This is a genomic window from Kitasatospora sp. NPDC048715, from assembly GCF_043198905.1.
In the GTDB taxonomy this organism is placed as follows: Bacteria; Actinomycetota; Actinomycetes; order Streptomycetales; family Streptomycetaceae; genus Kitasatospora; species Kitasatospora lactacystinica.
Map to the genome: position 1 here is coordinate 224756 of NZ_JBICVH010000009.1, position 55807 is coordinate 280562.

Consider the following 55807-nt stretch of genomic DNA (forward strand, 5'->3'; position numbering starts at 1 on the left):
TGAGCGCACTCAGGATCTGCGCTCCGTTGCCGTACCGCCGAACGGTGGCGGCGAGGTCGGCGGCCGGGTCGGTGGTGCAGCCGGTGGCCCGGCAGACGGCCCGCAGGATCCGGGCGCTCGCGGGCAGCGCGGCCAGGTCGAGGGGGTCGAAACCCTGTGGCGGCGCCACCGAGTCGAGCACCAGCCGGGCCACGTGCGCCGGGTGGGCGAGCGCGTACCGCTTCGCGACGATGGTGCCGTAGGAGACGCCGTCCAGGGTCAGGCGCCGGTCGCCGAGGGCGCGGCGCAGCAGGTCGATGTCGGCGACGGTGTCGGCGGTGCTGTAGTGGCGGGCGTCGGTGCCGAGGGCGGTGGCGCAGTCGGTGACGGACTGCCTGCGCGGCAGGGCGAGGTCGGAGGAGCCCATGTCCTCCTGGAGGCCGGGGCATTGGAGCGCGTTCCGGCCGGTTCCGCGCTGGTCGTACATGACCAGGCGGTAGTCCTTGAGGACGGGCTCCAGCTTGCCCGCGATCTGCTTGATCGTCGGGACGCCGGGCTGGCCGGGGCCGCCGGTGAGGAACAGCAGGTCGCCCTTGGGCGCCTTGGTGTTGCCGGTGAAGGCGACCGCGAGGTCCAGGCTGCCGGGGGTGGCGCCGCTGTGGTCGAGCGGGACGGTGAGGGTCCCGCAGGTGAACTCGGGCGCGTCCGGGCAGGGTGCCTGCCCGGTGATCCCGCCGCCGGCCGGGGCTTCGCCGCCGGCCGAGGCACCGGCCTCAACTCCGGCTCCGGCCAACGCTCCGGCTCCGGTGGAGGCGAGGGCGGGGGTCGCCAGGGTGGTGCCGGCGACCACCGCGAAGGCGCCCGCCAGGGCGGCGATGCGGCCGCGTGTGCTCGTCATGTGTCGTCCTTCCGCTCGCACCGCGTCCGTACGGACACGGTCACGGAAGCAGCCTGCGCCCGGGGCGCGTCGATGGCGAGCGTTCGGGCGGGATCCGAGTGGGAACGAACCGTCAGGCCCCGGACGGCCCCGGAAGGCGGAGCGGCGCCCGCGTACGGGTGTTGCACCGTCTCGGGCAGGGCGATGCCGACGAGGTCCAGCGCCCCGCCGAGCATCGGCCCATTGTCGTCACTCAGTGTGATCAGCGTTTGGCGGACGTCGTGAGGCGGGGGGCGGCGGCCTGCGCCTAGCGTGGCGTTCCGGGGGCGATCCGAGTACTTCCGCGGGTCGGGCCGTCCGGGAACCGGAGGTCCGGTCCGCCCTCCAGAAGGCATGTGCACATGAAGCTTCGGGCATGTTCGAACGCGCTGGTGACCACCGCGCTGACCCTCGGTCTGGCCGCTGCCGCGTCCCCGGCCGGCGCGGCGGACCCGCCGCCGTTCCTGGACCGGCTGCACACCGTGTCCGCCGTCGCGTCCACTGTCCCCGAGAACGGCGACGTCAACCCGTACGGCACGTTCACCATCCAGGAGAGCGTCGGTGACCTGCACCGGGGCAACGTCCTGATCAGCAACTTCAACAACTCGGCCAACCTCCAGGGCACCGGCACCACCCTGGTCCAGGTGACCCCGGGCGGCAGCAGGACGACGTTCGCCACGATCGACCCGAACAACCTGCCCGGCCCCTGCCCCGGCGGGGTCGGCCTCACCACGGCGCTGACCGTCCTGCCCGGCGGCTGGGTCGTGGTCGGCAGCCTGCCCACCGCGGACGGCACGTCCGACACCGCCCAGGCCGGCTGCCTGCTGGTGCTCGACCGGCACGGAACCGTCCGGGAGACCATCGCGGGCGACGGCATCAACGGTCCGTGGGACATGACCGCCGTCAGCACCGGCAAGCGCAGCGAGCTGTTCGTCACCAACGTGCTCAACGGGACGGTCGCCGGCGGCGGTGCGGAGGTCGACCGGGGCACCGTCCTGCGGATCACCCTGTGCACCGAGGACGACCGGCCGCCGCAGCGGGTGGCCACCACCGAGATCGGCTCCGGGTTCCCCGAGCGGACGGACCCGGCGGCCCTGGTGGTCGGCCCGACCGGGGTCGGCCTCGGCCATGACGGCACGCTGTTCGTCGCCGACGCGGTGCTGAGCCGGATCACCGCGATCCCGCACGCGGTCGCCCGCACGGACAGCGCGGGCATCGGCCGGGTCGTCACCGAGGGCGGCGGCCTCAACGCCCCGCTGGGGCTGGCGATCGCACCCCGGGGTGACATCCTCACGGTCAACGGCGGGGACGGCAACATCGTCGAGACGACTCCCGAGGGGCGGCAGGTGGCGAGCAAGCAGATCAACAACGAGGGCACTCCGCCGGGCGCCGGCGCGCTCTTCGGTCTCGCGCTGGACCTCGACCGGGACGCCGTCTACTTCGTCAACGACGCGGACAACGCCCTCGACGTCCTGCACTGAGCGCGGGAACGGTGCGGGAACCAGGAGGAGCGGTGCACCGGCGGTGGTCGCGGCCGGTGCACCGCGGCCCGCCGGTGGCGGGTGGATCGGGCGCCTCCCCGGATCGCGCGCCTCCTGGGAACCGGCGTCTCCGTCGGTATTGTGCGGTTCCGGAAAACCGCGGACGAATACCGGAGGGGACTGCTGTGTGTGATGAAGTAGAACGTCGTATCTTCTCAATGTTTGATTCGGATAACGATCAGATCGTTTCCCGGTCGGAATATCTCTCGCGGGTGGACCGGGTGGTTACGGCCCTGGCTCCCGTGCGCGGCGCCGAAGTCGTGGCCCAGGAAAATCGTTGATCGAACCCGAATTCAACAGGAGAAAATCCAGCTCATGAAACCCGTACTCGTCGGCGCCGCACTCACTGCCGTGGCACTCCTCGAAGCGGCCATTCCGGCCGGCGCCGCCTCCGCCGATCCCGAGGTCGACGCCACCTGCGTGCGCACCCTCCACGGCACCTTCGACACCCCCGTCGACCCCGGCGGCGGCAACGCACCCCAGGCCGACACCCTGCACATGACCGGCACCGTGAAGTGCGTCGACCCGGCAGGCCGGCCCGTTGCCGCCGGGACCGTCGACCACACCGTCACCCTGCCGCGCACCGAATGCACCGGCGACGAGCACGGCGACACCTCGGCCACCCGCGTCACCTGGGCGGACGGCGCCGTCTCCACGCTCGGGTTCGACCGCGTCGACGTCGTCAAGGCCTACGGGACCGCCTCGCTGGTCGCCGCCGGCAGGGTCACCTCCGACAGCGCGCGATTCGCCGGTGACACGCTGAGCGGTACGGGCACCAGCATCAGCACCGGGTGCGGCACCATGGCCGGCGCCCGCACCGTCGACTCCACGACGGTGATCCGCCTGTCCCACCGGCCGGGGCCGGCAACCGGCTGACGCACCGGACACCGGGCCGGGGTCGTCGGCGCGAGGGCCGCGAACAAGAGCTCTCCCGTCGGCGCGCGGCCGCCTTCTCCGGCGAACGCACCACGAACCGACGGCGGACGCGGAGTTGGCGTGGTGGCACCGCAGGGGCTGACGGCACCCGTGCCGCCGTGTTCCGGGACACCGGTCGCCGTGGGCACCCCGGTCGGGTGTGCGCGTCAACGACGCGTCAGCAGCGCGTCGGTGGGCGTCAGGGGTTCGTCAGGGGTTCGTCAGGGAGGGTGAACGCGCTTGCCCCGGGCCCGCGGGCGGGCTTTGATGGAGCACATGCACCGCTCGACACGCCACCACGACCGCCCGCCGCATAGTCGGCCGCGGATCGTCGCTGTCGCGGTCGCCACCGCCGTCCGGTAGGACCGAGCCGCTTCCCGCTCTCCGCCGGCCGCGGGGCACGGGTTTCGGTGTCCTCCACCGGTTCCGTGCCGATCGCCGCCGCCCGTTCCTCGGCCCCGACCGGCTCCGAGGGGCGGGGGACGGGCGGCGTCCTCTCATCGCACCACACCTTTCCCGCACCGGCGGCCCCGGGAGCGAGCGGCCTCGTGCCGCGCAACTCCCGCGCCCCGCCGGTGCCTTCCACCCTTGGATGGGTCATGTCCGACACTGTGCTGTCCGCCCGCACCGCCCTCGTCACCGGTGCCTCCTCCGGAATCGGTTGGGAGACCGCCCGGCTGCTCGCCGGGCACGGTGCGACCGTGCTCGTGCACGCCCGGACCGCCGCCGAGGCGGCGGACGCCGTCGAGCGGCTGGTCGCCGCGGGCGCCCGGCGGAACCAACTCGTCGAACTGGCGGCCGACTTCACCCACCTCGCCGAGGTCGCGGCGCTGGCCGGCACGGTCGTCGAGCACTACCCGGCGCTGGACCTGCTGGTGAACAACGCCGCCGCGATGGCGCCCGAGCGCTGCACCCTGACCGGCGACGGCAACGAGGTCTCGCTCCAGGTCAACTTCCTGGCCGCGCACCTGCTGGCGAGGCTGCTGCGCGCCCCGCTCTCGGCGGCCGGCGACGCCCGGATCGTCAACGTCTCCTCCTCGCTGCACCGCACCGCCTCGATGAACTGGTCGGACCCGCACCGGACGAAGAGGTACTCGCGGGTCGCCGCGTACGCGCAGTCGCAGCTGGCGCTCACCATGGCGACCGCCGGGATGGCCCCGGCCGGCTCCGGCATCACCGCCGTCAGCCTCGACCCGGGCCAGTGCGCCACCGCGCTGCTTCCGCTGTACGGGCGCACCGGCGCGCCGGCGGCGGAGGGGGCGGCGGCCGTGGTGCGGCTCTGCCTGCCGGGGACGGTCGTGGCCAACGGCGCCTACTTCGACGGCGATGCGGTCGCGCCCGTGGCGCCGGCCGTCCAGGAGGAGCGCTCGCTGAAGCGCCTGGCCAAGCTCGCCGACCAGCTGGCCGGCCGGGCCGCCTGAACCGCCGGCACCCCACGGACCGGGAGGAGGGGCACGATGTCCAAGCGCGCCCGCGAGAAGAGGGCCCGGCGGAGGAAGAGGGCCAACCACGGCCGGAAGAGCGGGCGTTGACCCGATGGACCCACCCGGTGCCGCGTGCGACCGGCACCGGGTGCACCCATTGAGGCCCCCGGGGCTCGGGCGCTCCCGGAAGGTGATCGGCGTGCGGACCTGTGACGGGTCCGGCGAACAGCAGCGGACGATCACCGGCCGAGGCGCCGCCAATGCTTTGTCAAGACCGAGCCGCTGACAGGGCTGCGGCCGTCCCCGGCCGCAGCTGCGGAGAACCCTCAGGCTCCGTGCCCCCGGGCGGACGCGATGGCCGCCCGTACCGTTTCCAGCAGGGCTTCCAGGCCCTGCGCCCGCTGCCATTCCTCGGCCGACAGGTGCCAGGTGTGCTGCGTCGCCGGGGCCTCGGGCGAACCGGCGACGACCTCGACGGTCCGCCTCCCCTTCCGGTCGGGGCCCGTGACCCGCAGGTCCGTGTTCCGGATGTGGAACCGCTTCGGACAGCTCCCGAAGACCTCCAGGATCCGGCCGTCGAACGTGTAGAACTCTCTGCCTGCCCTGGCCGTGATCTCGTCGGTCATGGGGCGACGCTACAGGCGGGACCCGCGGCTGTCAGGCCTCCGTCCGGCGGCAGTTCCGTCACCGCTCCGGCCGCGGGGCGTGTCACGTGATCCAGGTACCGCCGCTCCGGCACCGGATCTTCGTGACTGTCCGTGACCATCGCGGCTCGGCAAGATCTACCTCACCGAACGGAACGCCGGCAGGAAGGCGGACCGGACAGGTGGCGGCGGCGACGCCCCCCTGGCCGCCCGCACCCGTACCGCGTTGTGCCGGTCCGCCTGACGCTTCCTCCGAACTCGTCCGAAAGCAGCCCATCATGAGCGCCGCTAGCGCCCGCCTGAAGAAGTCCGCCACCGCCACCGCCCTGGCCGTCAGCCTCCTCGCCGGGGCCGGTACGGCTCTGGTCGCGGCCCCGACCCCGGCCGCCGCGGCCGACTGCGCCGGCAAGGACGGCGTCGGGGGCGGCAACTGCACCAGCGCCCTGATCGGCGCCGTCGCCGACACCGTCAAGTTCGTCCTCGGTGCGGCCAACCAGGCGAAGATGGAGAACGCCCAGTTCACCCAGGCCCTGGTCTCCAAGCTGAGCAGTGCCGCGCCCGGCTACAACGTCCTCGTCTTCAAGTACGACGGGACGGACGCCTTCGACACCAAGTGGTTCAAGAACGACTACTCGGCGAACATGCGGGGGGTGATGTTCGAGGACGACGTCAAGCTGGAGCACCACGACAAGGAGGGCGGGCCGCAGGGCTACGACGACTTCAAGGTCTGGGTCTTCGCGGGCGAGTCGACCTTCGTCAACTACGGTGACGGCGGCTTCATGAACTGGGCCTTCATCGGCCATGACTCGGACACCAGCGGCCGTGGGGGCCGGATCATCCACTTCCCGGCCCGGGTGGTGCCGGGGTCCTCCAGCGGCTCCACCCCTCCGCCCGGAACCCCCTCGACGCCCCAGGTGCCGATCGGAGGCCAGATCATCACCGTCCCCGCGATCCCCATCAGCAGCCCGGAGACCCCCGGCATCCCCGCGCACGAGACCGGCGACACCGGGAGCAGCATCCCCGGCGGCCACATCCGGATGGGCTTCGGTGTCGCCGACTCGGGCGCCGCCCAGTTGGGCGGCACGCTGCACGCGAGCGTCAGGAACGGCAGGGCGCCCGCCGCCAACGGTTCCGCGAGCGGTACCCCGGTCACCGCCGCCACCAGCACCGCCGCCAAGTCCACCGGCTGGGTCTTCACCCAGGACGCCGGCGGGCTCTACAAGATCACCAACGCCGTCACCGGCCTGGCCCTCACCGAGAACACCAAGAGCTACCTGGCCGAGGCGCGCCCCTGGACGGGCTCCGCCGCCCAGAAGTGGGAGGTCTTCGCGTTCGGCGACGGCGAGTACCAGATCCGCGTCAGCACCGACGACTGCCTCACCTACGACGAGGACAACAAGGCCCTCGGGGTCTGGACCTGCACCAACGACTGGAACCAGCGCTGGACGATCAAGCCCTGACCGTCCCTCGCCCGACCCCGCCCCCTCGCCCGAGCCCGCCCCTGCCTCCGCCCCTGCCTCCGCCCCTGCCTCCGCCCCTGACTCCGCCCCCGCCGGGACCCGCCGGCGGGGGCGGGCCCGTGTCCGGCCCGACGTCGCGCACGCGCCCCGGGGCCGCGTCACGAGACGGGGAGGCCGTGGCCGTGGGTGAAGGCGAACAGCGCCAACTGCATGCGAGTGGTGGCGCCGGTCTTGCTGCGGATCCGTCGGAGGTAGGTGTCGACGGTGTGCGGGCTGAGCTGGAGGCGGCGCGCGATGGTGTCGTAGGTGGCTCCTCGGGCCAGCAGCTCCAGCACCTCCACCTCCCGGCGGCTCAGGGCGGGGGCGGCGGTGGCGGGTCGGGACATCGGGGCACTCTCCTGGCTGAGGGGGCGTCGGACGGGGGCGGCAGTCACGGCGACCGCTCAGTAGATGGGCTGGCAGCCGGGGGTCGTGCACGCGCCGCCCCACGAGGTGTCGTCCGCGTGAACGTTGCGGGCCGCCGTCGCGTGGTCCTGCGGAACGGCGAGCGCGGCGGGGGCGCTGATCCCGAGAAGTGCCGCGAGCAGTACGGCGGCGGTGATGAAACGCTTCATGGAGTCCTCCTGGAGGGAACCTCGATGGTCCGCCGAGCGGGTCCCGGCCTGTGATCTAGCATGTCGCCGAGATGATCACGCGCCTACGGGCCGACCACCTCACCAAGCTGGGTGGCAGCAAAGTGACTGGGGGATGTACATGGACATTTCCGGTGAACCGGACGATCGGGCGGGTGGAACGGAACCCGATCAGGTCGACGTGGCGGTCTACTCCTGGGTACTGGAACACCACCGGCTCGAACCCGAGGCCATCGCCGCAGACTTGGGACTGGACCCGGACCGGGCAGCCGCCTCGGTACGCCGGCTGAGCGCCCTGCGCCTGGTGTACCCGGATCCGCAGGACCCGGCGGCGGGCTACGCCGTCGCACCGGAGGCCGCGATGGCCCGGCTCGCCGCCCCCGCCGAGGCCCGGATCCGCCGCGAGCAGGAGGAGCTGGCCAGGGGACAGGCCCGACTCGTCGGCTTCTTCCCCCACTACCAGCGCGGCGGACGGGCGGCCGGCGCCGGTGAGGGGGTCGAGGTCATCAGCAGCCTGCAGGAGGTACGGGCGGCACTCGACCGGGCCTCGGACAGCTGCCGGAGCGAGGTGCTGGCCAGCCAGCCCGGCGGCGGAAGTCGCGTGCCGGCGGCCATGGAGGAAGCCCTCGGCCGTGACCGCGCGCTGCTCGCCCGCGGGGTGCGGATGCGCACGCTCTACCACCACACCGCACGCTTCAACGGCCCCAGCCAGGCGTACGTGGAAGCGGCCTCGCCGCTCGGCGGCGAGTACCGCACCGTCCACGAGCTGTTCGGCCGCATCATCGTCTTCGACCGCGAACTCGCCTTCATCCCCGCGAGCGACGGCTCCTGGGGCGCGGTGGCGGTCCGTCAGGAGTCACTGGTCGCCTACCTGTGCGAGATCTTCGAACAGTCCTGGTCGTGTGCCAGGCCGTTCTCCGCCGCCACCGCGGACGGCCTGGAGCAGGTCTCCCAGGAGATCGACCGGACCATCCTGCGGCTGCTCGCCGCCGGGCTCAAGGACGAGACGATCGCCCGCCGCCTCGGGATGTCCCTGCGCACCGCGCGGCGTCACATCGCCGACATCATGGGTCAGTTGGACGCCGAGAGTCGGTTCCAGGCGGGTGTGGCCGCCGCCCGTACCGGGCTGCTGGGCGAGTAGCGGCACCCCGGGAGACAGGGGTACGGGGGCGGCCGGGTCACGCGGGCGGCAGGGTCACGCGAGCCCGGGACCGGAGGCCCGGGACCGGGTTCGCGTGACTGTCCCGGCGCCACCACCGGAATCCATGATGGAGCCCGGCGAAGGGAAGCCTCCCGTCGCGAGGCTCCGGAACGGGGGACGACGGTGCAGTGGGGGCAGGACGATCAGGAGAACGAACCGGTCGACGAGAGCGGCTACCTCCGGGAACTCGCCGCGTTCCTCTCGGCCCGGTCCGGTGGAGGACCGGCCGTCCTGTGGACGGACTACGAGCCCCCCGTCACCGGCGACCCGTCCACGGCGGAGGCCGCGGCAGCCCTCGCCACCGGGCTGAGCACACTGCTGGGCGTCACCGTCCGGATCCTCCCTCAGGACCCCGCGGACCCGCACGCGGCGCAGATGCGACAGGCCGGTTCGGAGGAGCTCCTGGTACTCCAGCTGTCCTCCGTCACCGACATCCTGGTCGGTGCGCCGACGGCCTCGACGGACACGATCCCCGGTCCGATCGGCTCCACCGGCTCCACCGCCTCGACCGACGCGCACCGGGTGCCGCTGGCGGTCCGACTGCGGGGCGGCCAGGCGCTCTTCGTCCCGCGCCGTTCGACCTGCACGCTGCTGCCCGAGCCGGGCTCCCGGCATGCGGTGCTTCAGATCCCGACACCGCGGACCGGGCCGCGGGCCCGTCCCGGGAGAGGCCCCGGGCCCGGCGTCGGCCGGTAGCCACCGGGGTGGTCCCGGTGCGGCTCCGGTCCGGAGCCGCACCGGCCCGGCGACGGACTACCGGTTGCCCAGGGAGCCCGGGTAGAGGTACTCCTCGGCCGGGAGCGTGGTCCCGTGGGCCCAGGCGTCGAAGAAGCCCTTGAGGTCCTTGCCCGACACCCGCGCGGCCAGCGCCTCGAACTGCGGGAACGAGGCGTTGCCGTAGGCGTGGTCGGCGGTCCAGCGGCGCAGGGTGGCGAAGAACGCGTCGTCGCCGACGGTGCGCCGCAGGGCGTGCAGCATCAGGGAGCCCTTGAAGTACAGGGCGGGGGCGAGCTCCTTGCCCTTCCCGGGGTCGTACAGCTTCGTGGACCAGAACGAGGGGTTGTCCTTGTTCTCGGCGACCACGTGGGGGTAGAAGCCCTTGTCGAGGTCGGCGCCGTTGTGCTCCTCCCACAGCTGGTTGGCGTACTGGGCGAAGCACTCGGCGATGCAGCCGTCGCGCCAGTCGGTGAACGAGACGCTGTTGCCGAACCACTGGTGGGCGCTCTCGTGGACCACCCCTTCGTCGTAGAGGGCCCCGATGTACGTCGGCCGGCTCTGGGTCTCCAGAGCCGCCGCACCGCGTCCGGGATTCCTGGACTCGCCGACCACGATCGCGCCCGCCGAGGAGAACGGGTACGGGCCGAACTTCGAGGCCAGGAAGGCCAGGACGTCCGGTTGCGCGGCCTCCGTGGCCGCGTCGATCGGGACGTCCGGGCTGTACGCCGTGATGACGGGCTTGCCGTCGGGCAGCTGCGCCCGGTGGACGGTGAACCGGTCGACGGCGACCGTGGCGAGGTACGTCGCCATCGGCCGGTCCTCGTGCCAGCGGAACGTCGTCGTGCCGTCGGCGGTGGTGGTCGGCCCCGGCAGGCCGTTGCCGATGGCGGTCCAGCCGTCGGGGACGGTCGCCGTGAGGGCGAAGGTCGCCTTGTCGGACGGGTGGTCGTTCGACGGGTACCACGAGGTCGCGGAGTGCGGTTCGCCCGACACGTTCGCGCCGCTGTTCCTCAGGGTGTGCCAGCCCTCGGCGTCGGGCGTGCCGGCGTACGTCACCCGGACGGCGAACGTGGCGCCCCGGGCGACCCGCTGGGCCGGGACGACGACCAGCTTGTGCTCGCCGGAGCGCGAGAAGGACCGCGCCGGCGTGCCGTTCACGGTGACCGAGGCGACCGTGAAGCCCTTCAGGTCCAGGCTGAAGCGGTCCAGCGCCCGGACGGCCCGGGCGGTGACGGTCGTGTCGCCGTCCAGGTGGTCCGTGCGTGCCGGGTCGTAGGCGATCCGGACGTCGTAGTGCCCCACGTCGTAGCCGGAGTCGCCGTCGTCGGGGAAGTACGGGTCCCCGAGGCCCGCCGCGGAGGCGGGCAGGGCCGTCAGGGCGACGCCGAGGGCGGTCGCGGTCGCCAGCGCGGCGGCGGTCCGGCGGCGGGTGGTCGGTGTTGCGGGCATCCGTGTCTCCTGCGGGGTGTCGGGTGGTCAGGGCCGGGCGGTGGCAGGGGTGGTGGCGGCGAGCTGCCACACCACGCCGATCAGGGCGTTGGTGCTGGTGGTCTGCGTCGCCGGGTCGACGTTGGCGAGGTTGTCGCAGGCATCGTGGATGCAGTCGGAGATGCCGGTGCTGAAGCCGGAGGACGGGATGCCGGCCTTGCCGAACGACTCGTTGTCCGACCCGCCCACGCCGATGTCGAAGGTGGCGAGCCCCCGGGCGGCGAACCACGACTCGAAGACCTGCCCGGCCGCGCTGTCGGCCTGCTGACCGTCCTTCACCACGAGCCACTGCTGGGTGTTCCGGCTGCCGGTCTGGTCGAAGTTGAGGTACAGGTCGACCGCCTTGCGGTCGGCGTCGGACAGGCCACGGACGTAGTCGGCGGAACCGACCAGCCCGGCCTCCTCGGCCCCCCACCAGGCGAACCGCAGGTGCCGGGCGGGCTTCAACCGGGCCTTGGCCACCTGGAGGGCGGTGGTCAGCACCGTGGCCGACCCGGACCCGTTGTCGTTGATCCCCGGGCCCTGCTTGACGCTGTCCAGGTGGGCGCCGGAGAGCAGCACGTGGTTCGGGTCGCCGCCGGGCCAGTCGGCGATCAGGTTGTAGCCGGTCGCGCCGTCGTGCGAGAAGCGGCGCACTTCGGTGCGGAAACCGGCCCGGTCCAGCGCGTGGCGCACGTACGCCAGTGACTCCGCGTACCCGCGGGTGCCGTGCGCGCGGTTGCCGCCGTTGCGATCGGCGATCTGCTGCAGGGCCCGCAGGTGCGGCATCACGTCCTCCTCCGCGACGGTCGGCGCGGTGGCGGGCGCGGTGGCGGGACCGGAGGGGACCTCGGTGGCCGCCGTGGCGGCGGAGGGGACCGCGGACAGGACCAGGGCCACGCCGAGGACACCGGCGGCGAGGGAGAACGGACGGGAGGACGGCTTCGGGGACGGCTTCACGAGGGGCCTCTCGGGAGGGGACCGGGGCACTCGGCCCCGGCGGACCCCGCCACACTCTCCGCCCGGTGTCAGGAAGTTGTCAGGAAGCAGTCGGAAAGCGGTGGTGACGTGGGCGGACACGGTCGGGAAACGGTGACCGGACGGCGCTTTACGATCATCCGTATGTGCGCACATGTGGTGGTTGCCGAGGACGATCCCAAACAGGCCGACCTCATCCGCTTGTACCTGGAACGCGAAGGCCACCGCGTCGACGTCGTCCACGACGGCCGGGCCGCCCTGGAGCGGGCCCGCCTCGGATCGGTGCAACTCCTCGTCCTCGACGTGATGATGCCGGTCCTGGACGGCCTGGACGTGTGCCGAACCCTGCGCGCCGAGTCCCCCCTGCCGGTGCTGATGCTGACCGCCCGCACCGCCGAGGAGGACCTCCTGCTCGGACTCGACCTCGGCGCCGACGACTACCTCACCAAGCCCTACAGCCCCCGGGAACTGGTCGCCCGGGTCCGCGCCCTGCTGCGCCGCGGCTCCCGGCCGGCCCCGGCCCGGGACACCCACGGCGGCCGGGACGCCCAGGACGCCTCCGGGCCGCAGGCCGTCCTGCGGGTCGGACCGCTCACCGTCGACCCGCTGCGCCACGAGGTCACCGCCCACGGCCGTCGGATCGGCTGCACACCCGCCGAGTTCCGGCTGCTGGAGGTGCTGGCCGGCCAGCCGGGCCGGGTCTTCACCCGCGCCCAGCTGCTGGAACACCTGCACGGCATCGACCGCTACATCACCACCCGCACCGTCGACACCCACGTGATGAACCTGCGCCGCAAGATCGAACCGGATGCGCGCCGCCCCGTCGCCCTCCTGACGGTGTACGGCATCGGCTACAAGCTCGCGGAGGAGCCGCCCGGTGCGTCCTGACACCCCGCTGCGCCGCAGCCTGACGGTCCGGCTGCTCGCGCTCTCCGCCCTGGTCTCCCTCTGCTCCATCGCCGCGACCGCCTGGCTGGCCGCCCGCACGACCACCGGCGCGATCGAGCGGGAGCAGACCCGGGTCCTCGTGGACCACACCCGGATCTACGACGAACTGCTCGGCTACGCCGCGACCCACGCCGACTGGAGCGGGGCGCAGGAGACCGTTCGGCGGCTCGCGGACGCCACCGGGCGCCGCATCGTCCTGGCGACGCCGCGCTTCGAACCGGTCGTGGACTCGGCGGCCGGGGCGGGTGCGGCTCCTGCGCCCGAGAGCGGTCCCGCGTCGACGGCCGGTGAGCGGACGGCCCTGCCCCGTACGCCCACCGCCACCGTGGACCCGCTCGCCGTCGACATCGCCATGCTGCCCGGCGCACCGAGCGACCGGATCGACGCCCGCGCGGCGGGACCGTTCCGGCCGACCGCCGCCGAGCACGCGACCCTGCGGGCCGCCCTGCTGCGGCAGGCGGACTGCCTGCGGTCGGCGCTCGGCATCGAGGCGACCGTCACCGACGACCTCGCCGGGCGGCCGCGGCTGCGGACCACCGACGACCGCGCCGACGGTGTGCGCTGCGCGTCCCCCGTGGTGATGGCGGCCCCGACCGACACCGAGCGCGCCGCCCTCACCGACCTCACCGCGCTGGTCAACGCCTGCCTGGCCCGCCGGCAGGCCGGTCCCGTCACCCTGTCCCTGGGGCCGGACGGGATCCCGGCAGGGCCGGCGCCGCAGGACCGGGCGATGTCCGCCTGCCTGACCAACGCCCGCCGGCAGCAGCTCGTCCAGTACGTGGCGCCGCCCGTGCTGCTGTTCGTCGACACCCCGGTGACCGCCCCGAAGGGCACCGGCGCCGGGGGCGAGGCCCCCACGGCGGTCTCCGCGTCGATCCCCGCCCACCCCGGACGGGTCGCCGAGGTCGCGGCCCTGGTGCTGTCGGTGACCGTGGCGGTCACGGTGACGGTCGGCCTGCGGCTCTCCCGGCCGCTGCACGCCCTCACCCACGCCGCCCGGCGGATGGCCGACGGGGACCTCTCGGCCCGGGTCGACGTGACCGGCCGCGACGAGATCGCCGGACTCGCCGCCGCCTTCAACGCGATGGCGGAACGGCGCGGGCAACTGGAGGACCTGCGCAAGGCGATGGTGGGCGACATCGCGCACGAGCTGCGCACCCCGCTGAGCAACATCCGCGGCTGGCTGGAGGCCGTCGAGGACGGCGTCGCCACCGCGGACCGGGCGCTGACGGGCTCGCTGCTCGAAGAGGCCCTGCTGCTCCAGCACCTCATCGACGACCTGAAGGACCTGGCCGCCGCCGACGCGGGCGAACTGGCCCTGTACCGCGAACCCGTGGACGTCGAGGACCTGTTGGCGCAGGTCGCCACCGCGCACGGAGCCCGGGCCCGGGCGTCCGGAGTGGCCCTGGCGCTGGCCGTCGAGCCTTCCCGGGACGCGTCGTCCGGGACCGCGCCGGACGGGACCGCGCCGGACGGGACCGCGTCGTCCCGGAACATGTCGTCCGGGAGCGCGCCGGACGGCTCGGCGGCCGGCGCCGAGCTGTTCGCCGACCCGGTGCGCCTGCGCCAGGCCCTCGGCAACCTGGTCGCCAACGCGGTCCGGCACACCCCGGCGGGCGGCACGGTCACCCTGCGGGCCCGCACCGACGCCGACGCCGTCCTCATCGAGGTCGCCGACACCGGCAGCGGCATCGCCGAGGCGGACCTGCCGCTGGTGTTCGAGCGCTTCTGGCGGGCGGAGAAGTCCCGCAGCCGTCGGACCGGCGGCAGCGGTCTCGGCCTCGCCATCGTCCGCAAGCTCGCCGAGGTCCACGACGGCAGCGTCCGGGTGGCCAGTACCCCCGGCAGGGGCTCGGTGTTCACCGTGCGCCTGCCGCTGGCCCCGACAGCGGCGTCGGGGCCGACGGGCCGGGGCCGGAAGGAGCCGGGGGTGACGGCCTCGCCGCGCCCGGGGGTGTCGAGCCGCTCGTAGCCGCCCCGGTCGCCCCGGTCGCCCCGGTCGCCGCCCGCCGCCCGCGCGGTCAGACGACGGTGAGCAGCGTGCCCTCGTACGCGAGCCACTGGGCGAAGGCGTGCAGTCCCTTGGCATGCCCGGTCGCCGGTGTCCAGCCGGGTGGGCGGGGGCCGTCCGGGAACGCCGGCCGGGGGGTGGGGGCTCCGGGCGCCGGTGGGTCGGTCCGGACCGGCACCGGGCGGACGGCGGTGTGCACGGCGTGCGCCAACTCGCCGAGCGTGGCGGGCTTCTCGCCCGCGACGCTCAGGGCGCGGGCGGTGGGCCGGGTGCGCAGCACGGCCAGCACGGCGTCGGCCAGGTCGTCCGTGTAGACGGGGTGCACCTCGGTGTCGGGGCCCTCCTGGACGACCACCGGCCGGCTGCGCAGGGCGTCCCACACCATGCGGCCGATGAGGGTGTCCCGGGAGCAGCCGGGGCCGTACACCTCGTCCACGGTCAGGGTGTACGGCCGGGGGTCGTCGGGCAGGTGGATCCTCAGTTCCCGGGCCGGGGCTCCCGCGCGCAGGCCGGTCAGGTCGAGGACGGCGTCGGGCGCCGCGTCGCCGGTGAGGTCGGCCAGTCTGCGTGCGAGGTGCTCGCCGAGCGGTGTGGCGCCGCCGCGCAGAGTGAGGCCGGCGGGCCGCCGGGGCCGGCGGCGGGCCGGGCGGTCGGCGGCCTCGTGTCCGGCGGCCAGTGCGCGTCGTGCCACGGCGGCCAGGGCCTCGCGGCGTTCGGCGAGGTGTTCCTCGGTGCTGGTGTTGCTGATGCCGCCGGGTCCGATCGTCGCGATCGCCTCGGCGTACACCTCGGCCCGTACCGCGGGTGCGGAGCCGTCGACGTCCAGGCCGAGGCGGGCGGCCTCGTGGCCCATGGCGAGGGCCGTGAGCCAGGTCCCGCGGACGTCCGGCGCGTCCGGCTCCGGCCCGGGCGGCGCGAACATCGTGCGGGGCAGGCCGAGGCCGTGCAGGTACTGCTCGCAGTCCAGGTGCAGCCAGCGTTCGGGGCCCGGCCCGGTGACCCGCACCGCGCAGCGGGCGACGCCGTACTTGAGGAACGGCAGGACCGTCAGGCCGGTCAGCCGGTTCCCCTCGTCGCCGGGCCGGTCGCCGGGCAGGAAGCAGACCGAACGGCGCGGCCCCCGGAAGGCGTTGCCCGAGATCGAGCCGCGGTCCTGGTGCTCGGCGAGGTTGGGGACGGAGACGTAGCGGGGGACGCCGGCGTCCCGGAGGTAGCGGTGCATCAGGATGTCGTCGGGCCAGCCGCCGAGGCGCTCGCGGCCGTAGCGGACGAAGCCCTCGGCGACGGCCCGGGGGAGCACGATCGCGACGCACGGGAAGTACTCGTTGACCGCGCCGATCCAGCGGGCGCCGGCCATGGCGCCGAAGCGGGCCGCGGCCCCGTTGCGGGAGTCCCACAGGGCGAACAGGGCCAGTGCCGCGTCCGGCATCGCGTCGATGGCGAGGCGGACCCGTTCGAAGAACGTTTCGGACAACAGCATGTCGTCCTGGACGACCAGTTGGTGGGTTGCGCCGTCCTCGACGGCCTCCCAGGCGGCGAGTGCCGTGCGCAGCACCGAGGGGGTGCCGGTGGGGTCCGGGTCCATGACGACGCGCAGCGCGCCCGGGGGCGCCGCCAGGGCCATCCGCTCGGCGGCCCGCCGGCGCTTCGGGTGGGTCATGACCACCCCGCTGAGCTGATGGAGCGTCATCTCATTTCCCTGTCTCTGTTGGGGCGTAAGGGACTTGGTGGATCCACTGGAGCGATCGGATACTGCGGGTGCCACCGGTTCCGGACAGTACGGATCGCGCCGAGGGCTGGCAAGAGTGCCGAATTCGCACTGGCGGAGCGGTTGGAGATCCACGGATGCTGGGCTGGCACGCCACCTTCCGTGTGAAGCCTGTGGCTGTGTGTGAGTGCGCATCGAGTTCGCCGTCTCCACGGAAAGGGACACACATGTCCGCTGGATCGCACGCGCCATCGAACGAAGCCGGAGCCGACGGGGGCGAGAGCGTCGAGGCCCGGCTGGAGAAACTGCGCGACGCCCGCGTCGTCGTGACGGGGGGTGGGGGCCTGGTGGGCAGCCGGCTCAGCGCCCTGCTGTGCCGGGCCGGTGCCGAGGTGGCCGTCCTGGACCGGATGGACGCCTACCCCGAGTCCGGGCACGCGGTCTTCGGGGTGGAGGGGAGCGGGGCCCGGCTGGTCGTCGGCGACGTGTGCGACCGCGACACGGTCGCCGGGCTGGTCCGGGAGGCCGACTTCGTGGTCCACGCCGCCGCCTACGCGGACGTGGCCGCCTGCACCCGGAATCCCGGCATCGCCTTCCGGGCCAATGTGCAGGGCACCCAGGTCGTCCTGGAGGAGGCGGCCCGGGCACGGGTCCGCCGCCTGGTGCTGGTCTCGTCCGCGTCCGTGTACGGCGACGGCCCCGCCGACTCGCCCGGCCCGCACGTGTTCCACGAGGACCAGCCGCTGTTCCCGCTGTCGGTGTACGCGAACGGCAAGCTGTGGGCGGAGCACCAGACCCGGCTGCTGCTCGGGGCGTCGTCGGGGTGCGAGCACGCGATCGTCCGGTACTTCTCGGTGTACGGGGAGCCGCAGATCCCCAAGCCGGGCAGCCACTCCTGGATGGTCCCGTGGCTGTCCCTGCAGGCCCGGCTCGGCCGTCCCATGCGCCTGAACGGGGGCGGCGTCCAGGTGCGCGACCTGGTCCACGTCGAGGACGTGGCCGAGGCGACGGCGCTGGCGCTCGTGGAGGAGGGGATGGCGGGCCGGACGGTGAACGTGGGGACGGGCCGCCCGACGTCCGTCCGGGAGGTCGCGGACCTGCTCACCCCCTACTTCCCGGGGGCGCGCCGGATCGTCACCCCGCGTCCCGAGGGCGATCCGCTCGGGGGCTACGCCTCCACGGAGCGGTGCCGGGAGCTGCTGCGCTGGCGGGCCCGGATCGACGTGGCGCAGGGCGTGGACCGGTACGTGCGGTGGCTGGAGTCGACACCCGAGGCGGTGCCGCGCTGGCTGGTGGAGGAGAACGCGTGACAGTCTGTGGCCCCGTGGACGTCCGCCGTGGGGCGGGCCGCGAAGGAGGCGGTGCGGGCATGGGTTACGTCGGGTCGTACACCTGGTCACTGCGTCAGAAGGTGGGCGGCAGAAAGCTGTTGATGCCGGGGGCCCAGGTCCTGCTGCTCGACGCGGCCGGCCGGGGGCTGTTCCAGCAGCGGGTCGACAACGGCGTGTGGGAGCTGCCGGCGGGCGCCTGCGAGGAGGACGGGGGCTTCGCCGACGCGGCCGTCCGGGAGGTGGCGGAGGAGACCGGGCTGCGGGTGGAGAAGGAGGACCTGGTCGCGTTCGGGTCGCTGTCCGATCCGGCCGTGCACACCCTGACCTATCCGAACGGGGACGTCACCCACTGCTTCGCGCTGTGCTTCGTGGCCCGGCGCTGGTCGGGGGAGCTCGCCCCGGGGGCGGACGAGGTGCGCCGGGCGGAGTTCCGGCGCCTCGACGATCCGCCGGGGCCGCTGCACCCGCCCACGGCGGTGGTGCTGTCGATGTACCGGGCGTTCGTCGCCGAGGGGAGGTTCCAGGCCGGATGAGCGAGGAGCACCGGATCAGCGAAGAGCGCCGGACGAGCGAAGAGCATCCGATCCGCGCCGCGGTGCCGTGCCGGGCGTGCCTGTCGGGGGAGGACCTGGACTGGCTGGGGGCGGGCCGATCGGTCAGCCTCGCCCTCGACCTGCCGACCACGGTCGAGGTGCTGCCGGGGGCGACGGCCGGCGCGGAGACCGCCGGAGACTGGCCGGCCGAGGTGTGGACCTTCCTGCGCGCCCGGCTCCCCGGGCTGGCCCCCGCCCCGCCGCCGGTGCGCGTCCGCAGCGAGGCGCCCCCCGCGAGCGGGCTGTCCTCGTCCACCGCGCTGATCGTGGCGCTGTTCCGGGCCTTCGCCGAGGCCGGGGCGCCGGCCGGCGAGCGGGTGCCGGAGCGCTCGATCGTCCAGTGGGCGTACGAGTTCGAGTTCGCCCGGTTCAACGGCGGCGGCATGGACCACCTCGCCGTGGCCGAGGGCGGCGCGCTGCTGATCGACGGCCGGGAGCACGGGCTGCCGGTCGTCAGGGAGCGGCTGGAGTTCCCGGACGACTGGCGGGTGGTCGTGGTGGATTCGGGCACCCGGAAGAACACCGGCGACCACATCCGTACGGTGCGGGCGCAGCTCGCGGCCGGCGATCCCGCGCTCGCGGCGTACCGGTCCGAGGCCGACCGGGCCTCGGCCGCCGCGTGGGCGGCGCTGCGCGGGCGCGACCACGAGGCGCTGGGGGAGGCGATGGCCCGGGCGCACGCGGCGATGCGCGACTTCCAGGGCATGTCGACCCCGCTCCTGGAGGAACTGCGCACGGTGGCGCTGCGCGCCGTCGGCCTGCCGCTGAAGCTCAGCGGGGCCGGCGGCGGCGGCTCGCTGGTCGGGGTGTGCCGCGCGGGCGACGCGCCCGCGGTGGTGGCGGGCCTGGCCGGCGCGCTGCGCGGCCGGTACCCCGGGGCGCGGGTGATCCCCGCCCGGGCGGCGGCGGGGAGCCGCGGTGCCCGGGCGGGGGATCGGGTCGGCGTCAGCGCGGTGTGACGGTCACGGCGACGGTCACAGGAACGGGTCGTAGTCCTCCTGGAGGGGGACTGCGCCCGTTCCCTCCGCGATCTGCTCCAGTTCCAGGTTGGAGCGGTGCCGCGCGCAGTGGAAGCGGCAGTCCCGGCTCGGGTCGATGATGCCGCGGTCGGAGCCCTGCCAGATGTCGGCCAGGCTGTCGGTGACGGCGTCGCCGATCCTGGCCATCGGGTTGCCGCGGTGGTAGGCGCAGACGTACACGCCGGACGGGGTGATCAGGGTGCGCAGTTCGGCGACCCGGCAGCGGTGGTACTCCTTGGGCTGGACGGGGCCGGTGTGGCGGCGCAGGGAGGTGAGCGTGGAGGAGTTGACGAGCTGGAAGGTGTCGCTCTCCAGCCGGGCCGCCTCGGCGAGCTGGCGGTCGACCGCGTCGAGGATGTCCTGGGACACCTGGATGACGTGGTGCTCCTCGTCGAACATCGCCTTGGTCTCGAAGTAGTCGCAGCCGATGTCGTGGGCGAGTTCGGCGGCGCGCAGCACCTCGGTGTGGTTGCTGACGGTCCGGCCGTCCGGCTCCCGGCGGGTCATGACGAGGAAGGAGTAGCCGAGGGCGCCGCTCTTCGCCTCGGCGAGCAGCCGCATGTTCGCGACGACCTTGTCGAAGACGCTGCGGCCCTTGCGGTCGGGGCGGAAGAGCCCGTACGTCCCGGCGGTGCCGGCGTCCATGGAGACGCGGACCCAGGTGGCGTAGCGGGCGAGTTCGGTGAGGTTCTTGTCGATCATGGTGCCGTTGGTGACGACCCCGACGGCCAGGCCCGCCTCACCGAGGATGCGCAGGACCTTGCGGGTGCCCCGGTGGGCGAGCGGCTCGCCGCCCCCGATCAGCACCACGCCCCGGACGGACAGGGCGACCAGCTCCTCGGCGAGCGCCGCCAGCCGTTCGGGGGTGAAGCGGCCCTGGTTGAGGAGCTTTCCGCTGATGCACTCGGGGCAGGCCAGGTCGCAGAAGGTCGTCGGATCGAGGTCCACGACGAGTGGCGCGCCGGAGGCGGCTCCCGAGGCGGCCTCCAGGACACGGGGCCAGCCGGACGGCTGGTACAGCTTGGACACGAGATCGAGGCGGTCGTGCGTCACGGAATCCTCCTGTGGACGTGAACGGGGTGCCGCCGGGAGAGCGGGGCCTGCTGCGCTCGCGGTCAGCCCTTGACCGCGCCGGCCGCGAGGCCGGAGGCGATCCTGCGCTGGACGACGAGGAAGAAGACCACGACGGGCAGGGCGGTGAGCGTGGCGCCCGCCATGAGACCGCCGTAGTCGGTCCCGAAGCTGGTCTGGAAGGAGACCAGCCAGATGCTGACGGTCTGCTTCTTCGGACTCGACAGCAGGACGTAGACGAGGACGTACTCGTTCCACGCCTGGACGAGGGCGAAGACGGAGGTGGCGACGATGCCGGGGGCGAGCAGTGGCAGCACCACCCGGCGGAAGGCGCCGAGGCGGCCGCAGCCGTCGACCATGGCCGCCTCCTCCAGTTCCACCGGGACGCCGGCGATGAAGCCGCGCAGCATCCACACCGTGAAGGGCAGCGTGAACACCAGGTAGGTGAGGATCACGCCGGCGAGGCTGTCGGTCATCCCGACGTCGTTCAGCAGCAGGTACACCGGGATGATCAGGGCCGTCAGCGGGACCATCTGGACGATCAGGATCACCACGACGAAGGCCCTGCGGCCGGCGAAGCGGAACCGGGCGAGGGCGAAGGCGGCGAGGGCGCCGACGACCAGCGACACCAGGACGGTGCCGAGGCCGATGACCAAGCTGGAGCGGACGTTGGCCCAGAAGGTCTCGGTGCCCAGCGCCCGGGCGAAGTTGTCGAGCGTGAACCGGCCCGGCCAGAACTCCGGCGGCAGGCGCAGGATCTCGGTGGCCGGCCGGAACGCCGTGAGCACCATCCAGTAGACGGGGAAGCCGATCACCGCGGCGACGAGCAGCCCGAGGAGGTCGCGGCCCAGGGACCGCCGCCGCCTCATTCGACCTCTCCCGTCCGGAACATCTGACGCAGGTACACGACCGAACCGGCGAGCAGCAGCACGACGGTCACCAGCGCGATCGCGGCCCCGGTGCTGTACCGGTTGACGGCGAAGGACTCGATGAAGGAGTAGACGCCCAACAGGTAGTACTCCCGTTCGGGCTGGCCGCCGCGCATCAGCCAGATCTGGTTGAAGACGCCGAAGTCCCAGATGGCCGACAGCGTGGTGACCATGACGAGGACCGGTCTGATCACCGGCAGGGTCACGTGCCGGAAGACCTGGAACGGCCGGGCCCCGTCGAGCACCGCGGACTCCTCCAACTCGGGCGGGACCTGGGCCAGCGCGGCCCGCAGGGTGATCGCGGCGAACGGCAGCGAGCCCCACACCACGACGGCGACGATGACGGAGAACCCCTGCCAGGGGTCGGTGAACCAGTTGTGGCGGGCCAGGTCGACCCCGGGCAGGTTCGAGAGCAGCCAGTTCACCACGCCGTAGTCGGCGTCGAAGAGCCAGCGGAAGATCGACGCGGCGACCATGACGGGCATCGCCCACACGGTCACCAGCACCCCGGCGATGACGGCGCGCACCCACGGGGAGACCCGGTGCATCAGCTGGGCCGTGAACAGCCCGCAGAGCACGGTGAGGACGACGCACACCGCGGTGAAGAGCACCGTACGGGCCACCACCGTCCAGAAGAACCCGTCACCGAGGATCCGGCGGAACTGGTCCAGCCCGGCCCACGGCGGCGACGTGCCGCTGAACAGCTGCTCGCGGGTCATGTCCTGGAAGGAGAGGACGACCATGTCCACGAGCGGGTAGCCGAGCACCAGGACGAGCGCGAGGACGGTCGGGCCGATCAGGAGGTACGGCAGCAGCGGACGCCGCCGCCGGCCCCGGTCAGCGCTCATTGACCACTTCGTCGATCCGCTGGTCCGCCTCCCGCGCGGCGTCCTGCACCGACGCCTTGCCGTTGGCGATCCGTTCGAGCATCTCGGGCAGGATGTTGGACTTCTCCACCGACGTCCAGCCCGGCGCGAACGGGGTCATCCAGCCCCCGGTGGCCGCGGCCTGGGCGGCCGGGCCGTTGATGCCGCCGCCGGCGACCTCGGCCAGCTGGACGGTGTTGTTGGGCAGGGTGTTCGCGGCGATCAGCGTCTTCTGCGACTCCCGGTCGGTGAACAGCTTGATCCAGTCGGCGGCCAGGTCCTTGCGCGTCGACTTGGCCGGCACGGCCAGGGTGGAGCCGCCGAGGAACGGCGGCAGGAGCTTCCCGGACGGGCCGGGGAAGGGGAAGGTGGCGAACTTGTCCTTCAGCTTCGGATCCCCGCCGGAGCGTTCGTCGGCGGCGGCGTCCGCCTCCCAGGTGTTGCCGTAGAAGACGCCCACGTGGCCCTGGCCGACGACGGCCGGCTGGTCGCCGTTGTCCTTGGCGCGGTCGCCCACGTAGTAGGCGTCGATCAGCCGCTTCCACTCGGTGAGCCCGGCGACGGACTTCGGCGAGGACAGCGAGGCCTTCCAGCGGTCGCCGTCCTTCACGGCGATCTCGCCGCCCGCGTCCTTCACGAAGGCCATCGCCGCGTACCAGTAGCGGCCGGGCATGTAGAAGGCGGAGAAGTTCGGGTCCTGGGCGCCGACGGTGCTCTTCAGCTTGTCGAACGCGGACAGGAGTTCGGGGTACGTCCCCGGGGCGCCCGGCACGCCGGCCCGGGCGAAGTAGTCGGTGCGGTACACACCGACCCGGGCCCCGACGTAGTAGGGCACGCAGTACGTCTTCCCGTTGTTGCGGCAGGCGTCGGCGAGCGCCGGCAGCCAGGCGTCCGACTGGTCGAAGCGGGCCGGTTCGACGGGGGCGAAGGCACCGTTGACGATGTAGTTGGTGGTCTCGCTGTTGCCCATCTCCACCACGTCGGGCACGTTCTTCCCGGCGAGGACGGCGTCCAGTTTCTGGTTCTTCGTCGTCCACTGCTGGTACTGGACGTCGACCTGGATCCCGGGGTGGTCCTTGGCGAAACGGTCGTTGGTGGACTGGACCAATTGTGGCCAACTCTCCTGGGCGTCCACGGCCAGCCAGACCGTCAGCTTGCCGCCGGCTCCGGAGCCGCCGCCCGATCCGGAACCGCACCCGGCCACGGCCAGGGCCAGGAGCAATGTGAGAACCAAGGGGCGAGAGGGCACGCGAATGGCCATGGGGTCTCCAAGTTCGCTATGGGGGTGGTCTTCTGACTACCCGTCCGATCACCCCGCGGCGCGGAGGCGCGGACATTCGGCCGGAAGATGACGTTCGGTGTCCCACAGAGGGCGCAGCGCCTTGACTCCTCCCGGGTGGTCCCCGCAGGTTGGGCCTCTGCGTCACCCACGCGACCCCCATCGAAGGGCTTGTACGTGACCGAGCAGACGACGACCGCGCCCGATGCGACCCCCGACACCACCGAACGGCCGGTGCGGGTCAACGCCTGGAACGGCTGGGACCCCCTGCGTCATGTGATCGTCGGGCGCGCCGAGGGCACCGTGGTCCAGGCCCCCGAGCACGCGGTCCGCCGGGACTACCCCGACGACGGCTTCCCCCTGGGAACCCACGGCCCGATGCCCGCCGACATGGTCGCCGAGGCCGAGCAGCAGCTCGACGACTTCGCCGCACTGCTGCGCCGCCGCGGCATCCGCGTCGACCGCCCCACCCCCGTCGACTTCACCCAGCAGGTCGGCACCCCCGACTGGACCCAGGACTCCATGTTCGGCTGCATGCCGCCCCGGGACCTGCTGCTGACCGTCGGCAACGAGGTCCTGGAAGCGACCATGTCCTACCGCAGCCGCTGGCACGAGTACCTGTGCTACCGGCCCGTGCTGCAGGGCCTGTTCGAGGCCGACGAGCGCATGCGCTGGGAGGCCGCCCCGAAGCCGCGGCTCACCGACGCCTCGTACCACACCGGGTTCTGGGACACCTACAACGACCTGTCCACCGAGGAACAGCTGGCCCGGGTCCGCGACTACGACCTGGTGCTGACCGAGGCCGAGCCGCTGTTCGACGCCGCCGACGTCGCCCGCTTCGGCAAGGACCTGTTCGTCCAGCTGTCCTTCGTCACCAACCGCAGCGGCTACCAGTGGCTCAAGCGCCACTTCCCCGACCACCGGGTGCACGCCGTGACCTCCACCAACACCCACCCGCTGCACATCGACGCCACCTGGGTGCCGCTGCGCCCCGGCCTGGTGCTGCACTGCGGCGAGCGGCTCGCGGACGCCGAGTTGATGGAGTTCTTCCGGCTCAACGACTGGGAGATCGTCGAGGCGGTGCAGCCCGCGAGCTGGGACCACCCGCCGAAGCTGTCGTTCTGCAGCCCGTGGCTCGCCGGGAACATGCTGAACCTCGACGAGAACACCCTGTGCATCGAGGAGAACGAGGTCCGGCTGGCGGAGCAACTCTCCTCGTACGGCTTCGAGATCGTCCCGGTGCCGTTCCGGGCGGTCGGGCCGTTCGGCGGCGGGCTGCACTGCGCGACCGTCGACATCGAGCGGGACGGCGAACTCCAGGACTACTTCCCGCGCCGGTACGGCCGGTACTGAGGCAGGGCGGGTGCCGAACGTGCTGCCGCCGCAGGTCCGTGCCGTCGTCTTCGACTTCTACGGGACGCTGGTGCGGATGGTCGAGCCGCTGCCGCCCGACCACCGCGGAATCTTCGAACGCCGGGGCCTCGCCGCCCAGGGCGCCCGCTGGGGCGACCAGTGGGCGGTGGGCCCCGGCGAGGGCGAGCAGCACGTGGCCCACTCGGTCGGTGAAACCGCCTACCACCGCTGGGAGTTGGACCGGCTGCTGCGCAGGGCCCGGGCCTGCGGGGTGCCGGAGCGCGAACTCGACGACCTGGTCGAGGAGATCGACCGGGCCATGAAGGCCGTCACGCTGGAGCTCTTCGAGGACGCCCGCCCCGTCCTCGGGGAGCTCCGCGACCGGGGCCTGCTGGTGGGCATCTGCTCCAACTGGTTCTGGAACCTGGAGGACTGCGTCGAGGAGGTCGGCCTCGGCGCGGTGGTCGACGTGGTCGTCGGCTCCGCCCGGGCGGGGGCGCGCAAGCCGCACCCGCTGATCTACCGGGCGCTGCTGGAGCGGTGCGGGCTGCGGGCCGGGGAGGTGCTGTTCGTCGGGGACATGTGGGCGCCCGACGTCCTCGGACCGCTCGCCGCCGGGATGCGGCCCGTCCACCTGTGCCGGCCGGACCCGGCGGTGCGCGGAGCCGAACCGCCCCTGCCGGCCGGGGCGGCCCGGATCCGCGGACTGCGGGACCTGCTCAGGGGCGCGCCGCGCGGTGCCGCAGCCGGTCCAGGAGGTTGCGGGTGACCCGCACGACGCCGGCGTCCTGCTCCCTCCCGCAGACCACCGGCCAGTCGGTGGTGCCCGCGGTGAACACGGTGCCGCCGGCGGTGTGCACGCCCATGGTCGCGGCCCGGGGGCCGGAGAGGCCCGGCTCCCGGACCGGGCCGTTCCAGTGGCCCCACTTGAAGTGGTGGAAGTCCTCGTGGACCGGATCGAGGACGTGGATCCCGAGGATGAGGAAGGAGGCGGGAGTGCCGTCCTCGCCGGTCGCCCGGGCCACACCCCGGGCGTCCCGGGCGTAGGCGGCGCCGTCGCACTCGTACCCGATCAGCGCGGTGCCCGCGCCGAGCCGGTCGGGCTCGCCGCCGTCGGACCCGTCGCGCAGCCCGGTGCCGGCGAACAGCCAGTGGTCGGCGTGCTGGACGGTGTACCCCTCGCGCGGACGGTCCCCGGGCCATTCGGTGCTCGGCCACATGCCGCCGTTGCGGAAACTCACCCCGGTGAGGGAGTTCTCGGGGCGGCCCGCGCCGTCGGGCGGCGCCGGCCACCACTGGTCGGTCGCCGGCAGGTGCGGATACTCGTCCCCCACGTGGTGGTCGGTGTCGGAGACGAACGCGGTGTTCCCGTCGGTCGGATGAATGCGCCACCAGCACGTGTTGGCGCTGAGGAAGGCGATGTTCCCGCCGTCGTGGACGAATCGCTCGGCGTGGGCGCGCATCGCCTCGCTCCAGTATTCGTCATGGCCGACGCTCAGCAGCAGATCGTACGAGGAGAGAAGTTCCGGGTCCTCGTGGAGGTCGAGATCCGTGCAGAATTCGACCGGGTAGTCGTTGCGCTCCAGCCAGCCGATGAACGGGGCGTCCCAGTAGGCGAGGTCGATGACTCCGCCGGGCCGGTGCAGGCTCACCTTGTGCCCGCGGGGAGCGGCGTCCGCCAGGTACACGGGGTGGTCGTAGAGGCTGACGGCGCGTTCCTCGCCCGGCCGGTCGGAGCGGTTGTAGGCGTGCCGGGTGAAGGTCGACTTCTTGTAGAGGATGCGGGACCGGCTGCCGGCCCGCCGGGGCCGCACCACGAAGAACTCGCGGGCGGGGCCCTCGATGCTGCCCGCGTCCAGCGGCGGCAGGCCCTCGCCGCCCTCCTCGACGAACTCGACCAGGTACATCCCCGGAGTCCAGTGCGTGGGCACCGGCAGGTCGAGCGGCGGCCAGCCCCAGCCGTGGGCGGGCGAGGCCCGGCCGGGCACGCCGTCGGGGTGCGGGGGCGGCAGGTGGAGCGAACCGGGGTACCAGCCGGTCTCCGCCACCAGGTCCAGGTCCGCGCCCAGCCGGTAGAACCTCAGCCGGAACCGGGCGGCGTCGGTGGAGACGTGAACCGTCAGCCCTCCCCCCGAGTCTCCCCCCGAGGTGACGCTTTCCCGCCCGACATATCCCTCTATCATTCCGCCTCCCCAGCAGAACGACCGGCCCTCGAATGGGTATTCCGGCCGATTCGGCAAGCCATCGTAGGGGGTGCGGGAATTCCGGGCAACGGGTCCGTGAACCGGTCAATTCGGAGCCGCCTTTCGGACAGCGGGCCGGGCCGGCCGCGTTCTTCCGGCCGAACGGGGTAGGGCGAAATCCAGCCGCACCCGACCGGCTACCGCGAAATCCGTCACCTCCGGTCATCGACAAGGGGCTCTCATGAGCAGTGAATTCCGGGTACGGGAACTCGTCCTGGGAATCGAGGGGCTGGCGCTCCTGCGCCACGCCGTGGACGGGGACGAGACGTTCCTGCGGGAACGCGTCGAGGACATCCGGCGCTTCGCGTCGGGTGACGGGCGGCTGCCGGACGGCGGCGCCGACGTCAGCGAACTCGACGCCGCCGAGGGCTACGCCTCCTGGTCGGCGGTGTACGACTCGCTGCCCAGCTCGTACATCGAGGTCGAGGAGCCCGTGCTGCACGGGATCCTCGACACCCTCCCCACGGGCACCGCCCTCGACGCCGCCTGCGGCACCGGTCGCCAGACCGGCGCCCTCGTCTCCCGCGGGCACCGCACCATCGGCGTGGACCAGTCGCCCGAGATGCTGGCCAGAGCCCGCGAGCGCGCCCCCGAGGCCGACTACCGGCTCGGGCACCTGGAGAAGCTGCCGCTCGACGACGACTCGGTCGATCTCGCGGTCTGCTCGCTGGCCATGACCCACCTGCCGGACCTCGCGGCGGGAGTGTCCGAGCTGGCCCGGGTGGTCCGGCCGGGCGGGCGGATCCTCGTCTCGGACATGCACCCCTTCGTCATCGCCCTGCAGGGACAGTGCCTCTTCGTGCACGGCTCCGACCGGCTCGCCTTCATCCGCAATCACGTCCACCTCCCCGGGCGGTACCTGGAGGCGTTCACCGGAGCGGGGCTGCGGGTGCGGGCCTGCCACGAACCGCTCTTCAACGGGCGCCTCGCGCCCGGCGGTTACGAGGAGTTCATCGCGGACGCGGCACGGGCGGCCTGGGACGGGCTGCCGATCGTCATCGTCTGGGACGTCGAAGTCCCCGCGTAGGTCCGGCGGGTCCGTAGGTTCACGAGGAGAGGAGAACGGTCCGATGGCCCTGGTCGTGGTGACCCACGCGGAGCGCCCCGAACTGTGGGACCGCATGCCGGAACGGTTCGCCGGCATCGTGCCCGAGTACAACCTGCACGGAGACGTCAACGACGCCTACTGGAACCGGCTGTTCGAGGAGTTCCCCGACTACCAGTTCGTCCTGTACGACGACGTGCGCGAGGTGGTGGCGGGCGCCGGACGCTCGCTGCCGCGCACCTGGGACGGCACGGCCGCCGACCTCGGCCCCGGCCTGGACGACTCCATCGCCCGGGCGTTCGCGGACCGCGCGGCGGGCCGGACCGCCGGCGCCCTGTGCGCGCTGGGCATCGAGGTCGCGGAGGACTACCAGCGCAAGGGGTTCTCCACCGTGCTCCTCGACGCGATGCGCCAAGTCGCGCGGCGGGCCGCCCTGGAGACGGTGCTGGTACCGGTGCGGCCCACCTGGAAGGACCGGTACCCGCTGGTGCCGATCGAACGGTACGCGGGCTGGCGGCGCGCGGACGGGGCCCCGCTCGACCCGTGGATCCGCACCCAGGTGGGTGCCGGCGGCACGATCGCCGGAGCCTCGGAACAGTCGTCGCGGATCACCGGCACGGTGGCCGAATGGGAGCGCTGGACCGGCCTCGCCTTCCCGGAGGACGGCGACTACGTCTTCCCGGGAGGCCTCTCCACGCTGCGGATCGAGCGTGCACGGGACCTCGGCTCGTACTGGGAGCCCGGGGTGTGGATCACCCACCCGGCCGCGGCGGAGGACCTGTCGGGCGTCACGCCGGTGGTCACGCCGTAGGCAGCCGCTCCCCGGCCCTGACGGCGGTCCACGCGAAGGCGGACATGAGCCGCACCTCGTCCGGACCGGCCTCGGGGCGGCGCTCGGGCGGCAGACCGGCGGGGCCGGCGGTGGCCACCGCCGCCTCCCGCAGCCGGGCGAGGGCGGCCGGCGGGACGTCGCCGGCGTGGCCGGGGTCGCCGGGGTCGCCGGACAGCCGGCGGGCGGCCTCGGCCGCCTGCCGGCCGAGCAGGAGGCAGTGGATCCACAGCTCCTCGGCGAAGCTCCGGCCGAACCGCCGCGCCACCTCCGACGCCAGGTCCTCCGGCATGTCCGCCGCCACCGCGTCGCGCACGGCCCGCTCCGGGATGCCGGTCGCCGGCAGGGCGTCGAGCCAGCGGTGGTGACCCCGGCCGCCGTCCGGGCCGTGCTCCTGGCCGACCAGCCGGACGTAGCCCTCGCCGTACCGCATGTACGGGATCCACCCCGGCTCCTCCAGGACGCGGCCCCGCTCCAGCAGCGGTGCGGCGTCGGCGGCGTCCACGGGGCAGACGGCGAGCCGGATCCCCTGGGTGGCATGGCCGTTGATGCTGCTGGTGCCGATGTGCTCCACCACGTTGGGCACGGCGATCAGACTCATCCGGCCGCGCTCGCGGAAGAAGACCGAGAAGAGCTCGTCGTCGTGGCGCTCGGCGCTGCCGGTGGCGAACCGGCGGAAGTCCTCCACCGTGTCGAGCGGCAGACAGACGGCGAGGGACGGCGTGAACTCGTCCGGCACCGCCCGCACCCAGGAGGCTCCGGCGAGCGCGGCGAGCCGGGCGGCGCCGCCGTTGCGCGCGTGCCAGTTGGTGTAGAACACCAGGGCCTCGTCGGGGAACCGGGTGGCCGCGCGGCCGACGAGCGCCACCATGTCCTCCGGGGCGGAGACGTCGTCCTGGACGACGAGGTGATGGCTCCCCCCGGAGTCCGCCGCCGCCCAGGCGACCAGGGCCGTCCGGAGCGCCGACGGCGGGCCGTCCGGCTCCGGATCGAGCGCCAGGCCGTCCAGCCCGAGCCGCTCGGCCAGCTCGCGGGCCTGAACCAGGCGTACCGGGTGGGTCATGACCGCCGAACTCACGCGCACCGTCGGTACCACAGCTCTCCCTCGCTCCGGGGTCCTCGCGTCATGGTGGCAGGAGCCGCCCACGGCGGAAAGACCGCGACGCGACCTCGGCCGGATTCCACAGGGTCGGGGCCGGGAGCGGGGCCGGGGCCGGGGTCGGGCCGGGGCCGGGGTCAGGGCCCGTGGCGACCCCTCCAGTGCGAGGTCGCGCGAGGCTCGGCGTCCGTCCGGTGGGGCAGGTCGGCCTGCTGCGGCGGCCCGCCGCCGTCGTCCACCGACGGGCCCGCGGACCGTCGCCGCGGTACGGCCAGGGCGAGGAGCGACAGCCAGCCGACCGCGAGGAGCCCGTCCAGGTACAGGGCAGGCACGAGCGGCGTCCGCCCGTCGACGTGCACGGCCACCACCGCACCGGCTCCGAGCACGGCGGCAACCCCAACGGCCAGACAGCGTACGGCCCTTCGCATCCCGCCTCCCATGTCGACCGGTCCTGCGGCAGCGAACCCGGCTGCTCGGGAGGAACAGTGAACGGCAGTCCGGGGCCTGCTGTGACGACGTATTCAGGACAGATTGGAGTAGACCAGTAGTGATCACACGAACCATGTCGGGCGCATCGCGCACGAGACCGGTGAACCCGGCGGGGGCGACGTTTCCGGAGTCCGGGGGCCAACGGTGCGCCGCCGACGGCCCGGGGGCCCGTCGGCGGCGTCACTCGCGGTGGGTTCGCTCCCCGGTCCACTTCTCGCTACTGGTTGCCGTGGCCGCCGGGCCGGTGCGCAGTGCCAGGTCGTGACGGCCGGCCGGGGCCGCGGGAACGGGGACGCCCCGGGGCCCCGGTGATCGCTGCCCGTTTCCGGGAAGGGGCGTCCGGGGTTCAAAGGGCGCGGCGTCGCCGGTTGTCCTGCTCGCGCTTGCGTTTGGCTTGTTTGGGGGTCAGCAGGCCGGCCTGGACCTTCCGCCTGAGCTCGGCGTTGCGAGTCGCGCGGTCGACGTCGTCCTTGACGTCGGAGTCCGCGCGTTGTTTCGGCAGGACTGCGGTCTGCCACGTTCCGTCCGCGAGCGCGGCCATCACCTGGCGTCGAAGCTCGGACCAGCGCTGATGGTTGTTCCGCCAGGTCGGATCGAGGGTGCGGCTACCGAACTCCTCACCGTACGGGTCGAGGGAACGGCGGACGAAGGCGTACTCGCCCGGGTGCCGGCGGGCGAGTTCGGCCTGGACCTCGGGCTCGATGCCGGCCCACGGCTCCTTGCGCTTGAGGTCCCACCGGGCCACTTCCTTGGACAGCCTCCGGACGGTGCGCTCGTACTCGGCCAGGCGCTGGAGCACGGCGACGAAGAACCGTCGGTTGTTCAGGGTCCGCATGGCCTCGGCGTGCCCCAGTACATGCAGATCGATCTCGAGGTCGCCCAACGCGCGTGCGGAGACGGCGTGGGCCCGGGGCGTGCACTCCTCCAGCAGTTCCAGCAGGGCCTGGTGCCAGCGGCGCAGCAGAAGGGGGTGCCGCAGCAGGGTGTTGCGGGCATCCTGCTGGTTGATGTCACGGGCCACCGCGCTGCGGAAGGGCTCCCACGGCGCCTTGATCAGCATGGAGACCGCGGTGGTGAGCGGGGCGTCGATCGCTCCACTCGCGGCGGCCATCTCGATTGCGTGCAGGCCGTCCCTGGCGTCCGGGGGTTTGGGAACGTGCGCGGCGATTCCGGCCTTTCCGCAGAGGGCCTCCCTGATCAGGTCGCCTTCCTCGGTGAAGTGCCGGCGCAGCCACCGCTGGGCGACGTGGACGGCGTCGAGGTGGTCACGGACATCCTCGCGGGAGCGGTGAACCTCCAGCCTGTAGTCGTTGGCCAGAGCGCGTGCTTCGGCCAGGGCCCGGCGGACCCACCGCAGCCGGTTCTCGTTCGCCTCGACCCGAGGGTCCCGCTGGTACGAGAGCCGCTCCACGGCGACCTGGAGCTCACCCTCGGCGAACAACAGCGCGTCCACCCAGTCCAGGTGCATCTCCAGCGACCGCAGCCACGCTCTGGTGCTGCGCCGGACGGGAGGGCGCGTGGCGTCGGCGATCGCCGTCCGCACGAGCACTTCGAAGTCCGACTCTGCGGCCTCGGCGACGACACCGGTCGGTAGACGTCCGCAGTCCGCGACGGACAGGCCCCTCGATTCCACACGGCCACCCTTCTGCACCACGCCACCGTCTGCGGCTCTTCGTCAGGAACTCTAGAACACGCCTATGACACCCAGTCACCGAATTGTGACACTGTGGCGCGAAGCATTGCCTGCTCGGTGCCGCCGGCGGCGAGAGGTCCTGATGGCAGGCTTCCTGGGTGCGGGCCCGGCCGGCCGCCCCTCGCGACTCGAACGTGCGGGCCCCGGACGTTGCGCTGCGGCGGGGGCCAGGGCGCGGGCCGATTAGGCTGAGTAGGTGACTCTTCAGCCGCCTCGTCCTCTCACGGCCGCAGCCGCGCGGGCCCTCCACCGCCTGCACGGTGCCGACATCTCCGCCGGCATGGGCGAGCGGGAGCTGGACGCCGTGGAGGCGCGGTTCGGCTTCCGGTTCGCTGCCGACCACCGGGTCTTCCTGGGGGCGGGGCTTCCGCTGGGGGAGGGCTGGCCCGACTGGCGCGACGGCGATCCGGCCGTGCTGCGGGAGCGCCTCGACCGGCCGGTCGAGGGCACGCTCTTCGACGTCCGTCACAACGGCTTCTGGCATCCGGCGTGGGGCGAGCGGCCGCAGGAGGCCGAGGCCGCGGTGAGGGTCGCGCGGTCCTTCCTGGCCGATGTCCCCCAGCTCGTCCCGGTCTTCGGCCACCGCTACCTGCCGGGGATTCCCGGACAGGTCGGACACCCGGTCCTGTCGGTCCACCAGACCGACATCATCTTCTACGGGGCCGACCTCACCGACTACCTCCGCCACGAGTTCGCCGGCCTGCCCGGGCAGTTGGACTCCGCCCGTGCCACTGTCCCTTTCTGGTCCTACGTTCTCGCGGAGAACAACGGCACCCCGCGTCCGGCCCTCTGCACGACGCCGTACGACCCCTGCGCCCGCACCTCGCGGGAGGCGCTCACCGACCTGCGGATGCTGGCTCTCGAACGTGTCCTGGGACGCCGCGTCAGCGCGGATCAGCTGATCCGGGCCGGCCTGGTGGCGCTCGTTCTGGATGTCGACACGCCCTCGCTGCGGTTGCTCGCCGGGCTCGGGCGTTCCGAGGAGCCGGAGGCGGCCCAGCTCTTCGACCAGGTGATGGACGAGCTCGATCTGCTGGCGGACGCCCCCACGGAGGAACGCGAGATCCGCTGGGAGCTCGCCCGCTGGTGGCTCACCCTGATCGTGAAGGGCGGCATGCACCCGGCCATCGGCGCCGACCTCCTGGGCCACGAGGTGTGGTCAGCGCTCGGCCACCCCGATGCGCTGCAGCCGATCGTCAGCGAGGGCATCCAGTACGAGGATTGGAGCCCCGCCGTCGCCGAGTCGAAGGAGGCCATCGCCGCGAGGATCGTCGCCGAGGCCGCACGACTGCTCGCCGGCCCCTGGCCACCAGCCCTCTGACGCCTGTTCCGCCGGCGCTACTTCTGCCAGCCGATGGTCTCGGGCAGCGGGCTGTAGAAGATGGTGGCACCGACGTTGGCGAGGCCCTTGCGGATGCCGTAGGTGGAGGGGCCGCTGTAGAGCGGCAGGAAGGCGTACTGCTGGAGGGCCTTCCGCTCGACCTTGTTGACGGCGGCGATCTGCTGGCCGAGGTCGGCGATCTCTCCGGTGGCGCGGATCTCCTTGTCCAGCTCGGGGGTGCCGGAGCCGGTGATGTTGGAGTCACGGTCCGAGCAGTAGAAGTCGCACAGGTACCGGGCGCCGAAGGGGTCCGTCGAGCGGTTGCCGGAGATGAACAGGTCGAAGCGGCGGTCGCTGAGCACCTTGGAGAAGTCGTTCTCGGAGACCTTGTTGACGTCCACCTTCACGCCGACGGCCTTGAGCATCGCGGTGAACGCTCCGGCGGTGGCCTTCTCGATGGGGCCGTCGCCGAGCAGGGTGTAGCCGAGTTCGAGCTGCTTGCCGTCCTTGGCGCGGATGCCGTCGGCCCCGGGCTGCCAGCCGGCCGCGTCCAGGGTCTTCCGGGCCTCCTCCGGGTCGTACTTCAGCACGGTGGCGACGTTGTCCTGGTAGCCCTGCTGGAAGCTGTAGAGCACTGCCGAGCCGGGCAGCGGCTCGGTGTAGTCGAGGCCCTGGAAGCGGATCTTCGCTATCTGCGTGCGGTCGATGCTCTCCTGCACCGCCTTGCGGACCTGGACGTCGCCGAGGAGCGGGGACTTGGTGTTGAGGTACAGCGCGTACTCGAAGGGACTGCCGCCGCTGCGGATCCCGGCGTCCTTGACCGTCTTCACCTGCTTGAGGTTCTCGGCGGTTCCGACGGGGGCGTAGTCGATTTCGCCGTTCTTGAAGGCGTTGATCGAGGCGGCGCTCTCCAGGTTGACGTAGACGCGCTTGTCGAGCTTGCCCGTCCGGCCCCACCAGGTGGGGTTGCGCACGAAGGTGATGTTGCCGGAATGCTCGTCCCAGGTGCCCACGGTGTACGGTCCGGTGCCCCATTCGGGGTGGGCCGTCTTGACGTACGCCTTGTTGAAGTTGTCGACGGTGGCGGCCTGGGGGTGCAGGAAGGTGGTGAACAGCGCGGACCAGGAGGCGTTGACGCCCTTGAAGGCGATGACCGCCTGCTTGTCGTCCGTGCCCCGGGTGACGGAGGTGATGCGGTCGTAGCCGTCGGTGGAGGAGGCCGCGTAGTCCTTGTCCGAGCCGTTGTTGGCCTTCCAGGTGGCCTCGATGGCCCGCCAGTCGATCGGGGTGCCGTCGTTGAACACGGCCTTGGGGTTGAGGGTGATGACGACCTTCTGGTCGCCGCCCTCGACGGTGACCTTCACGTCGCTGTAGTAGTCCGGGTTGTACTGGACCTCGCCGGTGGGCGAGTAGGTGATGGCGTCGGCGTTGTACCAGGACCAGATCCGCAGCGCGTTCAGGGTGCCGTTGACGTTGAAGGGGTTGCCCTGTTCGTCGAAGGTCCCCGCGGAGGTGTAGGTGCCGCCGTCCTTGATGTTCTCGTACGGCTGGGGGTTGTAGTCGGTGACCGAGGACGCGACCTGGGCGGTGTTCTTGGCGTCCTGCCCGGGGGAGCCGCTGGGGGAGCCGCCGGAGGAGGACGAGGAGGAGCACGCGGTGGCGGCGACCGAGACGGCCGCGGCGAGCGCGAGGGGCAGGGCGAGCTTGCGACGCATGGGATGTCCTTGGTGGTAATCGGCGAGAAGGGGAAGGGTGGGGCGGGATGAGGCGGTGCGGGGTGGCGGGTGTCAGACCGCGTGGCAGGCGTACTGGTGGTCGGCGCCGCCCGGGGTGCCGACGGTCGCCGGCCGTTCGGTGCGGCAGCGCGTCCGTACGCTCTCGTCGGCCTCCCGGTGGAGCGGGCAGCGGTCGACGAACACGCAGCCCTGCGGCAGCCGGGCGGCGCTGGGCTGCTCGCCCGCGAGGACGATGCGCTCGCGGTGGCGCTCGCGTTCCGGGTCGGGGACCGGGATCGCCGACAGCAGGGCCTTCGTGTACGGGTGCCGGGGCCGGGCGAAGATCTCCTCGGTGGCGCCGGATTCGACGACGTGTCCGAGGTACATCACCGCGATGCGGTCGGAGAAGTAGCGCACCACGGCCAGGTCGTGCGCCACCACCAGGTAGGCCAGGCCCAGTTCGCGCTTCAGCCGGGCGAGCAGGTTGATGATCTCGGCCTGCACGGAGACGTCCAGGGCGGACAGCGGCTCGTCCAGGACCAGCAGCCTTGGCTCGCGGGCCAGGGCGCGGGCGATGCCGACGCGCTGGCGCTGGCCGCCGGACAGGGCGGCGGGGAAGCGGTCGCCCATGGCGCGGTCCAGGCCCACCAGGTCGAGGAGCCGGGTGACCCGGGAGCGGATGGCCGTCCGGTCGGCGCCGGCGGCCTGGAGCGGTTCGGCCAGCAGGTCGAAGACGGTCAGCCGGGGGTCCAGGGCGTCCGTCGGATCCTGGAGGACGATCTGGACCTCGCGCCGCAGTTCGCGCACCTGGGCGGCCGACCGCAGCGTGGCGACGTCGGTGCCGGCCACTTCGACGCGCCCGCCCTCGGGGGCGCGCAGCCGCAGCACCTCGCGCAGCGTGGTGGTCTTGCCGCTGCCGGACTCCCCGACCAGGCCCAGGGTCTCGCCCGCACGCAGTTCGAAGCTGACGTGGTTGACCGCGTGCAGGGTCCCCACCCGGCGCTTGAGCAGGGCCCCCTTGGTGACGGGGAAGGTCTTGACCAGGTCCTCGACGCGCAGGACCACGTCGCCGGCGGTCCGCTCCCCGGACGCGGCCGGTGGCACGGGGGCGGCCGCCCCGACGGGGTCGAGGCTTCCGTCGGCGATCTCCTGCGCGCGGTGGCAGGCGGCGCGCCCGCGCTGCCCGGCCGGTGCGGTCAGGTCCGGCGCGGTCGAGTCCGCTGCGGTCGAGTCCGGCGTGGTCAGGTCCGGCGCGGTCAGGTCCGGTTCGGTGGTCCGGCACACGTCCCGGGCCACCGTGCAGCGGGGCGCGAAGGGGCAGCCGCCGGGCAGGCCGACCAGGGACGGCGGCTCTCCGCCGACCGGGACCAGGGGCCGTTGGACGCCGCCGTCCACGGTCGGGATGCTGGCCAGCAGGCGGGCGGTGTAGGGCATCGTCGGACGGCGGAAGAGCTCGTCGACGCTCGCGTGCTCGACGATCCGTCCGGCGTACATGACGGCGACGTCGTCGGCGTGGCCGGCCACCACGCCCAGGTCGTGGGTGATCAGGACGAGACCGGCGCCGGTCTCGCGCTGGGCCAGGCGCAGCACGTCGAGGATCTGGGCCTGGACGGTGACGTCGAGCGCCGTGGTGGGCTCGTCGGCGACGAGCACCGAGGGCTTGTTGGCGATGGCCAGCGCGATGACGACGCGTTGGCGCATGCCGCCGGAGAACTCGTGCGGGAACGCCTTGGCGCGTTCGCGCGGGTCGGGGATGCCGACCAGGTCGAGCAGTTCCACCGCCTGCTCCCAGGCGTCCTTCCTGGACAGCTCCCGGTGCACGCGCAGGGCCTCGGAGAGCAGCCGGCCGACGCTGAAGATGGGCGTGAGCGCGGACATCGGGTCCTGGAAGACCATGCCGATGTCCTTGCCGCGCACCCGGGAGAGCTCCTTGTCGCCCATGGCGGCCAGGTCGCGGCCGCCCAGCAGGATCCGGCCGCCGAGCCGCGCGGTGGGCGGCAGCAGGCCCATGACGGCGAGGGCGGTGGCGGACTTGCCGGAGCCGGACTCGCCGACGATGCCCAGGGTGCGCCCGGGCAGGAGGTCGAAGTCGACGCCGCGCACGGCCTCCACCGGTCCGGCCTCGGAGGGGAAGGAGACGCGCAGGTCGCGTACGGACAGGACGGGTGCGGGCCCGGCGGGGCCGGTGAGGCCACTGGGTTCGGTGAGGCCGGTGGGCCCGGGCGTGGGCCCGGTGCGGTGGGCGGGTGCGAGGGTCATCGTCGGCCTCCGGCCGCGCCGGTGGTGGACGTGGGGTCGAGGGCGTCGCGCAGGCCGTCGCCGACGAAGGTCATCGAGACGGTGAGCAGTACGGTCAGCCCGGCGGGGAAGGCGAAGAGCCAGGGGGCGCTGGTGATGGTGCCCGCGCCGTCGGCGAGCATCGTGCCCAGCGACACGTCGGGGGTCTGGACGCCGAAGCCGAGGAAGGACAGCGCGGTCTCGCTGAGCACGGTGGAGACCACGCCCAGGGTGAGGTTGACGATGAGCAGGGAGCCCAGGTTGGGGATGATGTGGCGCACCACGATGCGCAGGGGGCGCACGCCCATGAACTCCGCGGCGCGCACGTAGTCGCGTTCGCGCAGGGACGTCGACACCGACCAGACCACGCGGGCGGTGGACATCCAGCCGAACACCGTCAGGACGAGGACGAGGACCCGCCAGTCGCCCGCCAGCCGGTGCGAGACCAGGGCGAGGATCAGGAAGGAGGGCACGATCAGCAGGAAGTGGATGAGGGCGAGGGTGGCCTTCTCCACCCGGCCCCCGAAGTAGGCGGCGCCCGCGCCGACGACCGCGGAGATGGCGACGGTCAGGACGGAGACGGTCACGGCGATCACCAGCGAGCGCTGGAGGCCGTGCACCGCGGCGGCGTAGACGTCGTTGCCGCCCTGGTTGGTGCCGAACCAGTGCTCGGCGCCGGGGGACTGGGTCAGGGCCGAGAAGTCGGTGTCCGCGTAGCCGTACGGGGTGAACAGGTCGCCGAGCGCACTGAACAGCACGAGCAGCAGGAAGAACACCACGCCGGCGACCGCGGTCCGGTTTCGCAGGAAGCGCCGCAGGTAGAGGCGGCGCCGTCCCAGGTAGCGACCGTCGTGCAGGTCGTGCCGGTCATGTCCGTCGCGCACGCCTCGCTCGTCCCGCCCGTCCCGCCCGTCGTGCCCGTCCTGCTCGGTGAGCAGCGGACCGGCGGCCGGCCCGGGTGCGGTGGCCGGGACGCCTTCGGCGGTCGCGTCGGGACTCACAGGGGTCACAGGGGTCACGGGGGTACTCATCTCAGCTCACCCGCACTCTCGGGTCGAGAAGAACGGTGGCGATGTCCGCGAGGATCGCGCCGACCGCGGTCAGGGCGGCGGCGAAGGCGGCGGTCGCCACGGTGCCGTGCACGTCGTTCTTGCTGATGGTCTGGATGAAGTACTGGCCCATGCCGTTCCAGCCGAAGATCGTCTCCGTGAGGACCGCGCCGGTGAAGACGGCCGGGATGCTGAAGGCCACGGACTGGGCGGTGGGGATCAGAGCGGTGCGCAGGGCGTGCCGGCGGATCGCCCGGGCGCGGGTGAGCCCGGTGGCCCGGGCGGTGCGCACGAAGTCGGAGCCGATGACGTCCAGCAGCAGGGAGCGCTGGGTGAGGTGGTAGCCCACGTACCCCGTCAGGGTGAGCGTCAGCGTCGGCAGGATCAGGTGCAGCAGCCGGTCGCCGATCGTCGCCCAGAACCCTTCCACGTCGGGCGAGTTCTCCCCCGCGACGTACAGGAAGTGCCAACCCGCCTGTTCGTTCAGCCGGATGGCCAGCAGCACCAGGGCGAGGGCGGCGATGGACACCGGGACGTTGAAGAGCGCCATGGACAGGGCCTGGGCGGCCCGGTCCCGCCAGCCGTACTGGCGCGAGGCGGTGTGGACCGCGAGCGCGACGCCGACGACGACGGACAGGACCGTCGCGCCGATCACCAGTTCGGCGCTGACCAGGGAGCGGTAGCCGATCTCCCCGTTCACCCGGACCCCGACGGGGGAGCGGCCCCAGTCGAAGTGCAGGACCACCCCGGTCAGCCAGTCCCACCAGCGGTGGAGCAGCGGCTCGTGCGGGTCGAGGTTGTAGGGGGCCAGGGCCCGGAAGATCTGCTCCTCGGTGCGGACCGGGCGCAGCTCCTTGAAGTTCGAACGCGGGTCGAGGAACCAACTGGCCAGGAAATACGTGGCGTTGGTGGCCACGGCGATCACCAGGAACCAGCCCGCCGCCCTGCGTGTCACGTACCGGAGCACGGACGGCACCTCCCCACCGGATGCGGCGGGTGCGGCTGGGGAGCGCCGGGTCTGGGGGAACTGGGCATGCGGATGGAACTTCCTCGATCCAAGGGGTGCTTGCACGACCGTGCAGAAGCCAGTCTGTGTGCGAGCGACAGGTGGCGCCAGGGATCAGGGCATGTGGACACGAAGACGAAACGCCCCCGCAGCACGCGGAGGTGTTCGCGTCACAATTCGTTGAATTCGCAGGTGGGAGAGGCCACAGTGGCTGCCGGGTCCCGGAGGCGTGCGCGGCCCCGGGGCCCGGCAGCGGGGCTGGGAGACCCCAGCCGAGCGCCTGGCTACCGGGCTGCCCGTCACGCCTTGGGCGACTTGTAGATGGTGGCGGCCATCGCTCCCAGTTGCTTGTTGGCCTTGAGCGCGAGGTCGATGGCATCGCTCACGGAGTCACTGGGCACCGGAATGTTGTTCACGTAGATCGCGAAGGCGTAGCGGTGGCCGTCCTTCGCATCGACATAGCCTGCGAGTGCCTTCGTGCCGAGAGCCAGCTTGCCCTGGTAGGAACTGACCAGGGTGCCGGTCTTCGCACGGATGTGTCCTGCGGCGGGATCGGTGTGCTCGATGACGTCGGCAAGCGAGCCGTCGACGCCCATGCTCGGCATGGAGTCGTAGAAGACGTCGAAGTCGTCCTGTCGTGCCAGGTGCCGCAGCAGCGCCACCTGGGCGGTCGGCGTCGCCTTGTCGCCGGGGAGGCCCTGGGCGTCGACGAGGCTCACCGAATTCGGATCCACGCCTGCGCGAGCGAGGAACTCCTTCTCGATCTTCATGCCGTCCGCATAGGTTCGTTGCCCCTCGTGTGCTGCCATCAGCGGCGGCAGAAGGTTCGCCCCGAGGTTGTGGCTGACCTTGTTGATCAGCTTTGCGTACTCCTTGAAGGGCGGAGACGTGTAGGTCGCCGATACCGGCAGCGAGCTCACTTCCGCCGACGGAGGAAGCTTGCTGTCGGGGTTCGCTCCCAGCGAGGGGGCGGATACGCTGACGCCGTTTCTGGCGAGTGCCTCGATGAGGACGGTGCGGGCGAACGCCGCCGGGTCGGGAACCTGGTAGGTCGTCACGAAGGGAGCCTTCGCGTCCGCGGGCACGGAGCCTCGCACCCGAATGTGACCAGGACTCACGCTTTCGGTCGTCACCGCCGGCTTGCTTCCGGCGGGCGTGGTCGTCACCTGCGCGTCGACGCCGAAGGCGGCCGTCTTCGGGCGCCAGTCGACCTTGGCCGGCTCGCCGGGTGCGCCCGGCGTGATGAGCACGTCGATCAGGTTGTCGTTGACGACGGTCGGAGTGACCGGCACCCCGCCGATCGACACCGGATCCCAGAGTCGGTTGTCGATCACCACGTCGCCGTCGACATGGCGGACTCCACTGGCCGCGACCTGTCGAGCCAGCTCGTCGACACCCGCCAGCGGATCCTCTCCGGTGATGGTCGCCATGCCGGGTACGGCGTTGGCGTCGTAGTGGTCGAAGTCGGGGACGTCCAGTCCGCCCGACGCGGTGGTCCGCCCACCGAGTGCCAGATCGCCGCTCCCGACCAGGATGAGATCGCCGGAGAGCCGCCCGTCCGCGGAGACCGTACCCGAATGCACCACGGGCGTACGGAAGCGATGGTCGTCGCCCAGGACGTCGAGCGCAGCACTGACCGCGAAGGTCTTGGCCGTCGAACCGGTCATGAACCGGGAATCGGCGCCCTTGGACTGGACGACCTTCCCCGTCTGCAGATCGGCGACCTGCAGGCCCCACTGGCCCGACGACCACGGCGCGGCACTCATGAGCTTCTGCAGGTCGGCGCTCACCCGTGCGGCACCCGGTGCCGGAGAGGCCGAGTTGTCCGTGGAGTTGTGGGAGCACGCCGTCATCGCCACGGCAGCCGTCATCGAAGCGGCGAGCGCCAGGGCTGCACGCCGTCGTACCCGAGGTGCCCTGATTCCGGAGAGGGAGTTGCTTGACATTCGTTCTTTCCTGTTCGACTTTCGCGCTCGATCGAACGCTTCCGGCCCGGCTGCTGCGCGGCGGCTAGGACTTCCGGCCCGTGCCGATGGCGATGCTGCCGTTGCGGGTCCGGACGGCCACGGAATGGCCGCTCGCGTCGTCCTTCGTGACGTTCACGGTGACGTCGCCCTTCTTCGCGGCCGTGCGGACCGCGTACTTCGATTCCGGCAGGCCCAGCACGACGTCGCCGTCCCTGCTCTGCACGTCGACCAGGTCGGGCACGGCGGCCAGGCCCAGGTCGACGTGGCCGTTCCGCGACGTGACGCTGACGGACCGGGCGGAGATCCCGTCGCCCTCGATGCTTCCGTCGCCGCCTTCCAGGGCCAGCTCGGCTCCGTGGAGATCCGACAACCGGACGTCGCCGCCGGCGGTCCTGGCCGAGAAGTCCGCGGTGAAGCCGGTGGCCTCGATGCGCCCCTTGCCGCTCTCGGCGGTGACTGCGACGGCGCGCGGCACCTTCACGGTGTACTTCGCGCCGCAGTCCACCGAGATCCCCGTGCAGTCCAGCGAGAGCGTGAGCGTGCCCCCTTCGAGCTGCCAGCCGGACCCCACCTCCCCGCCGACCTTCCTGCCGCTGACCCGTCGTTCCACCTGAACGCCCTCGACGTCGGCGGCCACCAGCGCGAGGTCGGCGGCACCGGACTTGACGGTCAGGCTGCCACCGGCGAAGTCGAAGGACTTCGATTCCACGGTCGCGTCGGCCGATGGGCCGTCCGTGGTGCAGGCCGTGGCGGCGAGGCCGAGGAGCGCGGTTCCGCCGAAGGCGAGAAGCGTGCGCGTGGTCAGTTCCATCGAATTCTTCCTTCGTCAACGAACATGGTGGTGTGGATTCCCGCACCCCGGTTCACGAGCGCAGCGCCCGGACCGCGACCGTGCGCGACACCCGGGCCGCCTGCAGGACCAGCGCGAGGCAGGTGGTGACCAGCGTCCCGGCGGCGAGCGCCCCGAGCGTGGCCCAGGGGAGGCCCGCCAGGACCCGGACGACGTCGATCCGGGCCCCCAGGGCGATGGTGAGACTCGACACGGCGACGAACAGCGCGCCGAAGACGATCGCCGTCCCCGCGTAGATCGCCCCCTCGTAGACCATCGACCGGGTGACCACGCCCGGCCGCGCACCGGCCACCGTCACGACGGCGGAGTCACGGGTGCGCTCCCGTCCGACGAGGGCGATCACGGCGAGGCCCCCGACCCAGGACACGACGAAGACCCAGCCCAGCACGACCAGGATGTTGTCCAGCCCGGCGCTGCCTCCGGGCATGACCTTCCCCATCACCATGAAGAGGCCGACGAACGACAGGGAGAGCGCGAAGGGCAGCACCGTGGTGACGCTCCTCGTCGCGCGGGCCCGGCACGACTGCACGGCAAGGTGCCAGGCGACGCCGCGCGAGGGCACCAGCGCCGTCCAGAGCTTCATCAGCGGGGTGAGCACCCACGGCCCCATCAGCAGCAGCAGGCAGACGAGGAAGAGGTTCCCGGCGAACGCGAAGGCCGTCCGCTGGGCGAGCCCGCCCTTGAGTTCGAGGCCCAGGCCGGGGACCCACATCCCGACCACACCGGCGAGCAGGCACAGGGCGAGGCCACCGCGGGCCACGCCCGGCCGCGCCGGGGGATCGGAGAAGTCCCGGAAGGCGCGCATCTCCGGCGTCCTGGCGGCCCGCCGGGTGACGCCCCAGCCGCCGAGCAGGCACGGAACCAGTCCGAACAGCACGCTCACGCCGACGTACCAGAACCGGAACCCGACCGAGGCCCCGTGCAGTTCGAGACCCGTCCCCTTCCACTGCGCGAGGGTGACACCCGCGACCAGCAGGGCGAGCGGTGCGGCCAGCGCGCCGGCCACCGCGCCCAGCACCACCAGCTCCGTCCGCAGGATGATCCTGACCCGGTGGCGCGGAATCCCGAGGATCACCCACAGGGCGTGCTCGCGCCGCTGGGTCGTCAGCGTCAGACCGACCGCGGAGGCGACGATGCCCACGGCGGCGAGCACGGTGAAGAAGACGATGTTGCCGCCGAGGGCGATCGACGCGGAGACCATCCGCGCGTCACCCGCCGCCCGCGCCGCCGAGACGGCGGTGAACATCGCGATGGCCGAGCCCGCCGAGCACGCCGCGCCGACCGTGGCGCACAGGAGCGTCCACCACCACATCGACGCCTGCAGGCGGATGTCCGACAGCACGAGCCGGATCACGACTCCTCCCCGCCCGCCTCGTCCGCCGACTGCGCCGCGAGGACGGCGTCGCCCACCGCGCGGGAGTCGCCACCGGGGATGACGGCGTGTACCCGCCCGGACCCCATCACCACGACCTGATCGGCCCGCGCGGCCGCATGAGGGTCGTGGGTGACCATGAGCACCGTGCTCCCCTGCGCGGGAAGCGCCTGCAGCCAGTCGAGCACCACATGACCCGACTTGATGTCGAGCGCACCCGTCGGCTCGTCGGCGAAGACGATCCGCGGCTGGTTCGCCACCACCCGGGCCACCGCGACGCGCTGGCGCTCGCCACCGGAGAGGCGGTCGGGGCGTCGCCGCGCGTGCTTGGCGATGCCGAGCCGCGCCATGGCGTCCTCGACCCGCGCCCTGGGCACCCGGCGGCCGGCGAGCCGCGCCGGCAGGGCGATGTTGTCCTCGACCGTCAGCGAGCTGACGAGGTTGTACTCCTGGAAGACGAAGCCGATGTTCTCGCTGCGGAACGCGGCCTGCTTGCGGGGGCTGAGCGAGCGGACGTCCGTCCCGAGGATCTCGACGGACCCCGCGGTCGCCCGCTCCAGCCCGGCCGTGCAGAGCAGGAGCGTCGACTTGCCCGAACCGGAGGGGCCGACGACGGCGGTCAGCCGGCCTTCGGGAATCTCCAGGTCGATGTCGTGCAGGACGCGCGTCGTATCGCCCCGGCGGCCGGGAACGGGGAATTCCATCCGAAGGCCGCGCAAACGAATGCACGGCACGGGAGCGGTAGTGGAGAATGGCATGAACCAAGGAAAGCAAGGCCGGGCAGTGGAGTGCACGGGTGCCCGCACTGCTATTGGAGGTAGACTTGGATCTACCGTCCGACCCATCCGAACTGTGCGAAAATGTTGATCATGGCGCAGATTCGTGTTGCCCGGAGACTGCTGACCGAATTCGTCGCAGCGGCCGCCTTTCCGATTCTCCTGATTTCCGTTCTCGCTGCGCCGGTCTCGGTTCCGGTGGTGGCCGAACTGGACCGCTCCAGGGCGCAGTGGTGCGGAGTCCGGACGATGCCGCTGCGACCCGTCGACCGCAGCTGGCCGCAGTGGGTGGCCGGTCGGCTGCGGGCACGGTCGGTGTGGAAGACCGACCTGCCCGTGTTCGTCACCGCCGCGCTCCTGTCCGCGCTCTCGCTGTTGGTGGGCTTCTTCGGATTCGTCGGCGCTCTGGCGCTGGTTTTCTCCCCCGTCTTCTGGGGTTTCGGCATTGCCGCGAAAGTCGGCCCGTTCACCCCGGCCGCCCTGTGGGAAACCCTCGTGGCGGTGCCCGCGGGAATCGCCCTCGGTGCGGTCACCGTGGGCGCGCTGGCCGGCATCTCCCTGCTCCGCGACCTGCTCCTGCGGGCCTTCTCGGGGAGCCGGAACCCCGACCTGCTCGCGAAACTGGAGGAACTCCGCGCCAGCCGGGCCTCGCTGACGGCGGCCTTCGAGAACGAGCGCCGGCGCATCGAGCGTGACCTGCACGACGGCGCCCAGCAGGAACTCGTCGCCCTCGTCATGCGCCTGGGAATCCTGGAAGCCGCAGCGACGGCCACCGACCAGGAACGGATCGTCCAGCTGGCCCGCCAGGCCCAGGCCCAGGCGGAGCGCGCGCTCGAACGGCTGAGGGAGACGGTGCGCGACATCCACCCCAGCGAACTGAGCGATCTCGGTCTCGTCGCCGCCGTCCGCGAACTGGTGGCCAGATCACCGTTGCAGGTCGAACTGACCAGCACCGGTACGGACGCCTGGCTCTCCTCACCGATCGCCACGGCCGTGTACTTCACGGTCTCCGAGGCCCTGACGAACATCGCCAAGCACGCGGGCGTCGGGAGCGCCCGGATCGAGATGCGGTGCACCGAGAGCGGCGTCCGCGTCCGGGTGGGCGACGACGGCGCCGGCGGCGCGCGGATCAGCACCGGATCCGGGCTCTCCGGGCTGCGTGAGCGGATGCGAAGCGTCGGTGGGAACCTCGAAATCATCAGCCCGCCGGGCGGCGGAACGGAGGTCGTGGCATCCGCCCCGGCCCAACCCCCGTGGTGACGGAACTCGACAGGGAAAAGCGATGGGAAATAGATTGTGAGAATCATCCTGGCGGACGACAGTCTGCTGATACGCGCCGGAATCCGGGAGATCCTGGTTTCCAGTGCCCACGACGTGATCCGTGAATGCGAGGACGCCGACGAACTGGTCGCCGCTGTCGACGACCTCACCGCCGCCGGAGCCGCCCCCGACCTGGTGATCACGGATGTCCGCATGCCGCCCGGGAACACCGACGACGGACTCCGGGCCGCGATCGACATTCGGTCGCGGCACCGGGACCTGCCGGTACTGGTCCTCTCCGCCTACGTCACGGGCCCGTACGTGCGCGAACTCCTGAACGGCCCGGGCGCCGACGGGGCCGTCGGCTACCTGCTCAAGGAGAAGGTGGGCAGAGTGGCGGACTTCCTGCGGGCCGTCGAGACGGTCTCCGGCGGCGGAGTGGTGATCGACTCCGAGGTGGTCCGCCACGTCACCCGCGCCGACCCGCCGCGGGGCCCGCTCGCCCGCCTCACGGCCCGTGAACAGGAGGTGCTCGCTCTCATGGCCGAAGGCCGCTCCAACGCGGAGATCGCGACAGAGCTGTTCCTCTCGGGCGCCGCCGTGGCCAAACACGTGGGGAACGTCTTCCTGAAACTCGGCATGCCCTCCGGCGAGGACAACCGCCGGGTGAAGGCCATCCTGACCTGGTTCGAATACAACTAGCCGTGCCGCCAGGACCAGGACAGCGGAACGGCTCCCCGCCCGGTGACGCTCTGCGGGGAGGAGCAACGAGCCTGCTCCGTGCGCCGTCCTCCGTCCTCCGTGCTCCCTGCGGCGGCCCGGGCAGGTGTCCGGGCCGCCTGGCTGCCGGGCCGCCGCCCGTCAGTCGGCCAGCAGGAGCACCACCAGGATCGGCACGCCGAAGACCAGGAGGATCACGAGAAGCGTCCCCAGCGGCCCGCCGCCGTTGCCACCGCCGCCGAAGGGCCCGTCGCCGCCGCCGACGACACTGCTGAGCCACGAGTCGTTGCCGTCACCGCCGTGGTGACCACCGTCCATGCCGACCTCCTCCGTTCGCGTTCTCCGCCCGCACCGTCGGTGCCTCAGGCCAGTTCCATGAGGATGTCGGCGCGGGCGTAGTAGTCGGCCACCGGGAGGCGGTCGCGGGTGATCCTGACGAACCCGGCGTCCTCGTAGAGGTGGACGGCGGCGGCCAGTGTGCTGTTGGTGCCGAGGAACAGCCGGGCCCCGCCGAGCGCCCGGGCCCGGTCGACCGCCGCGGCCACGAGCCGGCGGCCGATGCCGTGTCCCCGCGCGGCGGGGGTCACGGCCATCTTCGCCAGCTCGAACACGGCGTCCGGGTAGGCCAGCAGCGCCACGCACCCCAGCACGGTGCCGCTGCCCGGCTCGCGGGCCAGGAGCACGTCGCCGCCCGGGCCCACGATGCGGCCGAACGGATCCCCGAGCACGGCCCGGTCCTCCTCCTCCAGGGTGAACAGCTGCGAGATCCACTCCTCGTTCAGCGCGCGGAACGCGTCGGCATCGCTCGGCGACGCGATCGAGGAGACCACGGTCGGGGCGGAGGCGTACGGCATGAGGTGGGTTCCTTCCCTGAACGACACCACGTCAGCCTCCGGCTCCGCCCACCCAGGTGTCCAATACACACATCGGCCGCCATCCATAGGCTGGAGATATGGATCAGCGAATCGAACTCCGCCATCTGCGGTACTTCCTGGCGCTGGCCGAGGAACTGCACTTCGGCCGCGCCGCCCAGCGGCTGCACATCGCCCAGCCGGCCCTGTCCCAGCAGATCAGACAGCTGGAGAAGATCGTGGGCGTCGAACTGTTCCGGCGGACCTCCCGGAGCGTCCGCCTCACGGACGCGGGAGCGACGTTCCGGCCGCGGGCCGGGGACCTCCTGGGCCGGCTGGCCGCCGACCTCGACGAGGCCGGTCGCGTCGGCCGCGGCGAGACCGGCCGCCTGGACATCGCCTTCATCACCTCCGCCACCGCGATCGTCAGCGAACGCCTCCGCGCCTTCTCCCACCGCCGCCCGGACGTCCGGGTCAGGCTGCACGACGGCTTCACCGTCGACGTCCTGACGGCCCTGGAACGCGGCACCGCCGACATCGGGATCGTCCGGGACGCCGAGGAACGCGACGACATCGACCTCGCCCTCCTGACGACGGAACGCCTCGTCGCGGTCGTCCCCACCGACCACCCCGCCGCCGGGAACGGCCGGGTGAAAGCGGCGGCGCTGGCCGCCGACCCCCTGATCCTCTTCCCGCGCTCGGCGGGAGCCCACGCCTTCGACGTGAACACCCAGCCCATCCGGGACACCGGCAACGACGTCCGGGTCGCCCAGGAGTGCTCCAACTGGCACACCATCATCATGCTCGTCGCCGCCGGCCTCGGCGTCACCATCGCCCCCCACAGCGCCACCACGCTGCTCCCCGCGGGCGCACGGCGCCTCGAACTCGACGGGCCGCCCGCCGTGAGCCGGGTCCTCCTGGCCACCCGCCGGGGAGACGACCGTCCCCTCGTGCGGGCCTTCACCGCGGTGTCCGAATCCGTGGTGGCGGGCCGGGGCGAACGGTCGAACGACGGTGCCGCGTCGGCCCGTTGAGCGGTCAGGCCGCGCGGCCGCCGTCTGCCCGGGTCAGGGGTTCCTCGGGGGTTCCTCAGGGGCGAGATCAGGGGCAGTCCGGAGGTGTGGACACCGCGAACGGCCCTAGGGTCTGTCGTCGAACCCCCGCCTGCGGGGCGGCGTTGGGGCACCCACCTCGCCGCGTTGTCGTCGGTCGCCAATGGCCCCCAGCCTGGCGGCCGGGAGGTGCCCCCACCGCAGTGGCTCCCTCCTCCGCCTTGCGATGCACGCACCCCAACGCCGCCCCGCCCGCCCTCCGGGCGAACGACGGGGGTTTGAAGACAGACCCTAGCGTCGGTGCGGCGGGTGACCGATGCCCCGACCGATGCCCCGATGGAAAAGGCGAGCGAGTGTTCCGGAACAAGGCTCTACCGGTACGGGCTTCGAGCCCGGCCTCCGTCGGCGCGGGGCGGGCGGGCGACACCGTCCGCCTGACCGCCGTACACAAGACGTACGGCCGCGGCGACAACCGGGTGCGGGCGCTCGACGGGGTGGACGTCGGCTTCGAGGCGGGCACCTTCACCGCCATCATGGGCCCTTCGGGTTCGGGCAAGTCGACGCTGCTGCAGTGCGCGGCGGGCCTCGACCGGGTCGACGCGGGCCAGGTCCTGCTCGACGGCGCGCCGTTGCACGAGCTCTCCGAGCGTGCCCTGACCGAGCTGCGCCGTGAGCACATGGGCTTCATCTTCCAGTCCTTCAACCTGGTCCCGTCACTGACGGCTCGTCAGAACATCGAGTTGCCGTTGCGGTTGGCCGGGCGTCCGATCGACCCGGTGGCGATCGACCGGGGGCTGTCCGAGGTCGGCCTGGCCGAGCGCGGTGGGCACCGGCCCGCCGAGCTGTCGGGCGGGCAGCAGCAGCGGGTCGCCATCGCGCGTGCGCTGGTGACCAGGCCCGAGGTGATCTTCGCGGACGAGCCGACCGGCGCGCTGGACTCGCGTACCGCGCGGGAGGTCCTGGCGCTGCTGCGCGGCGTCGTCGAGGAGCACGGGCAGACGGTGATCATGGTCACGCACGACCCGGTGGCGGCCTCGTACGCGCAGCGGGTGGTCTTCCTCGCCGATGGCAGGGTGACCGGCGAGCTGTTCGAGCCGACGGCCGAGACCGTGGCGCTGCGGATGGCGGCGTTGGAGCCCGGCGGGAGCGGGACGAACCCGTGCTGAGGCTCGCCGTAGCGACCCTGCGTCACCGCTTGATGGGCTTCGTGGGCGCCTTCCTCGCCCTCGCGCTCGGCGCGACGATGATCGGCATGATGACGCTGACCCTGGCGGCCACCTTCGGCACGCCGCACCCGGGGCCGCAGCGGTTCAAGGAAGCCCGGGTCGTGGTCGCGCCGCAGGGCTTCGGGGGGCGCGCGATGAAGGCCCCGGCGGTGTTGCCGGCCGAGGTCGTGACGCAGGTGACCGCCTCGGGCAAGGCCACACCCGACCGCAGCTTCCCGGTACGGCTGAACCCCGGCTCCGGGGGGACGACCGGCCACCCCTGGTCATCGGCCGCCTTCGCGGGCTACCGCCTGCTGGCCGGGCGCGCGCCGCAGGCCCCGGACGAGATCGTCGTCGGCGGCGGAGACCAGTCGCTGATCGGGCGCCAGGCCGAGGCCGCCACCTCCGACAACGCCGGCCGCTACCAGGTGGTCGGGGTCACCGACGCGCTCTGGTTCGAGAGCGCCGTCTTCTTCGGCGATGCCGAGGCCCAGCGCCTCTCGCCCGGGGTCAACGCCCTGGTCGCCGACCAGAACCCGCAGCAGCTGTCCGCCCTCGTGGGCGGCCGGGCCGTGGTCCTCGGTGGTGACGACCTGACCCGGCTCGACGCCGACTCCACCGGCGGCGCCCAGGCGCTGGCCAACGCCCAGGCGATGGCGGGCAGTACGACCGGACTGGCGGTGTTCGTCGCGGTGTTCGTCGTCATCGCGACCTTCGCCTTCGCCGCCGAGCAGCGCCGCCGTGAACTGGCGCTGATGCGGCTGGTGGGCGCCGCGCCCCGGCAGGTGCGGCGCATGGTGCTCGGCGAGGCGCTGCTGATCGGCCTGGCGGCGGCGGTCGTCGGCTGTGTCCTCGCCCCGCTGTGCACCGTGCCGCTGCGCTCCTGGATGCTCGACCACAACGTGGCCCCGTCCTGGTTCACCATCCCCTTCAACCCCCTGCCGCTGCTGGTCTCCTTCGTCATCGGCGTGGCCGCGGCGCTGGCCGGCTCGGCCGCCACCCTGGTCCGGGTCTCGCTGATCCGGCCGATCGAGGTGCTGCGCGAGAGCGCGGTGGAGCGCCGCGGGATGACGCCGATCCGCTGGCTGCTCGGGATCGGGATGCTGATCGGCGCGGTCGCCTCCGGGATCGTCATCGCCCGGACCGAGCCGTACCTGGCGGCCAGCGCCCGCAAGTACGAGGCCGTTCCGGTCCTGTACGTGGGGGCGGTCACCCTGCTGGCGCCGATCCTGCTGCGGCCGGTCACCCGGGCGCTGATCGGCCCGCTGCGCGGCTCGGCCAAGGCCGGCCCGCTGCTGGTGCGCGAGAACATCCTCACCTCCCGGCGGCGTACGGCCGCCACGGTGGCGCCGATCGTGGTGGCCGTCGGACTGGTCGCCACCCTGCTGACGGTGCAGAAGTCCGGTGACGCGGTGGTGCTCGCCCGCCAGCAGCAGGAGATCCACGCGGCCGACGTGGTGGTGCCCGGCGGCACGGGGATCGACGCGCGGACGCTGGAGAAGCTGGCGGCGGTGCCCGGGGTCCGGGTCACCCCGGTCACCTCGATGAACATCCGGATCGGCACCGCGAAGGGCGACCAGATCGACTCGCTGAGCACGAACGCCGTGCCCGCGTCCGCGCTGGGCACGACCGTCACGCCGCCCGTGCTCTCCGGCTCGCTCACCTCGCTGCCCGAGAACTTCCTGGTCATCGACGAGCACGCGGCCCGATCCGACGGTCTGTCGGTGGGGGACCAGGTGGTCACGCTGCTGCCGACCGGCGCTCGGGTGCCGACCGTCGTCGCGGCGGTCGTCGCACGCGGCCTGAACGGCGACGACACCTACCTGTCCGCGTCGCTGACCGGCGCGGTGACGCCGAACCGGGTCTACCTCGACTCCCGGACGGGCCCGGGCCGGCCGCTCGACGAACAGCAGACGGCGGCGGTGAACCAGGCGCTGGCCGGCTCCGGCGCGCACGTCATGACCCATGACGCCTACCTGGAGGCCCAGCGCGCACGCGCCGCCGAGCAGACGGACAACGCCGCGGTGATCATCCTGGGGATCGCGCTGGCCTACGCGCTGATCGCCGTCGCCAACACCCTGATCATGGCGATGGCCGGGCGGCGGCGGGAGTTCGCCCTGCTCGGGCTGGCCGGCGCGGTGCGCGGCCAGATCGCGAAGGTGGCCGTGGCCGAGTCGGCCGTGGCGGTGGTCGTCGGCACGCTGCTCGCGGCCGTGGCCACCGGGCTCGTCGCGGTGACCCAGCACGCTTCGCTGAGCGAACTCGTCACCTCGGCGCCGACGGTGATCCCGTGGACGCAGGTCCTGGGGACCGTCGCGCTCTGCGCCCTCGTCACCGTGATCACCGGGTGGGGAGCGGCCTCGCGGGCGACCCGTTTTCGGGCGATCGAGGCCGCAGGCATCCGGGAGTAGGGGATCCCGGAGTAGGGGATCCGGGAGTAGGGCACGGCCCGTCCGGCCCAGTCCCGGCCCGTCCCGCCCCGGAGTGTGCGACCGAGGTGTGAAACACCACACTTCCGCTCCTGAGCGTGCCGGTACTCGCCGCCCGGCCGAGGGCCGAGGACACTGGTCGCCGTGACTGATGTGCGCGAGACCTTGGATTACCAGACCTTCGGACAGGCGGTGCGCGAACTCGCGCAGACGATCGCCGACGACGGATACGAACCCGACCTCGTCCTGAGCATCGCCCGCGGTGGGGTGTTCGTAGCGGGCGGTCTGGCGTACGCGCTGGACTGCAAGAACATCCACCTGGTGAACGTCGAGTTCTACACGGGCGTGGGCACCACTCTGGAGATGCCCGTCATGTTGGCGCCCGTTCCCGCCGCGATCGACTTCACCGACAAGAAGGTCCTGATCACCGACGATGTCGCCGACACCGGCAAGACACTGCGCCTCGTGCACGACTTCTGCCTCGACCATGTCGCCGAGGTCCGGTCCGCCGTCATCTACGAGAAGTCGCACTCCCTGGTGAAGTGCGAGTACGTGTGGAAGCGGACCGACGACTGGATCGAGTTCCCGTGGTCGACGGAAGGACCGGTCGTCAGGCGCGACGGCCAGGTGCTCGACGCCTGATCGAAGGCGGTACGCCCGCAGGTCGGGACGCCGCCGGGGATCGGGCGGGAGCAACAGCGGATCCAGGGCGGCGGCGGTCGGGGGCAGGGCTCCCGGCCGTCGCCGCTTCCCGGTTCATGGGGTAGGAATGGGGGCTGTACGAACCGGGAGAGGGGCGCGCATGAGGGCGGCGCGGATGAGGGCGGTGCGGATCGCCGGGGTGGCGGCGGGCGCCTTGGCGCTGGCCGCGGGGTGCGCTTCAGGAGGTTCGGGGGATCCCGGGGGTTCCGGGGGATCCGGAGGCATGTCGGCGCAGGCGCACGGCTACCTGTCGGAGGCGCTGGACCTGTTGCAGCGGGAGTCGTTGAACACCGCGACGGTGGACTGGCCGAAACTGCGGGACGAGGCGTTCGCGCGGGCGGCCGGGGCGCGGACGACGGCCGACACCCACGGTGCGGTCGGCGGCGCGGTCGCGGCTCTCGGGGACGGTCACAGCAGGTTCTACCCGCCCGGTGAGGCAGCGGCCGTGGATGCCGACCCTGCGACGGTCGACGCCCCGACGGTCGAACAACTTCCCGGCGGCATCGCCAGGTTGAATCTTCCGGCGGTGAACGGTTCGGAGCGCACCTACGCCGAGTACGTCGCCCGCGGCCGCGCCGCCGTCGCCGGGGCGACCGCCTGCGGCTGGGTGGTGGACCTGCGCCGGGAGAGCGGCGGCGGGATGTGGGCGCCGCTGGCGGTGGTGGCTCCGCTGCTCGGGGACGGTCCGGTGGGGGCCTTCGTCACGGCGGACGGCACCCGCAGCGTCTGGTCGGTGCGCGGGGGCGTGCCGTTCCTGGACGGGACTCCACAGGCGGAGCCCTCCGGGGCCGGCGGTGACCCGGGGCAGGGCTTGCCCGTCGCCGTCCTCACCGGCCCGGGCACGGGCAGCGCGGGCGAGGCCGTCGCCATCGCGTTCATCGGCCGCCCGGACACCCGCAGTTTCGGCGCGCGCACCTACGGGGTGCCCACCGGCAACGCCGCGCACCGGTTGTCGGACGGCGCGGTCGTCCTGCTCACGGGCGCCGCCGAGGCGGATCGCACGGGCCGGATCCACGCGGGGCCGATCGAGCCGGACGAGGCCGTGGACACCCGCAAGGAGGGGGATCCGTCACTCACCGCCGCGACCGGCTGGCTCGGGCGCCAGGAGTCCTGCCGTCGCACCTAGAACGACCACCCCGCGGGGGAGCGGGCAGTCGGCGGAGGCGGCCGGCAAAGAAGTGGTCGCCCGAGGTGCGCAGGAAGTAGCTTGTCCCCGCCCCGCACGCCACCCACGAGGAGTTCTCATGCTCGAAAACATCCAGGGCGTTTCTCCAGAGCGTGCCGCACGACTGGCCTACCTGGTCGAGCGATGCGGGCCGTTGCTGGACCAGGACGAGGGCATGGAACATGTCCAGCGGCTGCTGCGGGACCTCGGGGCCGGGGTCATGGACTCGATCGCCGTCACCCGGGAACTGCTGGGAGTCGGCCTCGGGGAAGCACAGGAGATTGTGCTGTCGAGCGCCGCGCGGACCATCGAGCTGCGGACGCGTCAGCAACTCGTGGACGTGGCGGAGCGAGCGAAGGACGTTGCCGACGGCCTCCTGCAGCTGTCCCGGACCCAAGGGGCCACCAGGATCGTCGCCATCGACGGCACCGGAGGATCCGGCAAGACGACGTTGGCTGCCGCGGTGGCCGGACACCTCGACGGCGCCGTCATCGTCCACGTCGACGACTTCTACCGTCCGATGCCCGACCGCGCGCGGGAGCTGCTCGACGCGGAACAGGGCTACCACCGCTACTTCGACTGGGAACGCCTCCGGGACCAGGTCCTGATCCCGCTGCGGGACGACCGGGCCGCCCGCTATCAGGTCTACGACTGGACCACCGGACAGCTCGGGGCCTGGCGCGAGATCGCTTCCGGAGCCGTGGTGATCGTCGAAGGGGTCTACTCCGCCCGCCCGGAGCTGGCCCACTACTACCACTTCACCGCCTACGTCGACACCCCGCGAGGTGTCTGCCTGCAGCGGGTGCGAGCACGCGGCGAGAACCCCGAGGAGTGGATCGGGCGTTGGCGCGCCGCCGAGGACCACTACGTGCACACCACGTGGCCCCAGACCAGAGCCAAGCTCCTCGTCAGGGGCCACTGAGGCGGGAAGCGCGCATGATCACCGACGCGACAGGAACAACATCAAGGTCTTCTACCTACAGGCCCGAGCGGGGCCGCACCGGCAAAAAATCTTGAGAATCTCGATGTGATGTGCGACATGACCTTGGGCACGCCGCAGGCCGGCCACACCGGCGGCGACCGGTGGCCGACCAGCCGACATCCGGTGACGCCGTACGTCTTCCTTGCCGTTCATTCCGCCGCTGCCACCACCGGCGCGAACGCGAAGCGGAACCGTTCCACCCCGCGGGGCAGGTCCGCGCTCATCCGATCGTCCGAATCGTCTGCACGTGCCCAGAACACGCTGAGTGTGAAATCGCTTGGCTTTCCTTCGAGTTCGAACTCCAGCGCCACATCGGCAGGACCCGAGAAGAGGGTCCACACGTCGATGCGGCCCGTCCGCGACCTGTACGGAACCCTGGCAAGGAGGCTGAACCCCTCCGGACGCACGGGACGGTCGGTCAACTCAAGGGTCACCTCCGCATAGTGCTCCCGAATCGAACTGCGGACCTTGACCGCTCCGTCGGTCAGTGTGATTCCAGGAGTCCCGTCAGCCAGTGGCAGTTCCAGCCAGCTGCCGTCCTCGGCGAACTCGTCCTCCTCCCACAGCCCGAACTGCGAACGTTCGACTGAGACAAGGCCGGTGGCCTCGGTCCGAAAGCTCCGCATGTCGACGATCCTTGCACGACGGCCGCTCTCCGGATGTCGGGTTCGGAAGAACCTCCGGGCACGAGTACGGCGGCGAACTCGGCACCACGGACGGCACCGTGC

50 protein-coding genes (1 of these 50 only partly in view) are annotated in these 55807 nt (G+C 72.4%); 24 read left to right on the forward strand and 26 right to left on the reverse strand.

The genetic code is table 11. From position 1 onward, the window contains the following. A protein-coding gene (locus ACGFSC_RS18810; RefSeq protein WP_359904587.1) for an alpha/beta fold hydrolase crosses the window boundary here: on the reverse strand, positions 1 to 877 show its 5' portion. The gene continues 563 nt to the left of window position 1, outside the view; 877 of the gene's 1440 nt are visible here — the first part of the coding sequence; the start codon lies at positions 875 to 877; the stop codon falls past the left edge of the window. A gap of 380 nt (positions 878 to 1257) precedes the next feature. Here ACGFSC_RS18810 and ACGFSC_RS18815 point away from each other — a divergent pair, with 380 nt between their 5' ends. From ACGFSC_RS18815 to ACGFSC_RS18825, 3 genes are all read left to right on the forward strand, one after another. Next, a complete protein-coding gene (locus ACGFSC_RS18815) occupies positions 1258 to 2376 on the forward strand; it encodes a hypothetical protein (protein WP_359904590.1) in 1119 nt (372 codons plus the stop codon). A 375-nt stretch (positions 2377 to 2751) separates the two neighbouring features. Further along, a complete protein-coding gene (locus tag ACGFSC_RS18820; protein WP_359904593.1) occupies positions 2752 to 3312 on the forward strand; it encodes a hypothetical protein in 561 nt (186 codons plus the stop codon). Positions 3313 to 3950: 638 nt separating this feature from the next. Beyond that, the gene (locus ACGFSC_RS18825) at positions 3951 to 4772 is read left to right on the forward strand and encodes an SDR family NAD(P)-dependent oxidoreductase (RefSeq protein WP_359904596.1); all 822 of its coding nucleotides are present in this window, start codon (positions 3951 to 3953) and stop codon (positions 4770 to 4772) included. Between the two features lie 329 nt (positions 4773 to 5101). Here the strand turns inward: ACGFSC_RS18825 and ACGFSC_RS18830 are convergent, their stop codons facing one another. Beyond that, complete coding sequence (locus ACGFSC_RS18830) at positions 5102 to 5401, reverse strand: hypothetical protein (RefSeq protein WP_359904599.1); 300 nt, start codon at positions 5399 to 5401, stop codon at positions 5102 to 5104. A gap of 296 nt (positions 5402 to 5697) precedes the next feature. Between ACGFSC_RS18830 and ACGFSC_RS18835 the strand changes: the two genes are divergently transcribed. Beyond that, the gene (locus ACGFSC_RS18835) at positions 5698 to 6879 is read left to right on the forward strand and encodes an RICIN domain-containing protein (RefSeq protein ID WP_359904602.1); all 1182 of its coding nucleotides are present in this window, start codon (positions 5698 to 5700) and stop codon (positions 6877 to 6879) included. Positions 6880 to 7037: 158 nt separating this feature from the next. Here ACGFSC_RS18835 and ACGFSC_RS18840 read toward each other — a convergent pair whose 3' ends face one another. Both ACGFSC_RS18840 and ACGFSC_RS18845 read right to left on the reverse strand, forming a co-directional pair. Further along, positions 7038 to 7265 carry a helix-turn-helix transcriptional regulator gene (locus ACGFSC_RS18840; protein ID WP_359904605.1) on the reverse strand — a complete coding sequence of 76 codons (228 nt, stop codon included), beginning with the start codon at positions 7263 to 7265 and terminating at the stop codon, positions 7038 to 7040. 57 nt (positions 7266 to 7322) lie between these two features. Further along, positions 7323 to 7493, reverse strand: a complete 171-nt coding sequence (locus ACGFSC_RS18845) for a hypothetical protein (protein WP_359904608.1) — start codon at positions 7491 to 7493, stop codon at positions 7323 to 7325. A 139-nt stretch (positions 7494 to 7632) separates the two neighbouring features. Here ACGFSC_RS18845 and ACGFSC_RS18850 point away from each other — a divergent pair, with 139 nt between their 5' ends. Next, positions 7633 to 8652, forward strand: a complete 1020-nt coding sequence (locus tag ACGFSC_RS18850; protein ID WP_359904611.1) for a helix-turn-helix transcriptional regulator — start codon at positions 7633 to 7635, stop codon at positions 8650 to 8652. Between the two features lie 183 nt (positions 8653 to 8835). Next, positions 8836 to 9408 carry a hypothetical protein gene (locus tag ACGFSC_RS18855; protein WP_359904614.1) on the forward strand — a complete coding sequence of 191 codons (573 nt, stop codon included), beginning with the start codon at positions 8836 to 8838 and terminating at the stop codon, positions 9406 to 9408. A gap of 57 nt (positions 9409 to 9465) precedes the next feature. Here the strand turns inward: ACGFSC_RS18855 and ACGFSC_RS18860 are convergent, their stop codons facing one another. Both ACGFSC_RS18860 and ACGFSC_RS18865 read right to left on the reverse strand, forming a co-directional pair. Then, complete coding sequence (locus ACGFSC_RS18860; RefSeq protein ID WP_359904616.1) at positions 9466 to 10878, reverse strand: M1 family metallopeptidase; 1413 nt, start codon at positions 10876 to 10878, stop codon at positions 9466 to 9468. 27 nt (positions 10879 to 10905) lie between these two features. After that, positions 10906 to 11856, reverse strand: coding sequence for a M28 family peptidase (locus ACGFSC_RS18865; RefSeq protein ID WP_359904619.1), 951 nt, complete (start codon positions 11854 to 11856; stop codon positions 10906 to 10908). 162 nt (positions 11857 to 12018) lie between these two features. On the opposite strand from ACGFSC_RS18865, the gene ACGFSC_RS18870 reads away from it, so the two are divergent. Continuing rightward, a complete protein-coding gene (locus ACGFSC_RS18870) occupies positions 12019 to 12762 on the forward strand; it encodes a response regulator transcription factor (RefSeq protein WP_359904622.1) in 744 nt (247 codons plus the stop codon). Next, a complete protein-coding gene (locus ACGFSC_RS18875) occupies positions 12752 to 14794 on the forward strand; it encodes a HAMP domain-containing sensor histidine kinase (RefSeq protein WP_359904625.1) in 2043 nt (680 codons plus the stop codon). The genes ACGFSC_RS18870 and ACGFSC_RS18875 overlap by 11 nt, the downstream gene beginning before the upstream one ends. Before the next feature lie 49 nt (positions 14795 to 14843). On the opposite strand, the gene ACGFSC_RS18880 is transcribed toward ACGFSC_RS18875, so the two are convergent. Beyond that, positions 14844 to 16523 (reverse strand): hypothetical protein, encoded by a 1680-nt coding sequence (locus ACGFSC_RS18880; protein WP_359904628.1) that lies wholly within the window; start codon positions 16521 to 16523, stop codon positions 14844 to 14846. Between the two features lie 245 nt (positions 16524 to 16768). Here ACGFSC_RS18880 and ACGFSC_RS18885 point away from each other — a divergent pair, with 245 nt between their 5' ends. Genes ACGFSC_RS18885 through ACGFSC_RS18895 form a run of 3 tightly spaced genes read left to right on the forward strand, consistent with a single transcriptional unit; the run spans position 16769 to position 19424 of the window. Beyond that, positions 16769 to 17851 carry an NAD-dependent epimerase/dehydratase family protein gene (locus tag ACGFSC_RS18885; RefSeq protein ID WP_359904631.1) on the forward strand — a complete coding sequence of 361 codons (1083 nt, stop codon included), beginning with the start codon at positions 16769 to 16771 and terminating at the stop codon, positions 17849 to 17851. Positions 17852 to 17910: 59 nt separating this feature from the next. Beyond that, the gene (locus ACGFSC_RS18890; RefSeq protein ID WP_359904633.1) at positions 17911 to 18405 is read left to right on the forward strand and encodes an NUDIX domain-containing protein; all 495 of its coding nucleotides are present in this window, start codon (positions 17911 to 17913) and stop codon (positions 18403 to 18405) included. Continuing rightward, a complete protein-coding gene (locus ACGFSC_RS18895; RefSeq protein ID WP_359904635.1) occupies positions 18402 to 19424 on the forward strand; it encodes a galactokinase in 1023 nt (340 codons plus the stop codon). The genes ACGFSC_RS18890 and ACGFSC_RS18895 overlap by 4 nt, the downstream gene beginning before the upstream one ends. A 15-nt stretch (positions 19425 to 19439) precedes the next feature. Here the strand turns inward: ACGFSC_RS18895 and ACGFSC_RS18900 are convergent, their stop codons facing one another. From ACGFSC_RS18900 to ACGFSC_RS18915, 4 genes are all read right to left on the reverse strand, one after another. Then, complete coding sequence (locus tag ACGFSC_RS18900) at positions 19440 to 20537, reverse strand: radical SAM protein (RefSeq protein ID WP_359904638.1); 1098 nt, start codon at positions 20535 to 20537, stop codon at positions 19440 to 19442. 62 nt (positions 20538 to 20599) lie between these two features. Then, on the reverse strand, positions 20600 to 21424 hold the full coding sequence (locus ACGFSC_RS18905; protein WP_359904640.1) for a carbohydrate ABC transporter permease: 825 nt from the start codon (positions 21422 to 21424) through the stop codon (positions 20600 to 20602). Beyond that, positions 21421 to 22332, reverse strand: coding sequence for a sugar ABC transporter permease (locus tag ACGFSC_RS18910; protein WP_359904643.1), 912 nt, complete (start codon positions 22330 to 22332; stop codon positions 21421 to 21423). The genes ACGFSC_RS18905 and ACGFSC_RS18910 overlap by 4 nt, the downstream gene beginning before the upstream one ends. Next, entirely contained in the window at positions 22322 to 23611 is a 1290-nt protein-coding gene (locus ACGFSC_RS18915; protein ID WP_392863623.1) for an extracellular solute-binding protein, read from the reverse strand. Before ACGFSC_RS18915 ends, ACGFSC_RS18910 begins: the two co-directional genes overlap by 11 nt. A gap of 195 nt (positions 23612 to 23806) precedes the next feature. On the opposite strand from ACGFSC_RS18915, the gene ACGFSC_RS18920 reads away from it, so the two are divergent. Both ACGFSC_RS18920 and ACGFSC_RS18925 read left to right on the forward strand, forming a co-directional pair. Then, on the forward strand, positions 23807 to 24982 hold the full coding sequence (locus ACGFSC_RS18920; RefSeq protein ID WP_359904648.1) for a serine/threonine protein kinase: 1176 nt from the start codon (positions 23807 to 23809) through the stop codon (positions 24980 to 24982). 10 nt (positions 24983 to 24992) lie between these two features. Then, positions 24993 to 25751: an HAD family hydrolase gene (locus ACGFSC_RS18925; protein WP_359904650.1), complete on the forward strand. Its 759-nt coding sequence runs from the start codon at positions 24993 to 24995 to the stop codon at positions 25749 to 25751. On the opposite strand, the gene ACGFSC_RS18930 is transcribed toward ACGFSC_RS18925, so the two are convergent. Continuing rightward, a complete protein-coding gene (locus ACGFSC_RS18930) occupies positions 25702 to 27165 on the reverse strand; it encodes a N,N-dimethylformamidase beta subunit family domain-containing protein (RefSeq protein WP_359904653.1) in 1464 nt (487 codons plus the stop codon). The two genes, ACGFSC_RS18925 and ACGFSC_RS18930, sit on opposite strands and share 50 nt — an antisense overlap. A 241-nt stretch (positions 27166 to 27406) precedes the next feature. Here ACGFSC_RS18930 and ACGFSC_RS18935 point away from each other — a divergent pair, with 241 nt between their 5' ends. Together ACGFSC_RS18935 and ACGFSC_RS18940 are read left to right on the forward strand one after the other, a co-directional pair. After that, positions 27407 to 28252 (forward strand): class I SAM-dependent methyltransferase, encoded by an 846-nt coding sequence (locus ACGFSC_RS18935; RefSeq protein ID WP_359904656.1) that lies wholly within the window; start codon positions 27407 to 27409, stop codon positions 28250 to 28252. A 43-nt stretch (positions 28253 to 28295) separates the two neighbouring features. After that, positions 28296 to 29081, forward strand: a complete 786-nt coding sequence (locus ACGFSC_RS18940; protein WP_359904659.1) for an N-acetyltransferase — start codon at positions 28296 to 28298, stop codon at positions 29079 to 29081. On the opposite strand, the gene ACGFSC_RS18945 is transcribed toward ACGFSC_RS18940, so the two are convergent. The 3 genes from ACGFSC_RS18945 to ACGFSC_RS18955 all read right to left on the reverse strand — a co-directional run bounded on the left by ACGFSC_RS18945 (position 29071) and on the right by ACGFSC_RS18955 (position 32320). Beyond that, a complete protein-coding gene (locus tag ACGFSC_RS18945; protein WP_359904662.1) occupies positions 29071 to 30177 on the reverse strand; it encodes a hypothetical protein in 1107 nt (368 codons plus the stop codon). The two genes, ACGFSC_RS18940 and ACGFSC_RS18945, sit on opposite strands and share 11 nt — an antisense overlap. Positions 30178 to 30335: 158 nt before the next feature. Further along, positions 30336 to 30584 carry a hypothetical protein gene (locus ACGFSC_RS18950; protein ID WP_359904664.1) on the reverse strand — a complete coding sequence of 83 codons (249 nt, stop codon included), beginning with the start codon at positions 30582 to 30584 and terminating at the stop codon, positions 30336 to 30338. Between the two features lie 449 nt (positions 30585 to 31033). Next, entirely contained in the window at positions 31034 to 32320 is a 1287-nt protein-coding gene (locus ACGFSC_RS18955) for a hypothetical protein (protein WP_359904667.1), read from the reverse strand. 256 nt (positions 32321 to 32576) lie between these two features. Between ACGFSC_RS18955 and ACGFSC_RS18960 the strand changes: the two genes are divergently transcribed. After that, positions 32577 to 33701 carry a hypothetical protein gene (locus tag ACGFSC_RS18960; protein ID WP_359904670.1) on the forward strand — a complete coding sequence of 375 codons (1125 nt, stop codon included), beginning with the start codon at positions 32577 to 32579 and terminating at the stop codon, positions 33699 to 33701. A 17-nt stretch (positions 33702 to 33718) separates the two neighbouring features. On the opposite strand, the gene ACGFSC_RS18965 is transcribed toward ACGFSC_RS18960, so the two are convergent. From ACGFSC_RS18965 to ACGFSC_RS19000, 8 genes are all read right to left on the reverse strand, one after another. Further along, on the reverse strand, positions 33719 to 35416 hold the full coding sequence (locus ACGFSC_RS18965) for an ABC transporter family substrate-binding protein (RefSeq protein WP_359904673.1): 1698 nt from the start codon (positions 35414 to 35416) through the stop codon (positions 33719 to 33721). 72 nt (positions 35417 to 35488) lie between these two features. Beyond that, on the reverse strand, positions 35489 to 37675 hold the full coding sequence (locus ACGFSC_RS18970; protein WP_359904676.1) for an ABC transporter ATP-binding protein: 2187 nt from the start codon (positions 37673 to 37675) through the stop codon (positions 35489 to 35491). Then, positions 37672 to 38532, reverse strand: coding sequence for an ABC transporter permease (locus ACGFSC_RS18975; protein ID WP_359904731.1), 861 nt, complete (start codon positions 38530 to 38532; stop codon positions 37672 to 37674). Before ACGFSC_RS18975 ends, ACGFSC_RS18970 begins: the two co-directional genes overlap by 4 nt. Before the next feature lie 193 nt (positions 38533 to 38725). Continuing rightward, a complete protein-coding gene (locus ACGFSC_RS18980) occupies positions 38726 to 39709 on the reverse strand; it encodes an ABC transporter permease (protein ID WP_359904679.1) in 984 nt (327 codons plus the stop codon). 338 nt (positions 39710 to 40047) lie between these two features. Then, positions 40048 to 41538: a D-alanyl-D-alanine carboxypeptidase/D-alanyl-D-alanine-endopeptidase gene (gene dacB, locus ACGFSC_RS18985; protein ID WP_359904682.1), complete on the reverse strand. Its 1491-nt coding sequence runs from the start codon at positions 41536 to 41538 to the stop codon at positions 40048 to 40050. Between the two features lie 220 nt (positions 41539 to 41758). Beyond that, the gene (locus tag ACGFSC_RS18990; protein WP_359904685.1) at positions 41759 to 42526 is read right to left on the reverse strand and encodes a DUF4097 family beta strand repeat-containing protein; all 768 of its coding nucleotides are present in this window, start codon (positions 42524 to 42526) and stop codon (positions 41759 to 41761) included. Positions 42527 to 42578: 52 nt separating this feature from the next. Beyond that, positions 42579 to 43919 carry an ABC transporter permease gene (locus ACGFSC_RS18995; RefSeq protein ID WP_359904688.1) on the reverse strand — a complete coding sequence of 447 codons (1341 nt, stop codon included), beginning with the start codon at positions 43917 to 43919 and terminating at the stop codon, positions 42579 to 42581. Beyond that, a complete protein-coding gene (locus ACGFSC_RS19000) occupies positions 43916 to 44641 on the reverse strand; it encodes an ABC transporter ATP-binding protein (protein WP_359904691.1) in 726 nt (241 codons plus the stop codon). Before ACGFSC_RS19000 ends, ACGFSC_RS18995 begins: the two co-directional genes overlap by 4 nt. Positions 44642 to 44962: 321 nt before the next feature. On the opposite strand from ACGFSC_RS19000, the gene ACGFSC_RS19005 reads away from it, so the two are divergent. Then, entirely contained in the window at positions 44963 to 45973 is a 1011-nt protein-coding gene (locus tag ACGFSC_RS19005; protein ID WP_359904694.1) for a sensor histidine kinase, read from the forward strand. Positions 45974 to 46006: 33 nt separating this feature from the next. Next, on the forward strand, positions 46007 to 46675 hold the full coding sequence (locus tag ACGFSC_RS19010; RefSeq protein ID WP_359904733.1) for a response regulator transcription factor: 669 nt from the start codon (positions 46007 to 46009) through the stop codon (positions 46673 to 46675). 159 nt (positions 46676 to 46834) lie between these two features. Here the strand turns inward: ACGFSC_RS19010 and ACGFSC_RS19015 are convergent, their stop codons facing one another. Then, positions 46835 to 47011, reverse strand: coding sequence for a hypothetical protein (locus ACGFSC_RS19015; protein WP_359904696.1), 177 nt, complete (start codon positions 47009 to 47011; stop codon positions 46835 to 46837). Between the two features lie 44 nt (positions 47012 to 47055). Then, entirely contained in the window at positions 47056 to 47547 is a 492-nt protein-coding gene (locus ACGFSC_RS19020; RefSeq protein ID WP_359904699.1) for a GNAT family N-acetyltransferase, read from the reverse strand. A gap of 98 nt (positions 47548 to 47645) precedes the next feature. On the opposite strand from ACGFSC_RS19020, the gene ACGFSC_RS19025 reads away from it, so the two are divergent. From ACGFSC_RS19025 to ACGFSC_RS19050, 6 genes are all read left to right on the forward strand, one after another. Continuing rightward, on the forward strand, positions 47646 to 48578 hold the full coding sequence (locus ACGFSC_RS19025; RefSeq protein ID WP_359904702.1) for a LysR substrate-binding domain-containing protein: 933 nt from the start codon (positions 47646 to 47648) through the stop codon (positions 48576 to 48578). Between the two features lie 452 nt (positions 48579 to 49030). After that, positions 49031 to 49762, forward strand: coding sequence for an ABC transporter ATP-binding protein (locus ACGFSC_RS19030; RefSeq protein ID WP_359904736.1), 732 nt, complete (start codon positions 49031 to 49033; stop codon positions 49760 to 49762). A gap of 32 nt (positions 49763 to 49794) precedes the next feature. Continuing rightward, complete coding sequence (locus ACGFSC_RS19035) at positions 49795 to 52212, forward strand: ABC transporter permease (RefSeq protein WP_359904738.1); 2418 nt, start codon at positions 49795 to 49797, stop codon at positions 52210 to 52212. Positions 52213 to 52374: 162 nt separating this feature from the next. After that, the gene (locus ACGFSC_RS19040; protein ID WP_359904705.1) at positions 52375 to 52872 is read left to right on the forward strand and encodes a phosphoribosyltransferase; all 498 of its coding nucleotides are present in this window, start codon (positions 52375 to 52377) and stop codon (positions 52870 to 52872) included. A gap of 283 nt (positions 52873 to 53155) precedes the next feature. Then, positions 53156 to 54058 (forward strand): S41 family peptidase, encoded by a 903-nt coding sequence (locus tag ACGFSC_RS19045; protein ID WP_359904707.1) that lies wholly within the window; start codon positions 53156 to 53158, stop codon positions 54056 to 54058. Positions 54059 to 54176: 118 nt separating this feature from the next. Then, on the forward strand, positions 54177 to 55019 hold the full coding sequence (locus tag ACGFSC_RS19050; protein ID WP_359904710.1) for a hypothetical protein: 843 nt from the start codon (positions 54177 to 54179) through the stop codon (positions 55017 to 55019). A 209-nt stretch (positions 55020 to 55228) separates the two neighbouring features. On the opposite strand, the gene ACGFSC_RS19055 is transcribed toward ACGFSC_RS19050, so the two are convergent. Next, positions 55229 to 55705, reverse strand: coding sequence for a hypothetical protein (locus ACGFSC_RS19055; RefSeq protein ID WP_359904713.1), 477 nt, complete (start codon positions 55703 to 55705; stop codon positions 55229 to 55231). Positions 55706 to 55807 lie beyond the last annotated feature (102 nt).

What these genes read in the sequence shown, in the direction of transcription:
- ACGFSC_RS18880 (WP_359904628.1), bottom strand. Translation starts at nt 16,523, where the DNA reads ATGACGCTCCATCAGCTCAGCGGGGTGGTCATGACCCACCCGAAGCGC.
- ACGFSC_RS18885 (WP_359904631.1), top strand. Translation starts at nt 16,769, where the DNA reads ATGTCCGCTGGATCGCACGCGCCATCGAACGAAGCCGGAGCCGACGGG.
- ACGFSC_RS19020 (WP_359904699.1), bottom strand. Translation starts at nt 47,547, where the DNA reads ATGCCGTACGCCTCCGCCCCGACCGTGGTCTCCTCGATCGCGTCGCCG.
- ACGFSC_RS19050 (WP_359904710.1), top strand. Translation starts at nt 54,177, where the DNA reads ATGCTCGAAAACATCCAGGGCGTTTCTCCAGAGCGTGCCGCACGACTG.
- ACGFSC_RS19045 (WP_359904707.1), top strand. Translation starts at nt 53,156, where the DNA reads ATGTCGGCGCAGGCGCACGGCTACCTGTCGGAGGCGCTGGACCTGTTG.
- ACGFSC_RS18815 (WP_359904590.1), top strand. Translation starts at nt 1,258, where the DNA reads ATGAAGCTTCGGGCATGTTCGAACGCGCTGGTGACCACCGCGCTGACC.
- ACGFSC_RS18820 (WP_359904593.1), top strand. Translation starts at nt 2,752, where the DNA reads ATGAAACCCGTACTCGTCGGCGCCGCACTCACTGCCGTGGCACTCCTC.
- ACGFSC_RS18965 (WP_359904673.1), bottom strand. Translation starts at nt 35,416, where the DNA reads ATGCGTCGCAAGCTCGCCCTGCCCCTCGCGCTCGCCGCGGCCGTCTCG.
- ACGFSC_RS18940 (WP_359904659.1), top strand. Translation starts at nt 28,296, where the DNA reads ATGGCCCTGGTCGTGGTGACCCACGCGGAGCGCCCCGAACTGTGGGAC.
- ACGFSC_RS18930 (WP_359904653.1), bottom strand. Translation starts at nt 27,165, where the DNA reads ATGATAGAGGGATATGTCGGGCGGGAAAGCGTCACCTCGGGGGGAGAC.
- ACGFSC_RS18870 (WP_359904622.1), top strand. Translation starts at nt 12,019, where the DNA reads ATGTGCGCACATGTGGTGGTTGCCGAGGACGATCCCAAACAGGCCGAC.
- ACGFSC_RS18935 (WP_359904656.1), top strand. Translation starts at nt 27,407, where the DNA reads ATGAGCAGTGAATTCCGGGTACGGGAACTCGTCCTGGGAATCGAGGGG.
- ACGFSC_RS18840 (WP_359904605.1), bottom strand. Translation starts at nt 7,265, where the DNA reads ATGTCCCGACCCGCCACCGCCGCCCCCGCCCTGAGCCGCCGGGAGGTG.
- ACGFSC_RS18970 (WP_359904676.1), bottom strand. Translation starts at nt 37,675, where the DNA reads ATGACCCTCGCACCCGCCCACCGCACCGGGCCCACGCCCGGGCCCACC.
- ACGFSC_RS18830 (WP_359904599.1), bottom strand. Translation starts at nt 5,401, where the DNA reads ATGACCGACGAGATCACGGCCAGGGCAGGCAGAGAGTTCTACACGTTC.
- ACGFSC_RS18895 (WP_359904635.1), top strand. Translation starts at nt 18,402, where the DNA reads ATGAGCGAGGAGCACCGGATCAGCGAAGAGCGCCGGACGAGCGAAGAG.
- ACGFSC_RS18915 (WP_392863623.1), bottom strand. Translation starts at nt 23,611, where the DNA reads ATGGCCATTCGCGTGCCCTCTCGCCCCTTGGTTCTCACATTGCTCCTG.
- ACGFSC_RS18835 (WP_359904602.1), top strand. Translation starts at nt 5,698, where the DNA reads ATGAGCGCCGCTAGCGCCCGCCTGAAGAAGTCCGCCACCGCCACCGCC.
- ACGFSC_RS19055 (WP_359904713.1), bottom strand. Translation starts at nt 55,705, where the DNA reads ATGCGGAGCTTTCGGACCGAGGCCACCGGCCTTGTCTCAGTCGAACGT.
- ACGFSC_RS18860 (WP_359904616.1), bottom strand. Translation starts at nt 10,878, where the DNA reads ATGCCCGCAACACCGACCACCCGCCGCCGGACCGCCGCCGCGCTGGCG.
- ACGFSC_RS18850 (WP_359904611.1), top strand. Translation starts at nt 7,633, where the DNA reads ATGGACATTTCCGGTGAACCGGACGATCGGGCGGGTGGAACGGAACCC.
- ACGFSC_RS18990 (WP_359904685.1), bottom strand. Translation starts at nt 42,526, where the DNA reads ATGGAACTGACCACGCGCACGCTTCTCGCCTTCGGCGGAACCGCGCTC.
- ACGFSC_RS19000 (WP_359904691.1), bottom strand. Translation starts at nt 44,641, where the DNA reads ATGGAATTCCCCGTTCCCGGCCGCCGGGGCGATACGACGCGCGTCCTG.
- ACGFSC_RS19005 (WP_359904694.1), top strand. Translation starts at nt 44,963, where the DNA reads ATGCCGCTGCGACCCGTCGACCGCAGCTGGCCGCAGTGGGTGGCCGGT.
- ACGFSC_RS19015 (WP_359904696.1), bottom strand. Translation starts at nt 47,011, where the DNA reads ATGGACGGTGGTCACCACGGCGGTGACGGCAACGACTCGTGGCTCAGC.
- ACGFSC_RS18910 (WP_359904643.1), bottom strand. Translation starts at nt 22,332, where the DNA reads ATGAGCGCTGACCGGGGCCGGCGGCGGCGTCCGCTGCTGCCGTACCTC.
- ACGFSC_RS18845 (WP_359904608.1), bottom strand. Translation starts at nt 7,493, where the DNA reads ATGAAGCGTTTCATCACCGCCGCCGTACTGCTCGCGGCACTTCTCGGG.
- ACGFSC_RS18825 (WP_359904596.1), top strand. Translation starts at nt 3,951, where the DNA reads ATGTCCGACACTGTGCTGTCCGCCCGCACCGCCCTCGTCACCGGTGCC.
- ACGFSC_RS18890 (WP_359904633.1), top strand. Translation starts at nt 17,911, where the DNA reads ATGGGTTACGTCGGGTCGTACACCTGGTCACTGCGTCAGAAGGTGGGC.
- ACGFSC_RS19035 (WP_359904738.1), top strand. Translation starts at nt 49,795, where the DNA reads ATGGGCTTCGTGGGCGCCTTCCTCGCCCTCGCGCTCGGCGCGACGATG.
- ACGFSC_RS18905 (WP_359904640.1), bottom strand. Translation starts at nt 21,424, where the DNA reads ATGAGGCGGCGGCGGTCCCTGGGCCGCGACCTCCTCGGGCTGCTCGTC.
- ACGFSC_RS19025 (WP_359904702.1), top strand. Translation starts at nt 47,646, where the DNA reads ATGGATCAGCGAATCGAACTCCGCCATCTGCGGTACTTCCTGGCGCTG.